This window comes from Sphingopyxis macrogoltabida, assembly GCF_001314325.1.
Taxonomy (GTDB): domain Bacteria; phylum Pseudomonadota; class Alphaproteobacteria; order Sphingomonadales; family Sphingomonadaceae; genus Sphingopyxis; species Sphingopyxis macrogoltabida.
On the sequence record NZ_CP009429.1, the window covers coordinates 339399 to 393284 of the forward strand.

Genomic DNA, 53886 nt, shown 5'->3' on the forward strand with positions numbered 1-53886 from the left:
GTCGAACAGCCGGACGCTTTTGCCCTGCCGGACAAGGTGCCACACGGTCCACGCGCCGAGCGCGCCGGCGCCGACGACCGCGACGTCGACATGGCTCTCTGGCGCCTTGGCGCCCCTGCGCTTGCGCGATTTGCGCGGCTCGGGCGGATCCTTCGGTTTCGGTTCCTTCTTCTCCCTTGCCGCGGCGCCGACCGCGAGTGCGGCGGGAACGGCGGCGAGCGATGCGAGCAGTTTGCGGCGATCGAGGCTCATGCGACGGTCGCCCAGGCGATGAGGGCGCGGCCCTTGCCGGCGAGCATGGCAAGCCCTGCCGCATCGTCGAACAGCCAGCATTCGCCGGGCCGCCACGGCTCTCCTTCGATCTCTCCCGAACCGTCGACGGGGATGAACCAGACGGGGCTATTGGCGCCGAGATCGGGAAGCGCGGCGAAATCGTCGAGGTGCGCATCGACAAGGCCGAATTTCGGGCCGTCGACGAGGCGGTCGATGCCGACCGCGATCGGCGTCCGCAGGTTCGGCGTCAGATAGGGACCGGGCTCGGCGCAGGCCATCGCCTCCTCGAGATGCAGGTCGCGCGGGCGGCCATAGTCGTAGAGGCGATAGGTGATGTCGGCATATTGCTGCACTTCGATGAGCGCGAGACCACCGCCGATCGCGTGGATCGTGCCGGGGGTGACGTGGAAATGATCGCCCGGCGCGACGGGTTTCCAGTCGATCAGTTCCTCGATGCTGCCGTCGAGCGCGGCATCGCGCAGTTCTTCGGGCGTGACGCGCTGTTCGAGGCCGAGGCCGATCGCCGCGTCGTCTTCGGCATCGAGGATCACCCACGCCTCTTCCTTGCCCTGCCGCGCGCCGACCGCCTGCGCCCCGGCGTCGTCGGGGTGGACCTGCACCGACAGCGCTTCGGAGGTGAAGAGATATTTGATCAGCAGCGCCGGTTCGGGGCGCCCTGCCGGAAGTTCGAACCAGATTTCGCCGATGCGCTCGCCCGCGGCATCGAACAGCGGGCCGATGTCGGTGCGGCCCCACGGCTTGGCGACGCGGCGGGGCGCGAGGCGGGTAGCAACAGCGGACATGCGATCATTCCTTCCGCTTGTAATAGCGATATCCCCCGATCCAGGTTTCGAGCGGCGCCATGCGGCGGATCTCGTCGGGGCTCGCCATCAGCGGATCGCCGTCGACGATCAGGAAGTCGGCGCGCATTCCGGGCATCAGCGTGCCGAGCCGGTCCTCGGCAAAGGCGGCGAAGGCGGCGGTGCGGGTGAAGCCGTCGAGCGCGGTTTCGCGCGTCACCGCTTCTTCGGGATGCCAGCCGCCGAACGGCTGCCCCGCAGCATCGGTGCGCGAAATCGCGGCGGCGATGCCGGGAAAGGGGTTCGAGCTTTCGACCGGCACGTCGGAGCCGAAGGCGAGGCGGACGCCGGCGTTTTCGAGGCTCCGCCACGCATAGGCGCCCTTGAGCCGGTCGGGGCCTAGCCGGGCCTCGGCCATCAGCCGGTCCGACGGCTGGTGGATCGGCTGCATCGAGGCGATGACCTTCAATTGCGCGAAACGCGCAATGTCGGCGGGGCCGATGACCTGCGCATGTTCGATCCGCCAGCGCCGCTCGCCGGGCAGGTCGGCGGTCAGATCGCCGATCGCGGCGAGCGCTTCGGCATTGGCGGCATCGCCGATCGCGTGGATCGCGACCTGGAAATTGTCCATCGACGCGCGCACCATCTTGTTGCGGAGCTGCGCGGGGGTCAGCAGGGGCAGGCCCTTTTGCCCCGGCGCGTCGCTATAGGGCTGTTTCAGCCACGCGCCGCGCGAACCGAGCGCGCCGTCGAGATAGAGTTTGACCCCGACCATGCGCAGCCTGTCGTCGTACAGCCACGGCGTCGGTTCCTGTCCGGCGATGATCGCCATATTGTCGATGTCGGCGCCGTAGCTGAGGATGCGGATCGCGAGCTGTTTCTTGTCGCCGGCGCGGCGAAACGCCTGCCAGTCGGCGATCGTCGTGCCCATGTCGGCGATGCTGGTGATGCCCTGTTCGAGCAGCTTTTGCTGCGCCAGATAAAGGGCGCGGTCGAGGTCGCGCGCTAGCGGCTTGGGCTTTGCATTGTTGACCAGCGCCATCGCCGCATCGACGAACACGCCGCTCGGCTTGCCGTCGGCCATCTCGATGCGGCCGCCCTCGGGCGCCTTGCTCGTCGCGCTGACCTTTGCCGCTGCCATCGCCGCGCTGTTCGCCCAGCCGGCATGGCCGTCGATGCGTTCGAGCCAGACGGGACGGTCGGGAACCGCGGCGTCGAGGTCGGCGGCGGTCGGGAAACGGCCGAGGCCCCATTTTTCCTGATTCCAGCCCGACCCGATGATCCACGGCATTTCGGGGTTCGCCGCGGCATATTTGCGGATTGCCGCCTGTGCCTCGGCAAGCGATTTCGTCTCCGACAGGTCGAGCAGCATCAGCGAGAAGCCGAAGCCCATGACGTGGCCGTGCGCGTCGATCATGCCCGGAATCAGCGTGCGGCCTTTGCCGTCCTCCCTGAAATCGGGACGTTCGGGGCGCTTGTCCTTGCGGTCGAGGAGCTGTTTGACCTTGCCGTCGGACGCGATGACCAGTCCGGTGAAGCGGACGAGCTTGCCGTCCTTGTCGAGCGTGATGCCGTTGACATTGTCGACGAGCGTATCGGCCTGTGCCGGTACGGCGACCAGTGACAGCAGCGCGGCAAGGGCGAGGTGTTTCACTTGGGCAGCCTCGTCACCAGCGAACTCGTGTCGCGGCGGCCATGACCAGCCTTTTGGACGTCGGCATAGAATTGGTCGACGAGGCTCGCGACGGGCAGCGTTGCGCCGTTGAGGCGCGCTTCTTCGAGCGCGAGGCCGAGGTCCTTGCGCATCCAGTCGACCGCGAAGCCGAAATCGAATTCGTCCTTCGCCATCGTGCCCCAGCGGTTGAGCATCTGCCAACTTGCCGCGGCGCCGCCCGACACCGCTTCGAACACCTTGTCGGTGTCGAGGTCCGACGCCTGCGCAAAGCGGAGCGCCTCGGACAGCCCCTGCAACACGCCGGCGATCGCGATCTGGTTGACCATCTTTGTCGTCTGTCCGGCGCCGGGGCCGCCGATATGGACCATGCGCGCGGCATAGGCGCGCATCACCGGTTCGGCGGCGGCGAAGGCTTCGGGCGTGCCGCCGCACATGATCGACAAGGTGCCGTTCTGGGCGCCGGCTTCGCCGCCCGAGACGGGTGCGTCGAGGGCGAGCAGCCCGAGCGATTCGGCCTCGACCGAAAGCTGGCGGGCGATGCGCGCCGAAACGGTGGTGTGGTCGACGAACAGCGCGCCCTTGCGCATCGCCGCAAAGGCGCCGTCGCGGCCCAGCGTGACCTGTGCGAGGTCGTCGTCATTGCCGACGCACGAGAGTATGACGTCGGCGTCTTTCGCCGCTTCGGCCGGGGTCGATGCCGCCGCGCCGCCATACTGTGCCACCCAGGCGTCGGCCTTGGCACGGGTGCGATTATAGACGGTGAGGTCATGCCCCGCCTTGACGAGATGCCCCGCCATCGGTCCGCCCATGACGCCGGTGCCGATGAAGCTGATACGCAATTTTTGTTCGCTCATGCGCGGTCCATAGCATTGTTTGCTTCGCGCGCTAGATGGAGGAGCCTGTCTCAAGGGAATGGAAGCATCGAGACGGAGCCAATTTGGGTTCAGGCCTAGGCGCGAGGAGGGGGCGATGTGGTGCATCGGCTCCGACGAGCAACGCAGGGCTGGGCCCAAATTGGCCCGCCGCTTCGCGGTCACCGGGAGGTGTGCGCTGGCGGCGTCGGCTCGGTTGCCCGGGCTTCCGGCCCGAGCTGCCCTCGCCTCCTACCCAGCGCGCACCTCCCGGTGATCTCGATGCTTCCATTCCCTTGAGACAGGCTCTAGGGCTCCTGTCGTTATGACAGATCAACTCACCCTGACCTCCGCTGCCGATTTGCCGGCAATCACATTGGACGATGTGCGTGCGGCGGCGGGGCGAATTAACGGCGCGGTGGTGCGGACACCGACGCTGAAGTCGCAGACCCTGTCCGATCTGGTCGGTGCCGAGGTGTGGCTCAAATTCGAGAATCTGCAGTTTACGGCAGCGTATAAGGAGCGCGGTGCGCTCAACGCGCTGTTGCTGCTCGACGATGCGGCGAAGGCGCGCGGGGTGATCGCGGCGTCGGCGGGCAACCATGCGCAGGGCCTTGCCTATCATGGCAAGCGGCTCGGCGTGCCGGTCACCATCGTGATGCCGAGCACGACGCCGCAGGTGAAGGTGTCGCAGACCGCGAGCCATGGCGCGACGATCGTGCTGTTCGGTGAGAAGTTCGATGACGCTTATGCCCATGCCCGCGAACTGGAAGTCGAGCGCGGGCTGACCTTCGTTCATCCGTTCGACCATCCCAATGTCGCGGCGGGGCAGGGGACGGTGGCGCTCGAGATGCTCGAGGACGTGCCCGAGATCGACACGCTGATCGTGCCGATCGGCGGCGGCGGGCTGCTTGCGGGCATGGGCACCGCGGCGCGCGGGATCAAGAATGATGTGCGCCTCGTCGGCGTGCAGGCCGAGCTGTATCCTTCGATGTACGCCGAGCTGAACGGCGTCGACATGGCGTGCGAAGGCGACACGCTGGCCGAAGGTATCGCGGTGAAGGAACCGGGCGCCTATACGCGGAGGCTGGTTGCCGAGCTCAACGACGATATCGTGCTGGTCGCCGAACGCCACCTCGAGCGCGCGGTCAGCCTGCTGCTCCAGATCGAGAAAACGGTGGTCGAGGGTGCGGGGGCCGCGGGCCTTGCGGCGATGCTCGCGCATCCCGAAGAATTTGCTGGGCGCAAGGTCGGGCTGGTGCTCACCGGCGGCAATATCGACACGCGGCTGCTCGCCAATGTGCTGCTGCGCGACCTCGCACGCTCGGGCCGCATCGCGCGGCTGCGCATCCGGCTGCAGGACCGTCCCGGCGCGCTGTTCAAGGTGATGAAGCTGTTCGACGAGAAACAGGTCAACATCATCGAAATCTATCACCAGCGCATTTTCACCACGCTGCCGGCCAAGGGCCTGATCACCGACATCGAATGCGAAGCGCGCGACCGCGAGCATCTCGACAGCCTCGTCGCCTCCCTCCGCGAGGCGGGCTATATGGTGACCACCGTCGAACTGGCATGAGGGAGTTTACGCGCGAGTTCGTCGCGACGCCCGAGAGCATCGACGAGCTTGGCCATGTCAACAATGCGGTCTGGGTGCAGTGGATCCAGCAGGTCGCGACCGGCCATTGGGACGCGGCGGCGCCGGAAAGCCACAAGCTCGCCTATATCTGGGTCGTGGTGCGGCACGAGATCGACTATCTGCGCGCGCTTGGCCCCGGCGAGACGGTGACCGCGCGAACATGGGTGGCCGACAAGCCGCAGGGCGCGAAGTTCGACCGCTTCATGGAATTCACCGGGGCTGACGGCAAGGTCCATGTGCGGGCGCGAACGGTGTGGGCGTTGCTCGACAAGGCGAGCGGCCGGCCGCTCCGGGTGACCGACGAGATTGTGGCGCCTTTCCTGGACGACTAGCGGACAGTTGCGCGGTGCACGCCGCGATCAGCGCGCCGCGATCGCCACGCGGTGCCGTTCGACCCAGCCTTTGGCGCAGGTCGACGCATAGCGGACGTCGAGGCCGTTTGCCGTCCCGCGACAGCTGTGGCGCCCCTGTGCGAAATGCACCCACAGCCAGTTGCCGCGCGCGCCGCAGACGAACACCGGCGTGCCGCGGCCGAGCTTGCCGACCTTGCCCGAGGCGATCGTCGGGGTGCGGTGGACGTTGGTCTTGCGGCTGCTCGTATCGCCCGCGATCACCGCATAGGAGCAGACGCCCGCTGGTGCGGCCGCGCCGCTTTGCGCCGCGAACAAGAGGGCGAGGGGAGCGAGGATCATGGTGCGGACCTTCCTGTCGATACGGCGGACGTGTCCCGCGCAGGGCACCGGCCATCCATATTCGGATGCGTGCCGATCCACCAGCGTGAAGCGTTCGTGTCGATGGTGGAACTTTGGGCAGCCCGATCGGTAAGTCCGCCGAAGGAGAAGCGGAATGGAAACGATGGAACTGCATCGCGGCCGGCTGATCGATCATATCCAGCTCGTCGTTGCCGACCTTGCCGCGAGCCGCAAATTCTATGGCGCGATTTTCGATGTCCTGGGAATCCCGATCGGCGGCGAGGCGGCCGAGCATTTCTGGTTCGACGAGTTGTTCGTTTCGTCGGTCGACAGCAAGGAATCGCTCGGGGAATTGACCGGACGCCATCACCTCGCCTTTCAGGCCGCCGATCATGCGATGGTCGACGCCTTCTACCGGGCCGGCCTTGGCGCGGGCGGCCGCGACAAAGGCGCGCCGGGCAAGCGATCCTATCATCCGGGCTATTATGCCGCTTTCCTTCTCGATCCCGACGGGAACAATATCGAGGCGGTCCACCATGGCGCGGCGAAACGCAGTGCGGGGTCGGTGGTGATCAATTTCTAGCCGCGATTATCGGCACGGCTTCGCTTCGCGCTGGACAATGTCGGCGGCGCATCGCTACCGGGCGCGTCATGGGTATCGTTGCGACAATCATGAACACCGCCACCGGCCAGCCGATCCAGAAGATGAGCTTTGGCCGCATGCCGAAACCATGGGCGAGCTTTACGCTCGAGACCGGCGAGCTGGTCACCGCCGAACGGATCGACGTCGGCAAGCCGGCGCCCGGAAAATTCGTCGCGCCGGTCAGCGTCTGGGTGACGGTGAAACCGCGCGGCTGACGCCGGTCCTAGGCATAGCCCACCCAGCCGCGCCAGGTGAAGGCGGCGTAGAATTGCTCGACGCCCGTGAAGCCCGCGGCGCGCAGCACCTCCTCGTCAGCTTCGGGGCTCAGCATCGCGACGTGGGTCGCGACGGCTTCGCGCCCCTTGGCGACCTGATCGGGGTCGCCGCCCGAGGCGATGGCATAGGAGGCATAGCGGTCGAGCCAGCGGTCGCGGTCGCCCGCGCCTTGCGGAAAGCTGCCGTGCGCGGCGACGAAAGGCGCACCGGGCTTCAGCCGGGCGCGGATTTCTGTCGCGGTACGGATACGCTCTTCGCGTTCGAGGAAATGCAACGTCAGGAGGCAGGTGGCGCCATCGAATGGGCCCGCAGGCGCGTCGTCGATATAGCCTTCAATGAACTCGGCGCGCGCCGCGTGCGGACCCATGACCCTTGCCGCGAGGTCGAGCATCGGCCCCGCCGGATCGACCCCGGTGAAGCGCCAGCCCGGATGTGCCTCGGCCATCGCCTTCATCTCGCTGCCGCCGCCGGCGCCGAGGACGAGGATATGCGCGTCCTCTGGCACGCGCTCGGCGAGCAAAAGTCCGGTCATGCGGTGCAGGCCGTCGAGCCCGGGGACGAAGCGCCGCGGCCCTTCGGTATAATTTGCGACCGCAGCCGGGTCCTTGAAGCTGTCGAGGAAATGCTGGGCGCCCTTAGCCATGAATATGCTCCTGTTCTGTCATGTTCCGCGCGGCCATCCGCGCGTGAAAATCGGCGGCGAGTTCGGCGAGCGTGACCCCGGCGAAGCGGTCGAGCAGCAGCGCCTCGGCGTCGCGGAAGCTGGTGTCGAGTGCGGCATTGACCGCCTGTTCGACAAGGCAGCCCGGCGCGTCGGTGCGGTTGCCCATCGCCATCAGGTGCGGACGGCCGATCGCCTCATAAACGTCGCGCATCGTGATCGACGCAAGATCGCGCGCGATCGTCCAGCCGCCGCCATGGCCCTTTTCGCTGTGGACGAAGCCCGCTTCGCGCAATCCGCCGAGGATGCGGCGGATGACGACGGGATGCGTCTGCATCGCCTTGGCGAGCTGGTCGGAGGTCAGCGGCTCCGCCTGTTCCGCCATATGGAGGAGGACGTGGAGCACGCCCGACAATCGGCTGTCGCGTTTCATGTAACTTTACATATTACGTGAAAGCCGAAGGTCAAGGGGTGGGGTGAAGAAAACGGAAGACGCCCGCCGATTTCGCGGTGCTTCCCGATTCGGCGACGTCGTAGCGCGCGATTTCTTCGAGGCGCGCCAGCGGCAGCGGCCGGCGCCACGGATCGCCGACGAGCGCGTCGATGCCGGAGCGGTCGAGAAAGGCAACGACGTGGCCCGCGAGCTCGTCCGAATAGAAGAGGTCGCCGGCGAGGATGAGATCGACGTCGGGGTGATCGAGGCTGGCGACGTCCCCGGCGCGGATGTCGAGCCGGACGTCGTTGAGCGCCGCATTGAGCGCGAGCGCGGCGACCGCATAGCGATCGGCATCGACGGCAACCACCCGCCGTGCGCCTGCCTTGGCCGCCGCGATCGCGACCAGCCCCGATCCCGCCCCGAGATCGAGGATGCAGCGCCCGGCAACGCATTCGGGATGGTCGAGAATATGGCGCGCGAGCGCGAGGCCGCCGGCCCAATAATGCGCCCAATAGGGGGCACCGAAACCCTCCGCATCGCGCGCGGCAAGGCGGCCGAGGCCGCTGTCCGGCGCCGCCTTGTGCAGCCGGATTTCGGGAATGCCGGGGACCGGCAGCACCGGCAGATTGTCCCGGATAAAGATGGCGGCATCGGTCGATGTCATGCGCGGGGGGGTAGCGCGTCCGGAGGCTGTTCGCCACGGTGATGCCCGGAAGGCGTTGATCGGGCCGTGCAAAGCTGATAGGCGCTGCGGTGATGACCAACGACCGATCCCTTCGATTCAAGGCGTATTGGCGCTCCTTTACATAGGAGCGGCATGGCATCACCCTATGACCATCGCCGCCGTGTCCGGAAGGCGAATGGTTGTCATCACATCATCACCCCCTCGGTCGCGGCGTGCGCTTTTTGAAGAAGACGCGACATGACCGATACCTTGCTTGCCCTGTCGACCGACCATTGCCGCATCACCCCGCTCACTGCCGATGATGCGCGCGCCCTCGCCGCGATCACCGACGAAACGGTGACCTCGCGGATCCATTTCCTGCCCGCGCCGTTCACCGAAGCCGATGCCCGCGCACTGATTGCCGGATCGGGCGGCGGTGACGTTTTCCACGCCGTGCGCGACGAAAGCGGTCTTGACCTCAACGGCGTGATCGGCGTCCACCGGCGTCTGGGACAGGAATATGAGATCGGTTACTGGTTCGCCGCGCGGGTGCGGGGCAAGGGCATCGCGACCGAGGCGGTGCGTGCGGTCGTCGAGGCGCTCGCCTCGTCGCGGCCGGGCTGTTCGATCGTCGCCGAATGCCATCCCGACAACGAACGCTCGCGTGCCTTGCTGCGCCGGGTCGGGTTTGTGTCGACCGGGCGGGCGGGACGGCGGCCGGGGCGGATGCTGCTGTCGTGGCGCGCTGCGCCCGCCTATCGCATCGATGTTTGTTAAAAAGCCGGCCGATGGCTAGCGCGCTAACGACGTTGGCATGGAAGCACGCTGCGCCTAAGATTCTGGCGGGAGGATCAGAAGAATGATCTGCCCCTCCTCGCGTCCTCCGAGGCGATCACAATATTTAGGGTCGCCGAACATTACGGGCTTGGCACCTGCTCCAACTAGCCGCTTTTCAACATATCTCGCCCTGCGCTCGGGAAGGGTGCCTTCTCCCTTGCCCTCACACAGCGTCACGCCAGAAAAGGCGGATTCAAGGTCGCGATAAGCGTTGGCGAAGCGCGCAACATTCTCGCGGCTGTCGGATGTCAGTTGCGTGGCCCCCCTTTCGAACGTCACGATTACGGGCCCCAAAGCGATGTCCACCGGAGGAATGGGGAGCGGCTTAACGGTTGCGCATGCACCGCAAAAAAGAGGCACGAGAAGAAATGGTTGGAAACTCTTCATGCTTCTCGAATTTGACCGCCAGTGGTTGTCGCGACCTCTTCGGTCAGCGCCTTGACGATCGCCGCCACCGAGTTCGGTGCATAGGCAAAGCCCATGTGGCCGCAATCGACCTCGACCTGCCGGTCGCTTTCGTGCGGCAGACCGCGCGCGCTGTCGGCGGCGATGACGCCGTCGTGCTTCGACCATAGCGCGAAGGTCGGCATGCTCGGGCGCGGCGCGGGGTGAAAGTCGATGGGGGGATTGTCGACGGGGTGGCGCGCGACGAGGTGATAGAGCCGCCAGGCGCGGTTGGCGCGGCGCGAGCCCGAGAAGGGCGAACCGAGCGTGACGACGCGCGCGACTTTGTCGGGGTGGTGCTTGGCATATTCGCGGGCGTAAATCCCGCCGAGCGACCATCCCACCAGCGCGGGCGCGTGGCCGGTGCGGTCGATGATCCACTGGACGCGGGTATCGATGCGGTCGACGATGTCGGCGGTCGCGCCACGGTTGAAGCCGAGACCCCACGCATAGCAGCGAAAGCCGGCGCGGCGGAGGTCGGCCCGCAGCGCCTTCGTCGCCCAGTCGCCCGACAGGAAGCCCGGCAGCACCATCACCGGCGGATGGTCGCTGTCGGGATTGGGCTCGGGCGGCATCGGGCGGATGCGCCCCGATATCGCGCGCAGCAGGGCCCCCGCCTCGCGCCACAGCAGCGACAAGGGCGGCGGCGCGTCGGGATCGGGGATGCGCGCGGGCCATTCGGCCCGGCGGGTAAGAAAACCGCGGATCATGGGCCTGATATTAGCGCTTCGGCACCAGTTTCAACAGCTTACCTTTCTTACCGTCGGTGAGCAGCCACACCGTGCCGTCTTCGCGCGCCTCGACCTCGCGGATGCGGGTACCGAAATCCCAGCGGTCGGACTTGTGGAGCGCGTCGCCGTCGATGGCCATGCGAATCAGCCCCTCGCCCGACAGCGCGCCCATCAGCAGGCTGTTCTTCCAGCCCGGATAGGCGTCGCCGCCGTACCAGGCGAGCCCGCCGGGCGATACCGAGGGGTTCCACCACAGTTTCGGCGCGGCAAATTCGGGGCGCGTCGGATGATCGGGAATATCCTTGCCGTCATAATGATCGCCGTTCGACACGATGGGATAGCCGTAATTGGCCTTGGCTTCGACGAGATTGACCTCGTCGCCACCCTTCGGCCCCATTTCCTGATTCCAGAGGCGGCCCGTACCATCGAAGGCGAGGCCGAGGATGTTGCGATGGCCGAGCGACCAGATTTGTGCGGTAACGCCCGCTTGATCGGCAAAGGGATTGTCGGCGGGCACGCTGCCGTCGGGGTTGAGGCGCACTATCTTGCCGAGATTGGCCTTCATATCCTGCGCCGGGTCGAATTTCTGGCGTTCGCCCGAGCCGATGAAAAGATACCGGCCGTCGGGCGAGAAGGCGAGGCGGTGCGAGAAATGGCCGCGGCCGGTGACCTTGGGGTCCTGTTTCCAGATGATCTGGAGACCCGAAAGCTTCGGGGCACCGCCCTGTTCGAGCTTCGCCTTGCCGACGACCGCGCCGAAGGTGCCGCCGGCCCCAGCCTCGACCCAGCTCAGATAGACGATGCCCGACTGTGCGAAGTCGGGCGCGAGAATGACGTCGCCGAAGCCGCCCTGGCCGCCGTAGGCGACGGCGGGGACGCCCGCGACATCGAGGGTCGATCCGCCTTCCTGCCACAGCTTCAATTTGCCGGACCGCTCGGTGACCAGCGCCAGCTTCGTGCCGGGGATGAAGGTCATCGCCCAAGGTTCGTCGAAATCGGCGATCTCCTGCACCGTGAAGGGTGCGTCGGCGACCGGCGTCGCGGGCTGGTCGCCCGAGGCGTCGAGCTTGGCGGTATCGGCCGGGGCAGCCTCGCTCGGTGCGGTGCCGGCCGAGCAGGCGGCGATGATCAGCGCGGCGAAGGCAAGTGTCGGGACATGTTTCATGGGGGGCTCGCTTTGGTTGGGGGCAGCGGCAATTTGCCGTTCCGCGCAGGCAAAGTCGAGGGGGTTGGCCGGACTTACCGCTCGGCCCAATAATCGAATGCCAGTTGCTGCCGTTCGCGAATGAAGCGGGCCGCGGCCGCGCCTTCCCATGGGCCGTCATATCCGAGCAGCAGCGCCGTCCCGCCGACCCACCAGCCCTGCCCGGGCAGGCGGTCGCTTTCGCGTACGACCAGCACCGCAAGATCGGGTTGGTCATCGAGCGCGCAGAGCCGGTCGACCTCGCCCAGCGTCCGGCACACAGCGCGCATCTTCGGGCGGGTGAAACGGAATCCCAGATCGCCGAGCAGTTCGGAATAGCTGACGCTGCGTCCCGCGCGCGCCGCCGCGGCCAGGATCGCGCGGATGCGCGGCGCGTCGCCGAGCGCGCCGGCATCGGCGGCGGCAGCTTCGCCGCCTAGCCCCTGGTCGCGGGCGCTTTTGGCGGCCATGGAATGAATCCGGAGGTGCGCTGGACATAATCGGCATAATCGGGGCGCGTCTTGTGCAGCCCTTTTTCGAGCAGCGCCTTGCCCGACCAGCGTGTCAGGGTGAAAGTGAGGAAAATCGGGCCGATGACGCTCGCCGCCGCGATTTCCCATCCCGCGTCGGCGGCAACGAGCCAGATACCCCACCAGGTCAGCGCATCGCCGAAATAATTGGGATGGCGCGTGTAACGCCACAGGCCGGTGTCGAGCACCTCGCCCTTGTTCGCCGGGTCGTTGCGGAACTTATTTAGCTGAAGATCGCCAATGGTTTCAAAGGCGATGCCGGCCAGCGCGGCGAACATGCCGATCTTGGCGAGCCAGCCGATGGTTGCGGGCGGGAAGCTCGCACTCGCCCAGATGCCGAGCTGGGCGGGAAGGCAGGTCAGAAACAACAGCGGCGCCTGCGTCAGGAACACCGAGAGCAGCGCGGTCTTGCCCCAACTCCATCCTTTCGTCTCCATCGTCCGGGCAACGATCCGGACATAGCGCGGATCCTCTCCGGTCGCGCGCCAGCGCAGGAAAAGATGGGCGGCAAGGCGCAGCCCCCACAATGTGACGAGGACGAGGATCAATTGGGTGCGCAGCCCGCCGAAGCCGGCCTGCGCCGCAGCGCCCCATGCGAGCAGGACCATGCCGAACGCCCAGAAGGCGTCGATGAACGAGACGTCGCGGATCGCGACGGCGGTACGCCACAACAGCAGTATGACGCCGATCAGGACGACGAAATTGACCGCCAGCAATATCGCCGCATCGCTCATCCGCGCTCTCCTGCTTCGACCTCGCTGCCGACGATATCATCGATCGAGCACACCGCGCGATCGGGGAATTTCGGCACGCAGCTCCTATAGACCTCCAGCACCTTCAGCATGTCGGCCCGAAAATCGCCGGTCGGCCAGATCAGCGGGCCGAGCCCGCCGGTCCTCGTGCGATAATCCATCATCCCGACGACCATCGGCACCTTGGCCGCGAGCGCGATCTGGTAAAAGCCGGTTCGCCATTTCGCCGCCTTGCCGCGCGTCCCTTCGGGGGCGACGGTCAGCATGAATTCGGCGCGGCGCGCGAATTCGTCGACCATCTGTTGCACGACCTGCCCGCTGTTGCGGCGATCGACCGCCACTCCGCCCATCTGGCGGATGAAGCCGCCGAGCGGCCAGCGGAAAAGCGACAGCTTGGCCATGAAATGCGGCCGGATGCCTTTGTCGGCGGTGAGCCCGAGGAAGTTGACGAAGTCCCAGTTGCTGGTGTGCGGCGCGGCGATGAGGACGAAGCGCCGCGGTTCGGGTACCTCGCCGACAGCCTTCCAGCCGCGCAGGCGGTACAGCAGCAACAGCAACCGGCGAACCGCCCGCGCCGCCAGCCCCGGCGGATCGTCTTCGATACGCGCCACTTGTTTTTCCCCTTCCGCCGAGCGGCTTGCGCGAAAGCGCGGGGGGATGCAAGCGCGGGAGCGTCAGCCGACGAAGGCGCGTTCGATCACGAAATCGCCCGGCGAGGCGTTCGAACCTTCGGCAAAGCCCAGTTCCTCGAAACGCGCCTGCAGGTCGCGGATCATCGCCATGCTGCCGCACATCATGATGCGGTCGCCGGCCGGATCGAACGCGAGCGGGCCGGTCAACGGATGCCCGAACAACTGACCGCCTGCGATCAGCGCGTCGATGCGTCCCTCGGTCCGGAACGGCTCGCGCGTTACCGTCGGCAGATAATGGAATTGCAGCAGCGCCTGATCCTGCACCAGCGGGTCGCCGGCGAGCTGGCTTTCCAGTTCGTCGCGGAACGCGAGGTCGCTGACCCGCCGCACGCAATGGACGAGCGAAATCTGGTCGAAGCGCTCGTAAATTTCGGGATCGCGCGCCAGGCTGAGGAAGGGCGCCAGCCCCGTGCCGGTCGACAGCATGAACAGCCGCTTGCCGGGGAGCAACGCGTCGGCGACGAGCGTCCCGGTCGGTTTGCGCCCCAGATAGACGGGGTCGCCGGGCTGAATCTTCTGCAGCCGCGAGGTCAGCGGGCCGTCGGGCACCTTGATCGACAAAAATTCCAGTTCTTCGGCATAGGCCGGGCTGGCGATCGAATAGGCGCGAAGCAGCGGCCGCCCTTCGCCGCCGGGCAGGCCGATCATCACGAATTCGCCCGAGCGGAAGCGGAAGCTTGGTGGCCGCGTGATCGTGAAGCTGAACAGATGTTCGTTCCAGTGGCGGACCGAACGCACCTCCTCGACCGTCAGCGAGGCGGAGGGGGCAAGTGTTGCGGCGGCGGCGATACGGTCGCTCATGATCGGTTTTCCTGATGGTTCATGCTGTGAGGGGAGAGGGTGAAGCCGGCGGCGGCGAGCTTGAGCGACGCGGCGGCGAGCGCGGTGCTGGCGGGGACGACGCGGCCGGGCTCGACAAGCAGCGCGAGCGTCGCCTGAGCCGCGGCGACGCGATCCTGCGCCATGTCGTGCCAGAGGGCGATCAATATCGCCTCGTCCTCGCCGATCTGCCGGCAGCGCATCGGCGCGAGGGTAATTTCCTCGCGAGCACCGGCGCCGAGCGATATCATCGCGGCATGGAATTCGGAGAGCGCCGGCAAGGCGCCGACCGCCGCAAAGCCGTTGTGCAGCGCCTGCGGCGGGCAATTGCGGCGTGCCACAGCCGCCGTCCAGCCGCGCATCGCCCACAGCAGGAAACGGCCGCTGTTGCAGAGAGTTTCGACGGGGCGGTCGACGAACGCGTACATGGGCTTCCCTGAATCATCGCGCAAAATCGCATGCGATGTGCACGCGGGCATAGGTTATTGCGAATGGTTCGCAACCAAGAAATTCTATCGGCGACCATATCGACGGCTGATTCAGGGTGGGCCCGGTGGCGAGGTTACGGGCTTGTCGCGGCCATTTGGGATGCGGGTGGGTGCGGAATTTCGTCTCCCCCGCATCCCCCTTTGCCTTGGCGCGCGAGCCTTGCTATCGGCGGCGAAGCATGGCGAATACCACCGACGATCCCGACAATAACGAACCCGTTCCCGGCATGATCGATACCCCGTTCGACAGTGCGCTGTCCGAACGCTATCTGGTCTATGCGCTGTCGACGATCACCGCGCGTTCGCTTCCCGACCTGCGCGACGGCCTGAAGCCCGTCCACCGCCGCCTGCTGTGGGCGATGCGCGCGATGCGGCTCGACCCGTCGCAAGGCTATAAGAAGTCGGCGCGCGTCGTTGGCGACGTGATCGGCAAATTCCACCCGCATGGCGACACCGCTGTGTACGACGCGATGGTCCGCCTCGCGCAGGATTTCTCGCTTCGCTATCCGCTCGTCGACGGGCAGGGCAATTTTGGCAATATCGACGGCGATAACGCCGCTGCCTATCGCTATACCGAGGCGCGGCTGACGCGCGTCGCGATCGACCTGATGCAGGGGCTCGACGAAGGCACGGTCGATTTCCGGCCGACCTATAATGGCGAGGACGAAGAGCCCGAAATCATGCCGGGGCTGTTCCCGAACCTGCTCGCCAACGGTGCGAGCGGGATCGCGGTCGGCATGGCGACGAACATCCCGCCGCACAATGCCGCCGAGGTGATCGACGCAGCGCTGGTACTGATCGAGAATCCGCGGGCCGAACTCGCCGAATTGCTCGAGCATGTGAAGGGCCCCGATTTCCCGACCGGCGGTATCGTTGTCGACAGCGCCGAGACGATCGCGCAGGCCTATGAAACCGGGCGCGGCGGCTTCCGCGTCCGGGCGCGTTTCTCGACCGGCAAGGGCGCCGACGGCGTCTGGGAAGACAGCGGCATCGAGAAGCAGGCGGGCGGCACCTGGCAGCTCGTGATCAGCGAAATTCCCTATGGCGTTGCCAAGGGCAAGCTGATCGAGCAGATCGCGCAGCTGATCGCCGACAAGAAATTGCCGATCCTCGAGGATGTCCGCGACGAAAGCGCCGAGGATCTGCGCATCGTCCTCGAACCCAAGAGCCGCAACGTCGACCCCGAGGTACTCAAGGAAAGCCTCTACCGGCTGACCGATCTCGAAAGCCGCTTCGCGCTCAACCTCAACGTCCTCGACGCGACGCGGACGCCGAAGGTGATGGGGCTGCACCAGCTGCTCACCGAATGGCTGCAGCATCAGATCATCGTCCTCGTCCGCCGCGCCGAACACCGGATCGGCAAGATCGACGACCGCCTCGAACTGGTCGGCGGCTACCTCATCGCCTTCCTCAATCTCGACCGCATCATCGAGATCATCCGCACCGAGGACGAGCCGAAGGCGGTGATGATCGCCGAGTTCATGCTGACCGACCGGCAGGCCGAAGCGATCCTCAACATGCGGCTGCGGTCGTTGCGCAAGCTTGAGGAAATGGAGCTGAAGCGCGAGCAGGCCGACCTGATCGCCGAGCGTGAAGAGCTTGCCAAGCTCGTCGCGAGCAAGGATCGCCAGAAGACGCGGCTGCGCAAGGATCTGGAGAAATTGCGCGCCGTCTATGGTCTCGACACCCTGCTCGGGGCGCGGCGGACGACGATTGCCGAAGCCGCGCCGGCGCGCGAAATTCCGCTCGATGCGATGATCGAGAAGGAACCGGTGACGGTGATCCTGTCGAAGCGCGGCTGGATTCGCGCCCAGCGCGGCCATGTCGCCGCCGATCAATGGGGCGAGTTCAAGTTCAAGGAAGGCGACGAACTCGCTTTCGCGGCGCATGCCCAGACCACCGACAAGCTGCTGATCGCCGCGAGCGACGGGCGATTCTTCACCGTCGGCGCCGACAAGCTGCCCGGCGGACGCGGCTTCGGCGAACCGCTCCGGCTGATGGTCGACATCGATCCCGAGGCACAGATCGTCGCGATGGTCCCGGCGACCGCCGACGGCCGTCTGCTGCTCGCCTCGTCGAGCGGGCACGGCTTTGTCGTCCAGATGGGCGAGGTGATCGCCGAGACGCGCAAGGGGCGTAACGTCGTCAACCTGAAGCCGAAGGCGCAGCTCGCCGTGGTGCGCAAGATTGCGGCCGGCGACGACAGCGTCGCGGTGGTCGGCGAGAACCGCAAGCTCGTCGTCTTCCCGGTGGCGGAGGTGCCGGTGATGGCGCGCGGGCAGGGTGTCATGCTGCAACGTTACCGCGACGGCGGCCTGTCCGATGCGGTGAGCTTTGCCTTCGCCGAAGGGCTGAGCTGGGCGATGGGCGGCGATACCGGCCGCACCCGGACCGAAACCGACCTTGCCCCGTGGCGCGTCGCGCGCGGTGCGGCGGGACGGATGCCGCCGACGGGTTTCCCCCGCAACAATCGTTTCGGCTGACCGATATTCCATGTTGCCGTAAATAGCTTCTTTACCCCCGCTACTTTACGCATTGGGTAATGGGGAAAGGTCGGTCAAAACCCGCTATTATGCCTATCGACAGAACCGGTGCGGACCGGCCCTCTCTTTACGTCGGCTGGATCGACGCTCTTCCTGTACCGGCGGCGCTGATCCGTCCGATGGAGCGCGGCAATTTCAGCCTGCACGCGAGCAATGCCGCGTTCGACCGGTTGCGTCTGTCGCCGGCGGGCGCCAATGCCCCGATCGAGCTGCTTCGCGCGATCGAACGCGCGGCGCATGCGCCCGGTGAGGGGCAGGAATTTTCGTGCCAACTTGGCGAAGGTCCCGCCGCGCGCGACCTGCGCGGGTCGATCGGGCCGCTGTCGGACGAATGCGGCGACGACTCGCTGTTCCTCCTGACGCTGATCGACCGCACGCAGGAAATGATGACCGAGCGCAACCTGCGCCGCGAACTCATTTCCGACAGCCTGACGGGCCTGCCCAACCGCGCCGGCTTCGAGGAGCTCGTCGAACGGCGTTCGGCCGGCGACGCCGCGGGCGACCATGCGATCCTGCTGCTCGACCTCGCGCGGTTCAGCCGCATCAACGAACATATCGGGCCGCTCGCGGGCGACGAGCTGATCATCACGGTGGCGCGGCGGCTGAAGTCGAGCTTGCGCAGCGGCGACATATTGGCGCGGACCGGCGGCGACGAATTCGCCATTTCGTCGCGCGTTTCGGGCGGGCGCGCCGATGTGCGCGAAATGGCGCGGCGTATCCGCGGCTGCTTCGATCACCCGTTCCGCATCGGCACGCTCAAGGTCAGCGTCGACTGCGCGCTCGGCTGTGCGATTCAGCCTGCGATTGACACCGATATCGGTGACCAGATCCGCCACGCGCAGATCGCGCTCAAGCGGGCGAAACAGACCGACCGGATCGAAATCTACGAACCCGAAGCCGCGATGCTGTCGGACAATCGCTTCGGGCTTGAAACCGAACTCAGGAACGCGATCGAGGAAGACCGACTGCACCTGGCCTTCCAGCCGCTGATCGAGCTGGCGAGCGGCAAGGTCGCCGGGTTCGAGGCGCTGGCCCGCTGGGATAACAGCGAGGGCAAGTCGGTGCCGCCGACCGAATTCATCCCGATCGCCGAGGATTCGGGGTTGATCGTCCCGCTCGGCCAGCGGGTGATCAGCAAGGCGGCGGCGGTGCTCGCCGACTGGGACCGGCAGAACGGTGCGCCCGTCGACTGCTATTTTTCGGTCAACGTCTCGGCGATCCAGCTCGTCCGCGACGATATCGCCGCGGTGGTGCGGCAGGCCCTCGCGGCGCACGAGATCGGTGGCGAGCGGTTGATGATCGAACTCACCGAAAGCGCGATCATCGGCGATCCCGACCTCGCGCTGTCGGTGCTGAGCGAATTGAAGGCGCTCGATACCAGGGTCGCGATGGACGATTTCGGCACCGGCTATTCGAACCTCGCCTATCTCCAGCGGCTGCCGATCGATGTGCTCAAGATCGACCGCAGCTTCGTCGAGCATATGGTCGACGACCGCGACAAGGTGGCGATCGTCCGGACGATCCAGAGCCTTGCCGAAGTGCTGGGGATGAAAACGACCGCCGAGGGGGTCGAGACCGCCGATCAGGCCCGGCTGCTGTCGGCGCTCGGCTGCGATTTCGGGCAGGGCTTCCTGTTCGCGCGGCCGATGGAAGGCAAGGCGGCGCTCGATTACTGGCGTCAGTCGCTGGTGCGGCCGATCTTCTGATCGGCGATTTCGGCGACGCGCGCCGCATCGGGAAAATCCTCCGCCACCCACGCAGCCTCGACCGCTTTCAGGATGCGCGCGACTTCGGGGCCCGCCGCGATGCCGCGTGCGACAAGGTCGCCGCCCTTGAGCGGCAGGGCCGGAACCTCCCAGTCGGCGAGCGCTTTGGCCGCTGCTACGGCCGACGCAGGGTCGTCCGCGAGCAAGTGGACATCGCGCGCCGCGTCGATACCGATGGCATGGGCGAGCTGGCGCGGCGGCCTTGCGGTGTCGCCGCGATACGCCGCGAGCGCCGCGAGATGCTTGCGCTGCCGGGTCGACAGGCGGAGCCGGCTTGCGACCTGTTCCGCCACGGCGGCGTTGGCGGGGAGGAGGGCGGACAGCCGGCGGAGCGGCGCGGGGGGCACCGCTGCCGCGTCTTCATTGCCATGCAGCCGGTCGAGCGCCGCGGTAAATTCCGGATCGAGTTCGGGGAGCATGACGGCGAAGATCCCGTCGTCCGCCATCTGCCCCACGATCGCGCGCGGGTCGGGCAACGCCAGTATCTTGGTCAGTTCGTCGGCGATGCGTTCGCGCGACAGGCTTTTCAGCGAATGGCGCGCCGCGACGACCGCCGCATGGCTGGCGGCATCGAGTTCGCCCTGCCCGAAGCGCGCCGCGAAGCGATAGAAGCGCAGGATGCGCAAATGATCCTCGGCGATCCGCGTCGCGGCATCGCCGATGAAACGGATGCATCCGGCATCGAGGTCGGCAAGGCCGCCGAAATAATCGTCGACCTGCCAGTCGGCCGGATCGGCATAGAGCGCGTTGATCGTGAAGTCGCGCCGCGCCGCATCCTCGCGCCAGTCGTCGGCGAAGGCGACCGTCGCGCGGCGTCCGTCGGTTTCGACGTCGCGGCGCAGCGTCGTAATCTCGTGATGGTCGCCGCTGGCGATCGCGGTGACGGTGCCGTGGGCGATGCCGGTCGGGATCACCTTGACGTCCGCCGCCTCGAGCCGCCGCACGACCTCCTGCGGCAACAACGGCGTCGCGAGGTCGATGTCGGACACCGCAAGGCCGAGCAGCGTATCGCGCACTGCGCCGCCGACGACCCGGACCGCGCCGCCATCGGCGGTGAGCGCCGCGACGATGCGGTGAAGCCCCGGACGATCCTGCCATTCGGCGGCGGGCAGCCGGGTCACCGGTGCCAGCCCGCCGGCATCCGCCGCGCCAGATTAATGATGATCCCCGCCGTCACGCCCCAGATCCGCCGCCCCTGCCAGTGCATGTCATAATAATGCCGATCGTGGCCCTGCCAATGCGCGTGCTGCTGGATATAATTTTCGGGGTCGAACAATATGTCGAGCGGCACTTCGAACCAGTCCTCGACCTCGTCGGGGTTGGGATCGAGCGGCAGGTCGGGCGGGATCACCCCGAGCACGGGGGTGATGTGGTAACCGCTGCCCGAGCGATAGGCTTCGGTCGTCCCGGCGATCATGACGTCGCGGCGGCTGAGCCCGATCTCCTCCTCGGCCTCGCGCAGCGCGGCGTCGATCGCGTCGCGGTCGCCGGGGTCGATCTTGCCGCCCGGGAAAGCGACCTGCCCGGCGTGGCTGCGCAGCCACTGCGGGCGCTGGGTCAGGATGACGCCGGGGTCGGGGCGGTCGGTGAAGGCGATCAGCACCGCCGCATCGCGCAGCGTCGGCAGGCCGTCCATCAGATAGGTCTCGTCCTCGCCCGCTTCGGGGAGCAGATTATCGAGCGCGGCGCGCAGCTTTTCGGACAGCATCAGGCGTCCACCAGCGGGAAGCGCGCGCCGTTCGACCAGATCGCGGGCGGCTCGGCCCCGTCCGCCAGCGCCATGTCGACGATCTCGTAATAAAGCGCGCGGTCGATCCGCGCTTCGAGCCCGTTGCCGGGTTCGCCGCGCACATGCAGGCGCGGATCGGGGTTGTCGGAATCGCTGCCGAAGCCGAGCGGATGATCGGCGCCCGCGATGACGAGATCGTCGGTGTCGAGCCGGAAAACGAGTTTGCGGGTATCGCCTTCGCCCTCGCTCTTCATCTCGACGGCGCGGAAGGGCGTGTCCTCGACCGCAATCGACAGTTTTTCGGCCGGGGTGACGAGGACATGGCCGCCATCGGGTTCGCGGCGGAGGATGGTCGAGAACAGCTTGACCATCGCTGGCCGGTTGATCCGCCCGCCCTCGTGAAACCAGCTCCCGTCGGCGCGAATTTCCATCGCGCTGTCGCCGCTGCGTTCGGGATGCCACTGCTCGACCGGCGGCAGCTTGCGCGCCGCGAGCAGTTCGGCTGCCTCGGCGAGCGAAAGTTGTGCGAAGTCTTTCGGAAGCGAAGGGGCGGGAGTGACCATGTCACCGACATAGGAATGTGAGCAGATGGTGCAACCCCGCGCGTCGTCAGCGTGGTCCGATCATCCCTGCGGCTGTCGGCAGGCCATGCCCGTTGACCGCGCGGGCCAGCAGGCGGCGCTTCTCGAACGGGCCCGGCAAGTCCCACGCCGCGGTCGCGTCGGCGGTGAAGCCGAAGAAGCGGCCGTAATATTCGGGATCGCCGATCATCATCAGCGCGCTGTCGGCCTGCGTTTCGGCCGCTTCCAGCATATGCGCCATCAGCGCGCGGCCGTGGCCGCCGCGCTGGAGGTCGGGACGCACCGCGACGGGGCCGACCATGACGAGCGGGACGGCGCCGTTCGCTGACCGGTGCGCGACGGGCCAGCACTGGATCGTGCCGACCAGCGCGCCGTCATCGACAGCCGCGAAGCTGAGCGCCGGCACCGCCTCCACGCCCTCGCGCAGGCGGTAGGCGGTTCGTCCAAAGCGATCCGTTCCGAAAGCGGCGTCGAGGAGATCCTCGACGGCCTGCGGCTCGATATCGGACAATGGAAGTAACTCGACCAACGCGCACCCTTTCGCTAATGCGGCGGCGCTTTAGGGACCGGGGTCGTCGTTGCAAAGCCGAATGTCGCCCCCGACGGACAGGAATTTCTTGTGACCGATACATTGTGGCTGGAGGTGGCGGGTCTGACGACCCAGGTGCTGACCGGCATTTATTCCGAAGAAACCCACCTGCCGCAGCCGCTGCGCATTTCGGTGCGTGCGAAACTGGCGATGGCGGACCATTATGATCCGGTGACGCCGCTCAGCCATTCGAAAAACTATATGCACCTCAAATTCGCGGCGACCGAGGGTATCCCGAACGACGTGCATTTCGTGCTGATCGAAAGCGTCGCCGACCATATCATCGACACCCTGTTCCTGCAGGACGACAAGGTCGAGGAGGTCGAGGTGAAGATCGTCAAGCTCGCGATCGCCGAGGACGGCGAGGAGATCGGCATCACGATGCGCAGAAGCCGGCCGGGCGGGCGCAAATGACGCGGAAGCTGGCGCTGGTCACGGGCGGATTGCACCGGGTCGGTGCCGCGATTTCGGCGCGGCTGGCGCGCGAAGGTTATGAGCTGGCGCTGCACAAAAGGTCGGCGGCCGAGGCCGATCCGGTGCTCGCCGACGCGCTCGCCGAAACCGGCGCACGGAGCCATCGTTTTGCCGCCGACCTTGCCAATCCGGCCGAGGTCGACGCGCTGCTGCCCGCGGTGATCGACAAGTTCGGCCGCGTGCCCGATCTGCTCGTCAACAATGCGGCGCTGTTCGCCGAGGGCGAATGGGCCGACCTGTCGGCGGCAGCGCTCGCCGACATGATGCAGGTCAATCATCATGCGCCCGTGATGCTCGCCAAGGCGCTCGTCGCGGCGAGCGAGGGACGGCGTCCGGCGATCGTCAATATCGTCGACCAGCGAGTCGTCCATCCGGTGCCCGACCAGGTCGCCTACAGCCTGTCGAAATCGGCGCTGTGGCAGGCGACGGCAACGCTGGCGGTGGCGTTCGGGGGTCGGGCGCGTGTCAATGCCGTCGCGCCGGGGCTGACGATGGCGACCGACGATTATTCGGACGCGCAGGTCGAACGGCTGGCGAAGCGCATGCCGCTCGGCGCGCTGCCGACGCCGGCCGAGATTGCCGATGCGGTCGCCTGGCTGGCGCGTGCCGAGGCGGTGACGGGGCAGACGATCTTCGTCGACGGCGGTGCGCATCTCGCGCCCATGGCGCGCGATTTCGTGGCGCTGGAAAGAGACTGATCTCTCTTTTCCGTTCGTGTCGAGCGAAGTCGAGACACCCCGAGACCTAGCGCCTCGCCGATGGGCATCTCGACTTCGCTCGATGCGAACGGGTCAGGAGAACATGGCTCTCCACCCCGTCAATAAATATGCACCGCCTTGGTGGCGAGATAGCCGTCGAGGCCCTCCGGCCCGCTTTCGCTGCCAAAGCCCGATTCCTTGATCCCGCCGAACGGTGCGTCGAGCGCCGAGATGACGAAGCTGTTCACACCCACCATGCCGCTTTCGATCTGGTCGGCGATGCGGTTGATGCGGCGGCCGTTCTCGGTGAAGGCGAAGGCGGCGAGGCCATAGGGCAGGCGGTTCGCCTGTTCGAGTGCCTCGTCCTCGGTGCCGAACGGGCGGATCAGCGCCATAGGACCGAAGGGTTCGTGGCTCATCGCATCGGCTTCGGGCGGCACGTCGGCGATCGCGGTCGGCTGGAAGAAATAGCCGTCGCCGGTCGCTTCGCCGCCCGCGATCACGCGCGCACCCTTGGCTTTCGCATCGGCAACCAGCGCTTCGAGCGCAGGAACCCGGCGCGCGTTGGCGAGCGGGCCCATCTGGGTGTCGGCATCGAGGCCGCTGCCGATCTTCACCTTTTGCGTGCGCTCGGCGAAACCCTTGACGAAGGCGTCGTAGATGCCCTGCTGAACGTAGAAGCGCGTCGGCGAAATGCAGACCTGCCCGGCGTTGCGGAACTTCTGCCACACCACCTTGTCGAGCGTGGTTTCGAGGTCGCAATCGTCGAAGATCAGCACCGGCGCATGGCCACCGAGTTCCATCGTGATCCGCTGGACGCGGTCGGCGGCGAGCTTCATCAGATGTTTGCCGACCGCGGTCGAGCCGGTGAAGCTGACCTTGCGGATCACCGGGCTGCCGAGCAGGTGGCGGCTGATCATGTCGGGGTCGCCATAGACGAGCTGGACGACGTCGCCCGGCACGCCGGCGTCGGCGATGCAGCGCATGATCGCGCTGGTGCAGCCCGGCGTTTCCTCGGGTGCCTTGGCGATGACGACGCAGCCCGCCGCAAGCGCGGGGGCGATCTTTTTCGCCATCAGGTTGACCGGAAAGTTCCACGGGCTGAACGCCGCGACCGGACCGACCGGCTGTTTCAGCACCATCGCACGCTGGCCGACCGGGCGCTGGAGGACGCGGCCTTCGATGCGTTTGCCCTGTTCGGCGAAATAATCGAACAGCCCCGCCGCCGACAGCACCTCCCCGCGCGCTTCGCCGATCGGCTTGCCCTGTTCGAGCGTCATCAGCGTCGCGATCTGTTCGACGCGCTCGCGGATCGTCGATGCGACCTTGTGCATCAGCGCGGCGCGCTCGTCGGGCGTCTTGGCGCGCCACACCGGCCAGCCGCGTTCCGCCGCGGCGAGCGCCTCGTCGAGGTCGGCGGCGGTCGCGACGGGCAGCCCGGCGATCGTCCCCGCGGTGGCGGGATTATAGACCGGCCGCTCGTTGCGCCCCTCGCCGCTCCGCCAGGCACCGTCGATGAAAAGCTGGAGGTCGGCGTCGTAGGTCGCGGTCATGGGGCAATCCTGAAGGGCGTGGTCGGATGGCGCCCATATAGGACCGGCTCAGCGATAGTTAAAGCTGATGCTGATCCGCTCGCCCTTTCCCGAATGCGGCATCACTTCGTGCCGCAGCCAGCTCTCCCAAAGGAAGACACGGCCCGCCGCGGGTTCGGCGTAGACGAAGGGGAGGAGATGCTCGGGCGCGTCGTCGGTGCGGCCGGGCGCTGCCATCAGCATCGCGAGGCGCGGGTCTTCGAGCTTGAGCGCACCCGAACCCGGCGGAACAGCAACGTAGAAGGTGCCCGAGACGATGCTGTGCGGGTGGATGTGGCCGCTGTGGGTGCCGCCGGGTTTCAATATGTTGACCCACAGGCTGTCGAGCCTGAGCGGTTTGGCGAGGTCGAAGTGGCAGGCCTTGGCGAACGCCTTGACCTCTTTGTCGAGCAGTTTCTTGAGATCGTGGAAGGCGGGATCGCGTTCGGGCAGGTCACCGAGGCTCGCGTAGCTGGTGTAGCCCTTATAACCATGCTCGCGACTCCAGCGACGGCCGGCGCCATCCTCTTCGGCGAACAGACGGCTGCTCTCTTCCAGCTCTTCGAGCAGGCCGGGGGTGCCGATATCGGCCTCGTAAAAATTGGTGGCGAAGAGCGTGCGAACGGGCATGATGGGCGCAAAGCACAGCAAGTGCGGACACGCAAGGGAGACGAGGATGGCCGAGTTTGAACTGATCGCCGACGGATTGCGCTTTCCCGAGGCGCCGGTGGTGATGGACGACGGCAGCGTCATCGTTGTCGAGATCGAGGCGAAGCGGATCACGCGTTGCTGGCCCGGTGGCCGGAAGGAGGTCATCGCGACCCCCGGTGGCGGCCCCAACGGGCTGGCGATCGGCCCCGACGGCAAGCTTTATTGCTGCAACAACGGCGGGTTCAACTATGTCGAATCGAACGGCTATCTGGCGCCGCACGGTATCGCCGACGATTATTCGGGCGGGCGGATCGAGCGCATCGACATCGAGACCGGCGCGGTCGAGGTGTTGTACAAGAGCGGCGATCACGGCGTGACGCTGCGCGGCCCCAACGACATCATGTTCGACGCGCACGGCGGCTTCTGGTTCACCGATCACGGCAAGGTCGATTACGCCGCGCGCTGCCACGACATCGTCGGCATCTTCTATGCCAAGGCCGATGGCAGCTTTATCGAGGAAGTCATCTTCCCGAGCTATAACCCGAACGGCATCGGCATCTCGCCCGACGGGACGAAACTATACGCCGCCGAGACCTACACCTGCCGGCTGACGCAGTTCAATATCGTCGCGCCGGGCAAGGTTGATGACAGCGCGGGCCCGGGCGGCCCGGGCATCCCGCTCTATCGCCCCGCAGGCTATAAATTCTTCGACAGCCTCGCGATGGAAGCGAACGGCAATATCTGCGTCGCGACGATCGGCGAATGCGGGATTTCGGTCGTCGGTCCCGACGGACAGCTCGTCGAATTTGTCGAGACCGACGATATCTTCACCACCAACATCGCCTTCGGCGGGCCCGACCGGCAGGATGCCTATATCACCCTGTCGGGAACGGGCCGGCTCGTGAAGACGCGCTGGGCCAGACCGGGGCTGCAGCTCCAATACTGACCCCGCGCCCCATTGGGGAGGCGAGGATGAGGATGATATGGGTCGCGGCGCTGCTGATCGCGGCGCCGGCAAGCGCGCAGGTGCTGAACGCCGAACAGGCCGATGCGATCGTCAAGGGCTGCGCCGCGCACGCGCGCGCCAAGGGGCAGGGGCATGCGATCGCGGTCGTCGATCTGGGCGGCCACCCGGTCGCCATCTGGCGGATGGACGGCAATGCGTTCGGCATGATGGATTTCTCGCTCGCCAAGGCGCGCGCGGTCGCGGCGTGGGGCTTCGCAACGAGCGGGATGGAGGAAGCAGTGAAGGGCACGCCGGGCTTTGCCGACGCGCCGCACGTCGTCACCGTGCCGGGCGGCGTACCGATCTTCAGCGCCGACGGGCGCACGCGGCTCGGCGGGGTCGGGGCGTCGGGCGAGGCGCCCGCCGACGATGCCGCTTGCGCCGCCGCCGGGATCGCGGCAGCAGGGCTCAAGTCGGAGCGCGCTCGCTGACAGTTTTGGCGCTCCGAAACAGGGAGCGCCGTCATGCACGAGGAAACCCACGCCGTCACGCGGATCGGCTGGCTGCGCGCCGCGATCCTCGGCGCCAACGACGGCATCGTGTCGACCGCGAGCCTGATCGCCGGGGTGGCCGCGGCGGGCGTGTCGCAATCCTCGATCCTCGTCACCGGCACCGCGGGGCTCGTCGCGGGGGCGATGTCGATGGCGGCGGGCGAATATGTATCGGTGAGTTCGCAGGGCGACGCGGAAAAGGCCGACGTCGAACTGGAGAAACGTCACCTCGCCGCCGACCCCGAGTTCGAGCTCGAGGAACTGACGCAGATATACGAGCAGCGTGGACTGACGCGTGCGCTCGCCGAACAGGTCGCGGCCGAGCTCACCGCGCATGACGCGCTCGATACCCATTTGCGCGACGAGCTGGGGATGACCGATGCGATGGCGGCGCGGCCGGTGCAGGCGGCGGCGGCTTCGGCGGCGAGTTTCGCGATCGGCGCGGCGCTGCCGCTGGGGACGGTGCTGGTCGACAGCGGCGATTCCTTGCCCTTCACCGTCTCGGCGGCTTCGCTCGTCTTCCTCGCCATCCTCGGCGCGCTCGGGGCATGGGCGGGCAAGGCGCCGATGCTGCGCCCCGTCGTTCGCGTGACCTTCTGGGGCGCGGTGGCGATGGCGGTAACGATCGCGATCGGATCGCTGCTCGGAACGACGATCGGTTAGCGGCGCTCCAGCCATTCGCGGAGCGCAACGGCATTGTTCCGCTCCTCGTTTTTCGCCGCATAGAGCAAGGTCACCGGACCCGCCTCTGCCGCCGCGTCGAGCGTAAAGAGCGCGGCCTTCATCTCGTCGCCGCCCGCATCGAGTTCGGCGAAATAGTCGAGCCGGAACGCATCCCACGCTTCGTCCGAATCGGCGGTTTCGCCATGATAGCGCTTGCGCAGGCCATCGCTGGGCGACAGCGGTTTCAGCCACGCCGCGAGCGCCGCCTTTTCCTTCGACACGCCGCGCGGCCAAAGCCGGTCGACGAGGAAACGCATGCCGTCGCCGGGACCGGCCGGTTCGTGGATGCGTTTGACCGCGATTGTCAGGGGCAGTGCCATCTGTATGACTATCGTTGATCCCGCAGCCGCGGGCAAGCCAATCGGAGGGGTCCGGACATGAGCAGAGCTGGCTGGGCGATCGATATCGATCGCGACGATATCACGAGGGCCGATCTGGTCGAGGGTGTCGCTGCGCCGCTCGCGCCGGGGCAGGTGCGCGTCCACCTCGACAGCTATGCGATGACCGCGAACAACATCACCTATGCGGTGTTCGGCAAGCCGGCCGGGCTGTTTGGCCCAGATAAAAATGGGAGGGATCAGGGCTATTGGGATTTCTTCGCCGAGCGCGGCGAGCCGGGGCGGCTGCCCGTATGGGGTTTCGCGACCGTCACCGAGAGCGCGGTAGACGGTGTGGCGGTCGGCGATCGCTACTATGGCTATTATCCGATGGCGAGCGACGCCGTGCTGACCGTCGGCAAGGCGGGGCCGGGCGGCTTCACCGACGTGACGCCGCGGCGGACGACGCTGCCGCCGATCTATAATAATTATCAGCGGATCGAGGCGCTGGCCGACTATCGCGCCGCCGACCATAATTATTGGCCGGTTTTCCGCCCGTTGTTCCTGACCGGCTGGCTGATCGCTGACCAGTTCGAGGATGATGGCGATTATGGCGCGGAGCAGATCCTGATCGCGAGCGCGTCGAGCAAGACCGCGATCGGGCTCGGCTTTTCGATCGCGCAGCGTGCCGGGCATCGCCCCGAAACGATCGGCCTGACCAGCAAGGCCAATGTCGCCAGTCTTGCGGAGCAGGGCATCTATGATCGCGTCATCGCCTATGACGACATCATGACGCTCAATCCGGGGACGCCCTCGGCGCTCGTCGATATGGCGGGCAATGGCGCGGTGACGCGCGCGGTGCACAGCCATTTCGGCCATAATCTCAAGGCCTCGATCATCGTCGGCAAGTCGCACTGGGACGCCGACGCTGGGGAGGCTCCGCTGCCCGGTCCCGAACGGCAGGGCTTTTTCGCGCCGGGGCGCAGCCAGAAGCGGATCGCCGACTGGGGCGGGGCAGCGTTCGGGCAGAAAATTGCGGAGGCCTGGCTCGGCTTCATGGACGTCGCGCCGCGCCTGACGGCGATCGACAAGCGGCAGGGGAGCGAGGCGGCGCTCGCCGCGTACCACGACATGCTCGCGGGCCGCACCGACCCCAAGGCGGGGATCGTCGTCGAACCCTGACCGGGTGGTTGACGTTAACGTCAATCTGCGCTCTAGCCGCGCCATGTCTCGCTACACCCATGTCATCTTCGACTTCGGCGGCGTCATCACCGCCTCGCCCTTCGAAGCGTTCAACCGGCTGGAGGAGGAGCGCGGGCTGCCGCGCGATTTCGTCCGCCGCGTCAATGCGACGAACCCCGACGACAATGCTTGGGCGAAATTCGAACGCGCCGAGATCGACGCGGCGAGTTTCGACACCGAATTTGCCGCCGAAGCGCGGGCGCTGGGGCACGAGCTCGAAGGCGAAGCGGTGCTCGCGGTCATCGCGGGAGCCGTCCGCCCGGCGATGGTCGCGGCGCTCGACACGTTGAAGGCGCAGGGCTTTACCATCGCGTGCATCACGAACAACGTCCCCGGCGGCAAGGGCATCAAGGGCGCCGGGATGACGCGCAGCGAAGAGGCCGCGAACGAGGTCGCAAGCATCATGGCGCGCTTTGCGCATGTCATCGAATCGAGCAAGGCGGGCGTCCGCAAGCCCGATCCCGCCATCTATTTGATGATGTGCGAGGCGCTGGGCGTCGAACCGGCGAACTGCATCTACCTCGACGACCTCGGCATCAACTGCAAACCGGCGAGCCGGCTCGGCATGCACGCGATCAAGGTGACGAGCGGCGAACAGGCGCTCGCCGACTTGTCGGCGGCGCTGGGGATGGCGCTGCCCTGACGCCGGATTTGCTAGCTGCGGGATGAAGGGCGGCATTGGTGTGGGAAGCTGACGTTCGCTCTTTGGTGCACCCCGGCGAAAGCCGGGGCCCAGGGCGTTAGAAGGCCAAGGTTGCGCAATGGCGCTCTGGGCCCCGGCTTTCGCCGGGGTACACAGCATTGATGGTAACTATCGGTCGGAGCCCGCCGCCGTTAGGCCGCCGCTTCCGCGAGATCGAGCTTTGCCGCTTGGTCGAAAATGCGCGTCAGTACCGGCTCGGTGTCCGAAACGCGCATTGCGACGTGGAACTCGACAGGCGCGAGTGCGGGCATGTCGGCGATCGGAGTGAGCGCGCCGACCGCAATTTCGGCGCGGATCATCGGTTCGGGAAAGATGCCGATGCCGCCGCCGACCTTGGCGATGTCGATCATCGTCCGGGCATTGTTGCAGAGGTTCAGGGACTTCTGCGTAATGCGCGACGCCTGGATCGCGTCGCGCATCCGGCCGTGGATCGGCGAATGGCTGGCGAGCGACCAGACGGGGACGGGCTGGCTGCTGTCGCCGCGACCGAAGGCGGCGGCGACCGCCGGACTCGCGAGCCAGACCAGCGCGACCTCGCCGATCGGCCGCGTCTTGAGCGCCGGATGCGCGATCGGGCCCGCGGCGAAGGCAATGTCGGTGCGGCCGGTGAGCAGTTGCTGGATGAGGTTGGCGGTCAGGTCGATCTCGATCTCGAGCCCGACGTTCGGCATCTCGGCCTTGAGCGCGGCGACGAAGGCGGGCAGGCAGCTCGCCGCCGCAATCTCCCCCGCGCCGATCCGCACGACGCCGCTCGCTTCGGCGAAACCGCCGCTGCCGAGCAGCGCGACCTGCATGTCGCGGAGCAACGGGTCGCAGTCGCGGACCAGCTTGCGTCCCGCCGCAGTCAGCGACATCGTCCGTCCGTCGCGGCGGAACAGCGTCGTGCCCAGCCGCTGCTCAAGCTCGCGCATCCGCGCCGACACTGCGGGCTGGGTCGTGTTGAGCCGTTCGGCGGCGGCCGAAAAGGTGCCGAGGCGGTCGATCCAGAGCAGCGTTTCGAGGTGATAGATCGAAATACGATTGATAGACATTATTTATGTATAATCGAAAAATAGAGTAATTAGAATTGATGGATTTTATCCGCCAAGGTCGCCGCCGCCAGCAGTGAGGAGTGTGTTCATGGGTAACAAGCGATACGCCGACGCAGCCGCCGCACTCGAAGGACTGCTCTTTGACGGCATGCATATCTGCGCCGGCGGGTTCGGCCTGTGCGGCATTCCCGAACGGCTGATCGACGCGATCCGCGATGCGGGCACGAAAGAGCTGACGATCGCCAGCAACAACGCCGGGATCGATGGGGAAGGGCTAGGCAAGCTGCTCCGCACGAAGCAGGTCAAAAAGATGATCAGCAGCTATGTCGGCGAGAACAAGGAGTTCGAGCGGCAATATCTGGCGGGTGAGCTGGAGGTCGAATTCTGCCCGCAGGGCACGCTCGCCGAACGCTGCCGCGCCGGCGGCGCGGGCATTCCCGGCTTCTATACCAAGACCGGCGTCGGCACGCTCGTCGCCGAGGGCAAGGAAGTGAAGAATTTCGACGGGCAGGACTATATCCTCGAACGGGGAATCTTCGCCGACCTTGCGATCGTCAAGGGGTGGAAGGCCGACGAGAGCGGCAACCTGATCTTCCGCAAGACGGCGCGCAACTTCAACCAGCCGATGGCCACCGCGGCGAAGATCTGCGTCGCCGAGGTCGAGGAAATCGTCCCCGTCGGCAGCCTCGACCCCGACAGCATCCACCTGCCCGGCATCTATGTGAAGCGGATGATCGTCGGCGCCCCTTACGACAAGAAGATCGAGTTCCGCACGACGCGCCCGCGCGAGACCGTGTGATGCGCGGCCTTGCCCTGACGGCCGGGCTGCTGCTGGCCGGTTGCGCGAGTGCGCCGGCCGAAGTGGCGACAACGCCGCCGCCACCCGCCGCCGCGGCGCCTGCCGAAGCGGGCAAGCCGCCGGTGCCGCTGCAATATCTCTATGGCTCAGCCGAAGCCGCGATCGCAGTGCGCGCGGTCAATGCGCGGATCGCCGGCTATGGTGCGTGGCGGGTCAAGGAGCGGCCGCGCGACAGCGTTGTCCTTGCGCCGGGCGCGACGATGGACGCGCCGCGCTTCGAGCCGTGCGGCGACAAGCCCTTTGCCGCGGTGTTCGATGCCGACGAAACGTTGATCTGGAATATCGCGCCGATGCGCCTGTTTGCAGAGAAAGGCGGCGCCTTCGACCTGGCGGTCTGGGATCAGTGGGAAAAGACCGGCGCGGGCAAGGCGAAGGCGATGCCCGGGACGGTCGAGATGGTGAACGCGCTTCGTGCCGCGGGGATCACCGTCATCGCCAACACCAACCGCAGCGCCGGTAACGCCAAAGGCAGCGAGGATACGCTCCGCGCCGCCGGGCTCGGCGAGTTCAAGCATGGCGAAACGCTGTTCCTGATGGGCGACGACGCCGGGGGTTCGAGCAAGGACCCGCGCCGTGCGACGATCGCGTCGAAATATTGCGTGATCATCCTCGGCGGCGACCAGCTCGGCGATTTCAGCCAGCAGTTCAACGTCAAAGACCTGCCCGCCGCGCAGCGCATGGCGCTTGCGACGGGGCCCGCCGCGACCGCACTCTGGGACAAGGGTTGGTTCCTTTTTCCCAACCCCGTCTACGGCCCCTGGCAAACGCTGGGCTGGGACGACATTTCCTCCACCGATAGCGAATGGAAACCCCGATAATGCCCTGGACCCGCGACGATATGGCGGCACGCGCCGCGAAGGAACTGCAGGACGGCTATTACGTCAATCTCGGCATCGGCATCCCGACACTGGTCGCGAACCATATCCCGGCCGGGATGACGGTGACGCTGCAGTCGGAAAACGGCATGCTCGGCATCGGCCGCTTTCCCTATGAGGGCGAGGAAGACCCCGACCTGATCAACGCGGGCAAGCAGACGATCAGCGAACTGCCGCAGTCGGCCTATTTCGGGTCCGAACAGAGCTTTGCGATGATTCGCGGCGGGCATATCGACCTCACTGTGCTCGGCGCGATGGAGATTGCCGAAAACGGCGACATCGCCAACTGGATGATCCCGGGCAAGATGATCAAGGGCATGGGCGGCGCGATGGACCTCGTCGCCGGGGTCAAGAAGATCATCGTCGTGATGGAGCACAACGCGAAGGACGGCAGCCCCAAATTCATCCCCGCCTGCACGCTGCCGCTGACCGGCAAGAATGTCGTCGACATGATCATCACCGACCTCGCGGTGTTCCGGCGCGACGATCATGACAGCCCCTTCAAGCTGATCGAACTCGCACCGGGGGTGACGGCGGCGGATGTCGCCGCTAAGACGACGGCCAATTATGAGGTCGCCATCTAAACAAAGGTCGATGACGCGGGTTCTGGCCTGCCTCGTCGCGGTCGTCGCACTGGGAGTCGCGGGCTGGTTCGGTTTTCACGCGCTGGGCGGCACCCGGACGCTGGCCAGCGTCGCGATCCCGTTCAAGGCGGCCGAAAACCTGCCCGACACGCCCGCCGAATGGCGCGGGCGGATCGACTATGTCGCGTTCGACCGCGAGCTTGCCGCGCTCGCGCAGCGCCCCGAGATGGCGGGGCTGGCGGTGGCGGTGGTCGAGGATGGCGAATTGCGGTTCGTCCGCACCTATGGCGTCGCCGACCGGTCGACCGGGGCGCCGGTCACCGCGCATACGCTTTTCCGCTGGGCGTCGGTTTCGAAAACCGCGACCGGCGCCATGGCAGCTGCGCTGGCCCATGACGGCGCCGTCGATCTCGACCGCCCGGTCGCGGACTGGCACAGCTCGCTGCGCCTCCCCGGCGGCGCCGAGCAGCGGATTACGGTGGGCGACCTGCTGGCCCAGCGCACCGGCCTCACCAAAAACGCCTATGACGAAAAGCTGGAGGAGGGGCAGGACCCCGCGCTGCTGCGGCAGGGCCTTGCCGCGGCGCCGCTGCAGTGCGAACCGGGCACCTGCCACACCTATCAGAATATCGCCTTCGATGCGGCAAGCGAGATATTGGCCAAGGCGGCGGGCAAACCGTTTGCCGATAGCGTCGAGGATCGCTTCTTCCTGCCGCTCGGCATGGTCAGCGCGGGATATGGGATGAACCGGCTGACCGGTGCGAAGGACTGGGCAAGGCCGCACAACGGCGCGCAGGTCAGCCCGCTCAAGGAGGCCTATTGGCGCGTTCCCGCGGCCGCCGGCGTCGAAAGCGATATCGTCGATTTCGCGACCTGGATGCAGGCGATGATGGGCAGCCGCCCCGATGTGCTGCCCGAGGCGGTGTTGCAGATCGCGCATCGCCCGCGCGTCGGCACCGCGCATCTCTATGGCGGCGCGCTGCGTCAGGCGAACAAGGATGCGGCCTATGGCCTCGGCTGGCGAAGCTTTACCTATGGCGGCCACCGGCTCGAAGGCCATTCGGGCGCGGTCGCGGGCTATCGCGCGACGATGATCTTCGAACCGGCGACGCGGACGGGTGTCGTCGCGCTGTGGAACAGCAATTGGGGTTTCCCATTTCGTATCCCGTTCGCGGCGATGGACAGCTATCACAAGCGCCCCGATGCCCGCTGGCTCGACCTCAGCGAATTGCCGCCGGCGAAACGCGAACCCGTCCGCGCCGGCCCGATCGTCGCAGTGCCGAAAGGGTAGCACACTTGCCCGCCTGTCCGCGGCCCGTGTATCAGGCGCGCCGGGGGCCGAGAGGAGAAACATCGATGCGCGTGCTGCTGACGGGTTCGTCTGGCTGGCTGGGGCGTTATCTTGCGCCCCTGCTCGCCAATAGCGGCCATGCGGTCACCGGGCTCGATGTCGTTCCCGGCGCGCATACGCAGGTCGTCGGCACGGTTGCCGACCGCGCGCTGATCGACCGGACGATGGGCGAGCATGGCATCGAGGCCGTCATCCACGGCGGCGCGCTGCACAAGCCCGACATCGTGCGTTATCCGCGGCAGGCGTTCGTCGATGTCAATGTGACGGGGACGCTGAACCTGATCGAAGCGGCGGTCGCGGCGGGCAATGACCGCTTCCTCTTCACCTCGACCACCTCGCTGATGGTGCGCGCCGATGTCCGCGAAGGCGCGGGCGAGGCGGGGGCGTGGTGGATGGACGAGGATTTCGCACCCGTAGAACCGCGCAACATCTATGGCATCACCAAGCTCGCCGCCGAACAGGCATTGAAGCTGGTCCACCGCGAACATGGCATCAACATCGCGATCCTGCGCACCGGACGCTTTTTCCCCGAGGATGACGATACGCACGCCAGCCCGAGCGGCGAGAATCTGAAAGCGAACGAACTGCTGAACCGGCGCCTGACGGTCGAGGATGCCGCCGCGGCACATCTCGCCGCGCTCGAGGCGGCGCCTGCGATCGGCTGCGACACTTTCGTCCTTTCCGCGCCGCCGCCGTTCGGGCGCGAGGAAGCCGAAGAGCTGGCGCGCGATGCGCGCGCGGTGATCGCGCGGCATTATCCCGACGCGGCGGAGCTCTACGCCGCGAAGGGGTGGGTGCTGCCCGCGACGATCGAGCGCGTCTACGACCCGTCGCGTGCCGAGCGCCGCTTCGGCTGGCGGGCGGAGAGCGATTTCGGCAGCCTGCTCGCCGCGCTGCGCGAAGGCGGCCCGCTGCCCTTTGCGCACGACCCCGATTACACGTCCCCCATCGTCGCACAGGAGCGCGAAGCATGTATGTGCTGATCACCGCCAATCGCAATTATTCGAGCTGGTCGCTGCGTCCGTGGATGCTGATGAAGGGCCTCGGCATCGCGTTCGAGGACCAGATCGAGCCCTTCACCAACCCGATCAACTATGACGAATTCCGCAGCTTCTCGCCGACCGGGCAGGTGCCGGCGCTGCTCGACGAAGGGCGGACGGTGTATGATTCGCTCGGGATCACGCTTTACCTTGCCGACCGGCACGAGGGTGTGTGGCCGGCCGATCCCGATGCGCGCGCCTGGGCGCAATGCGCAGTCGCCGAAATGCACAGCGGCTTTACGGCGCTGCGCAGCGATTGCACGATGAATGTCGGCGTCCGGGTGACGCCGAAGCCGCCGTCGGGGGCGCTCCGCCTCGATGTCGCGCGTATCCGCGAACTGTTCGCCGAGGGGCTGTCGCGGTTCGGCGGGCCCTATCTGGCCGGCGCCAGCTTTACTGCCGTCGATGCTTTCTTCGCCCCGGTCGCCTTTCGCATCCGCACCTATGGTCTCGAAGCCGGGGCCGGGCAGGCGTGGGTCGACCATATGCTGGCGCATCCGGCGATGCTCGACTGGGAGCAGCAGGCACTTGCCGAAAGCTGGCGCGAGGAAAGCCATGAGGCCGAACTGGCGGCAGCCGGGGCGATTACGGCGGATTACCGGACGGCTTGAGGAGGCGTCGCCCTCGCGAAGGCGGGGGCGACGTTAGTCGGCGAGCGCCTCGCGCACCACCGCGATCCCGGCCTCGCGCTGCGCCTTGAGTTCGGCCTTCAGCTTCGCCGGATCGCGCGCAAAGACGAATCCGAAGCTGACCCCGCCTTCCTTGCCGATCGTCGCATGGTGGAGCTTGTGCGCCTGCACCAGCCGCTTGGCATAGCCGCGCCGCGGCACCCAGCGGAAATAGCGCTGGTGGACGAGCCCGTCGTGCACCAGCGTGTAGATGATGCCGTAGAGAAGGATACCGAGGCCGATCCACGTTCCCGGCTCCCACGCCGACGCGCCCATGATCATCGGGCTGCCGATGGCGAACATCGAAATGCTCATCGCGGCGCCGACGATGGCGAACAGGTCGTTCTTTTCCAGCACCTTGTCATGCGGTTCGTGATGGTCGCGATGCCATGCCCAGCCGAACCCGTGCATGATATATTTGTGGCTCGCCCAGGCGATGCCTTCCATCGCCACGACGGTGGCAAGGATGAGCGCAAGGATGGCGAGCGGTGACACGGGAGGATTATAGGCTCGTTGCTTACACGAGGCCACCTTTCCTCATTCGTCATCCCGGACTTGATCCGGGATCCATCCCTGCGGCCGATGCTGTGGACCCCGGATCAAGTCCGGGGTGACGAGGTAGAGGGAAAGGCGCGACCGGAAATTGCGTTTTTGACCGCCACTCGCTTGCATTGTTATCGCACAGGCGTAAGTGCACCGCATGACCCGGCCCCGCACCCTTTATGAGAAAATCTGGGACGCGCATGTCGTCGAACAGCGCCCCGATGGTACCGCCCTGATCTTCATCGACCGCCACCTCGTCCATGAAGTCACCAGTCCGCAGGCGTTCGCCGGCCTTCGCGCCAGCGGCCGCACCGTGCGCCGCCCCGACCTGACGCTCGCGGTGCCCGATCATAATGTGCAGACGACGGCGCGACTCGACGCGGCGGGCAACCGCCTGCCGATCGCCGATCCCGAGAGCGCTGCGCAGCTCGCCGCGCTCGAGAAAAATGCGCCCGAGTTCGGCATCCGCTATATCGACGCGGTCGCGCCCGAGCAGGGCATCGTTCACGTTGTCGGCCCCGAGCAGGGCTTTTCGCTGCCCGGCACGACGATCGTCTGCGGCGACAGCCACACCGCCTGCCACGGCGGCATCGGCGCGCTCGCCTTCGGCATCGGGACGAGCGAGGTCGAGCATGTGCTGGCGACGCAGACGCTGTTGCTCCAGCCGTCGAAAACGATGGAAGTGCGCGTCGAGGGCGCGGTCGGTCCCGGCGTGTCGGCGAAGGACATCATCCTCCACATCACCGGGGTCATCGGCGCCGCGGGCGGCACCGGCCATGTCATCGAATATACCGGCAGCGCGATCCGCGCCCTGTCGATCGAAGGCCGCCTGACCGTCAGCAACATGGCGATCGAGGGCGGTGCGCGTGCAGGCCTGATCGCGCCCGACGAGACGACGTTCGAATATCTGAAGGGCCGCCCCTATGCGCCGAAGGGCGCCGACTGGGACGCCGCAGTGGCCTGGTGGAAAAGCCTCGCGACCGATCCGGGCGCGACTTATGACAAGGTCGTCGTCATCGACGCCGCCGAGATCGCGCCGAGCGTCACCTGGGGCACCAGCCCCGAGGACGTCGTGCCGATCACCGGCGTTGTTCCCGACCCCGCGAGCTTCGCCGATCCGTCGAAGCAGACGGCCGCCGCCAAGTCGCTCGCCTATATGGGGCTCGAACCCGGTACCCGGATGCAGGACGTGCCGGTCGAGAATATCTTCATCGGGAGCTGTACCAACAGCCGCATCGAGGATCTGCGCGCCGCCGCCGCGGTGATCAAGGGGCGCCACAAGGCCGACAATGTCCGGTGGGCGATCGTCGTTCCCGGTTCGGGCCTCGTCAAGGCGCAGGCCGAGGCCGAGGGGCTCGACCGTATCTTTACCGAAGCGGGGCTCGAATGGCGCGAGCCCGGCTGTTCGGCCTGCCTCGCGATGAACCCCGACAAGGTGCCCGCGGGCGAGCGCTGTGCGAGCACCAGCAACCGCAACTTCGTCGGCCGTCAGGGCCCGGGCAGCCGCACCCATCTCGTCAGCCCGGCGATGGCGGCGGCGGCGGCGGTGACCGGGAAGCTGACCGATGTGCGGGAGTTGATGGCATGACGCCGATCGAGAAAGTCGAAGGCCGCGCGATCCCGCTGGGGCTCAAGAATGTCGACACCGACGTCATCATTCCCGCGCACTGGCTGAAGACGACGAGCCGCGAGGGCATGGGGCGCGGGGCGTTCGAGAGCCTGCGCGCCGATCCCGACAATCTGTTCGACAGCGCCGAGTACAAGGGCGCGCCGATCCTGATCGCGGGCGATAATTTCGGTTGCGGATCGAGCCGCGAGCATGCCGCGTGGGCGATCGGCGACCTGGGCATCCGGGTCGTCATCGCGCCCAGCTATTCGGACATTTTCTCGGGTAATGCGGTGAAGAACGGCATATTGCCCGTGGTGCTGCCGCAGGCGGCCATCGACCGGCTGATGGAGGTTGCGGCGACCGATCCGATCCATGTCGACCTCGATACCCAGACGGTGACGACGCCGTTTCAGGACCGCTTCGCGTTCGAGATCGACCCCTTCCGCAAGATGTGCCTGCTCGAAGGGCTCGACGAGATTTCGCTGACCGAAAAGAGCGATGCAGCGATCGCTGCCTATGAGCAGCAACTCGACGCCGACCGCCCGTGGCTGCGGCCGCAAGCAGCCGCATGAATTAACGGTACCGGCCCGCTCCCCCTTCCGGCCTCCCATAGGCTATTATCGTTGGGGAGGCCGGGAGGGGGAGCGGGCCGGTACCGCAACAACGCAGAAGAGGAGAAGATGATGAAGGCTCTCTTGTCGACCGCAACCGGTGGTCCCGAAACGCTGACGCTGGGCGAACTGCCGCGTCCGACCGCGGGCAAGGGCCAGATCGTGATCGATGTGAAGGCCTGCGCCGTCAACTTCCCCGACGTGCTGATCATCGAGGACAAATATCAGTTCCGCCCCGAACGCCCCTTTGCGCCCGGCGGCGAAGTCGCGGGGCTGGTCGCCGAGGTCGGCGAGGGTGTGACCGAGTTCAAGGTCGGCGACCGCGTGATCGCGGGCTGCGGCAACGGCGGCATGTCGGAGGCGATCGCGGTCGGCGTCCACAATGTCTATCACCTGCCCGAAGGCCATGATTTCGCCGAAGGCGCTTCGCTGCTGATGACCTATGGCACCAGCATCCATGCGCTGGTCGATCGCGGCCACATCGAAGAGGGCGACACGCTGCTCGTGCTCGGTGCATCGGGCGGTGTCGGCATTGCGGCGGTCGAGCTGGGCAAGGCGTTCGGCGCGCGCGTCGTCGCGGGCGTGTCGAGCGAGGAAAAGGCCGAAATCGCGCGCCAGGCGGGTGCCGACGAGGTTGTCGTCTATGGGCGCCAGCCGTTCGACAAGGACCAGTCGAAGGAACTGGCGAACAAGTTCAAGGCGGCGGTCGGCGGCGATGGCGCCAACGTCATCTACGACGCGGTCGGCGGCGACTATGCCGAGCCGGCGCTGCGTTCGATCGCGTGGGAAGGGCGTTATCTGGTCGTCGGTTTCCCGGCCGGCATCCCGCGCCTGCCGCTCAACCTGACGCTGCTCAAGAGCTGCGACGTCGCGGGCGTGTTCTGGGGCGCCTTCGTTGCGCGCGAACCGGAGCGCAACCGCGCCAATATCGCGCGGCTGTTCCAGCTTTGGGAACAGGGCAAGATCAAGCCGCGGGTCACCGAAAGCTTCGCGCTGGCCGACGGCGGCAAGGCGATCGCCAAGCTGGGCGACCGCAGCGCGGTCGGCAAGCTGGTCGTCACCATCTGAAATATCGTCCCGACCCCGCGCTGACCGCCGCTTTGGCCGCTCTGGCGGAGCAGGGCCGGATCGAGGTGCGGGTGACTCCCGGCGCGAACCGTGATGCGGTCGCGATCGTCGATGGCGTGGTGCAGATGCGCGTCACCGCGCCGCCCGCCGATGGCGCTGCCAATGCTGCGGTACTCCGCGTGCTGGCTGCGGCGCTGGACAGGCCGCCCCGCGATTTGACGCTGCTCCGCGGTGGAAAAGCGCGGCTGAAGCTGATCGGAATTGCCGAAGGTTAACCCTTTATCAGGGGGTGCGCCCTATCTCTGCTATCCGATTAGCTGGGCCAAGGGTGTCTGCAATGGCGACTCGCCGTTCGACGAGTGATGAGCATGCCGCGAGTCTCGCGAACATTTCGCGTACCCGCCGCGCGCAGCTTATTGCCGAGTTCGAGGGCGAGCTGGGCATCGACCACAAGGCACGCGCCCGCGCGGCCTATGAAGCGAAGCGCTGGGAGGTGATCAAGACGATCATCGTCTGGACGATCGCGGTGATGTTCTTCACCATCGCGTGCCACAAATTATGGCTGATGGGGCAGGATGTCGACAAGCCTTTCTCCGACATCAATCCGGTCGAAAGCCTGTTCGGCGAATAGCCCGTCCCGACTGTTCAGCGGTTTTCGGCTTCGCGTCGCGCGGTAATGGTTTCGACGCTGTCCATGATCGCCGCCATTGCCTCGCTCGCCGGTGCGGCGTCGGCACGCTTGCGTGAAAACTGGCCGCCGGCCATGATCTCCTCGAGCGCGGCACGGGCGCGCGAGACGCGGCTTTTCATCGTGCCGAGCGCGCAGTCACAGATATTCGCGGCTTCCTCATAGGACATTCCGCCCGCGCCGACGAGGATCAGCGCCTCGCGCTGGTCCTGCGGCAATTCCATCAACCCGCGCTGGAGGTCGGCCATTTCGCCCGAATCCTCCTGCACCGCCGGGGTCGATAGCGTCCGTTCGACGACGCCTTCGTCATATTCGCCGCGAAATTTGTTGCGGCGCATCTGCGACAGGAAGGTGTTGCGCAGGATGACGAAGGTCCATGCCTTGATCGAGGTACCGCGCTCGAACCGGTCGCGCGACGCCCACGCCTTGACCATCGTATCCTGCGTCAGATCGTCGGCGAGATCCGGATTGCCCGACAGGCTGCGGCCATAGGCGCGCAGATGCGGGATGACGGCCGCGAGCAATGTCTTGAACTCCTGATCGGAGAGCGGATCGGAGGGCGTGTCCGTTTCATCCCGCGACTGCGGCGCGGCTTGGGGAAGAGCCATTATTGTTTCGGGCTTTTCTGATCGAGCTGCGAAAGAAGGTCGAGCATATTGTCGGGCAATTGCTCGGCGACGATGTTGCCGTAGATCATGCGCAGCTTGGCACTCACCGGTTCGGGCGCCTGCCGTCCGGTCAGCGTGCGGTGCCACTGGTCGCTGCCCGTGCCGGGGAAGCTGCCCTGCGCCCGCTGAGGCGCATCGGGGCCGGGGCGCGGGGGCCCCTTGCCGTTGATCCTGTTGTTGCCGTGCGTAGCCATGCCGAAGCAACGACAGAAAGGGCGTCGGGTTCCCGCGACTTTTTCTTTTTGCGACGAAAGCGTTGCCAAGAAACAACAGTTTGCCTAATTCAGGGCGAAGCAGGCGATCAGGCCTGCGGCGAGGGGTCGCCAATTTTTCCTGCCGCGGGGCAGGATAGGGGATCGTCGCTTGCTTTCGGTCATCTATGTCAGCGTTGCCGATCCGCTGATCGGCACAGAGGATATTGCCGCACTTGTCGGAGACGCCCAGCGCAACAATGCGCGCGACGGGCTAACGGGCGCGCTGATCTATAACGGCCATAATTTCATGCAGCTTCTGGAAGGGCCCGCCGACAAGGTCGAGGCATGCCTCGGGGCGATTCGCGGCGACGCGCGCCACAGCGGGATGGTCGAGATCCGCCGGCGTCCCGTCGACGGTCGCGACTTCGCCGAGTGGTCGATGCTCTACAGCGGGGATTTTCATGGTCATGACGACGCGTTGCACCGGCTCGCCGCTGGTGCGGGGCTCGATCCGCAGGACGAACGGATGATGAGCAATTTCATGGCGCTTGGGCGGCGCGGCGGCGATGGCGACGGCGGTTCCGGTTGCATCGATGGCGCGAGGCGCTAAGCCGGACAGGCATTTCCTCGAAACAGATCGAACAAAGGCAAAATTATCAACGATATAACGCCTCAGCCGCTGGATGACGACAGCTTCAAGCGCGAGCTGGCGGCGATGCTGCCGCATTTGCGTGCGTTCGGCCGCAGCTTGACCGGCAACGCCGATCTGGCGGACGATCTGGTGCAGGAAACGATGCTGAAGGCCTGGAAAGCGCGCGCGCAATATATTCCCGGGCCTGCGAGCATGAAAAGCTGGGCCTTCGTCATTTTGCGCAACTGTTTCCTGTCGCAGATGCGGCGCAAGAAATTCACCGCCGATTATGACGAAATGGCGGCCGAACGGATGCTGGTCGCGCCCGACGACCAGGACGACAGCCTGCATCTCGCCGATGTCCAGCGCGCGCTGCTGATGCTGCCCGTCGACCAGCGCGAGGCGCTGGTGCTGATCGGCGCCGGCGGTCTCAGCTATGAAGAAGGCGCCGAGATTTGCGGCTGCGCGGTAGGGACGATGAAAAGCCGGGTGTCGCGGGCGCGCACCGCGCTGCACGCCATCCTCGAAAGCGGCACGATGCCGCTGCGCAGCGGCGACGTGCTGCCGTCAAGCGACGTCTTTCGCGCGATCATGGACGACGTCGACCACCTGACCGCGAACGGCCCGGCCGGCGACTGAGTTTCTTTAGCTGGAATGGCGATTGGCGGCCGTTAACCGACTTCTCTCTTATCGTCACCCCGGACTTGATCCGGGGTCCATGACTTCGGCGCCAAAGTGGATCCCGGATCAAGTCCGGGGTGACGAAAATGGGTGGAGCTACGTCCGCTCCCCACCCCGAAGCCGACTTGACTTCGGAGCAGGCTGATACCGTCCGAAGCCCGATCAGGCCGCGAGCTGCGGGGTGAACAGCAGGCTCTGGCTGATCGCCGCGCGGACGGTATTTTCGCGGAACGGCTTCGAGATCAGGAAGGTCGGCTCGACGCGGTGGCCGGTGAGCAGGCGCTCGGGAAAGGCGGTGATGAAGATCGCCGGCACCGGCGCGCGTGCCAATATATCCTGTACCGCGTCGATCCCCGACGATCCGTCGGCGAGCTGGATGTCGGCGAGGACGAGCCCGGCATCGGTCGCCTCGAATGCCGCGACGGCATCCTCATGCGTGGTCGCGATGCCCGCGACGTCGTGACCAAGCCCGCGGACGATCGATTCGAGTTCCATCGCGATCAGCGGTTCGTCCTCGATGATCAGCACCGACGTACGCGATTCGCGGTCGATCTCGCCCACCGCATCGGCGAGCAACGTTTCGACCGTGTCGTTGTCGGCGCCGGTAATGATCGCCGTTTCCTCGACCGAGAAGCCTTCGAGCGCGGTGAGGAGGAGCATCTGGCGGCCGAGCGGGGTGATCGCCGCGAGGCGGCGGTTGGCGTTGCGGACGAGCATATCCTCTTCATCGTCGCCTTCGCCGTCGTCAATATAGGCGCTTTCCCAGATGCGGTGGAAGTTGCGGTAGAGATCGATCCGCGTGCCGTTGCCGGCGCTGAATTCGTCGGGCGCGGCGACGATCACCTCCAGCGTCGTGTGGACGAAATTGTCGCCATGCTGCTGGCTGCCGGTCAGTGCGCGCGCATAGCGGCGCAGGAACGGCAGGTGTCCGCGGATTTCTTCGCCCAATGTCATGATCGTCATGCTCCCTCTTGAACCATGCATACGCGGCGCGGGGGAAGCGGTTCCCGTTTTTTGCTGCAACCAGTCGGTCCGCGATGCGTAGAGTCAGCCGGGACGCGATAAAGCAATGCCGTAAGCAGATGGAAAGGTGCGACTTTCCTGCGTTTTTGGCCTTCAGGCTTTTTTAGGGACCAGATTCATGGCAGAGCGCCCCGGGGGACAAATTGGCGAAAAGCCGCCAACCGGCGCAGAGGGGCAAGTCTTGGCAGATGCAGGGGAGGGCGATGCGACGCAGCGTGAACGGCTGAGGCTCGATACCCTGCGCGAATATCGCCTGATGGATACCCCGCCCGAGCAGGCCTTCGACCGGGTGACCAAGCTCGTCGCCGACCTTTTCGATGCCCCGATCGCTCTCGTCTCGCTCGTTGACGACTGCCGTCAGTGGTTCAAGTCGGCCTATGGCCTCGACGTCGCCGAAACGTCGCGCGATATCAGTTTTTGCCAATATGTCGTCGCCGACGAACAGCCGCTGATCGTCACGGACGTGCTCGGCGATGCGCGGTTTCGCGACAATCCGCTGGTCACCGGCGACCCGTTCATCCGCTTCTATGCCGGCGTGCCGCTGCGCGCCTATAATGGCGCGGTGCTCGGAACCCTGTGCGTCATCGACCGCAAGGAACGCGCGATGCTGGGGCCGACGGACCTGACCCGCCTCGAGGATTTCGCTGCGATCGTCATGGCCGAAGCCGACCTGCGCCGCACCGCGGCCGAGCGCGACGACGCCCGGCACATGCTCGAACGCGCGCTCGACTTTTCGGGCATCGCGACCTGGCAATATGATGCCCGCGACGGCAGGATCCGCTGGCGCGGCGCGGTGGCCGAACTCTGGGGCGGCGACTATCGCGAGGCGCTGACGACGATCGACGGCTTCTTCGAGCGGTTGCACGCCGACGACCGCGAGCAGGTGCGCGCCATTCTGGAAGAATCGGTCGCGAGCGGCACCCCCTATGCAACCGAATATCGCATCGTCCATCCCGAGCGCGGCGTGCGCTGGGTCGGCGTCCGCGGCGATTGGGACGTCCGCGCGGACGAGGCGCTGCTCACCGGGGTGAGCATCGACATCACCGAACAGAAGAGCCGGCAGGAAAATGCCAATCTGCTGATGCGCGAACTGCACCACCGGATGCGCAATCTCTTTGCGACGGTCAGCGCGATCATCTCGCTCACCCGCCATTCGGCGACCGACGTCGACGATTATGTCGAACGGATCAGCAGCCGCCTCGACGCGCTCAACCGGGCGCAGAATGTGCTGCTCGGTGCGAATTTCATGACCGGGTCGATGCACGCGCTGATGCGCGAGGTCGAAGCGGCCTTTCCGCGCATCCGCTGGACCGGCCCCGACCTGCTGCTGCCCGAAAATGCCCTTGTCGCGATGGCGCTGCTGTTCAACGAGCTCGCGACCAACGCGGTCAAGCATGGGGCGCTGACCGGCGACGACGGGCGCGTCGAGGTGAGTTGGACGCAGGACAAGGAAGGCGCCGAACCACGGCTGTTCCGCCTCCACTGGGCGGAGACGGGCGGTATCGCGGAGGTCGTCGAACCGACCCGCACCAGCTTCGGCACCCTGCTGATCGAGCGCAGTGTGCGCAACAATCTGGGCGGCACGATCGAACGGCGCTGGGAACCCACCGGGCTGGTCGTCGATATTGCGCTCCCGGCAAAGTGGCGCGACGCCTAACCCAGGTTATTTTGTTCTTCCTTTGTTCCATGCTAGACACGGGGCATGTCGACCAAGCCGATTCTGGAAAAGCTCGCCGTGCTTGCGGACGCGGCCAAATATGACGCGTCGTGCGCGTCCTCGGGAACGGTGACGCGCGACTCGACGGGCACGAAAGGGATCGGTTCGACCGAGGGCATGGGCATTTGCCACAGCTATGCTCCCGACGGGCGCTGTATCTCGCTGCTCAAGATCCTGCTCACCAATTTCTGCATCTACGACTGCCGCTTTTGCATCAACCGGGCGTCGAGCAATGTCGAACGCGCCCGTTTCAGCCCGCAGGAGGTCGTGCGGCTGACGCTCGATTTCTACAAGCGCAACTATATCGAGGGGCTGTTCCTGTCATCGGGCATCATCCGCTCCGAGGATTATACGATGGAGAAGCTGGTCGAGGTTGCGCGCATTCTGCGCGAGGAACACCGCTTCCAGGGCTATATTCACTTGAAGACGATCGCGGGGGCGGACCCGGGGCTGATCGCGCTGGCGGGGCTCTATGCCGATCGCCTCTCGACCAATGTCGAACTGCCGACCGCGGCCGGCCTCTCGAGTTTTGCGCCGGAGAAGAAACCCGCGACGATCCGCAAGACGATGGCATCGGTGCGCGTCGGTGAATCCGACGCGATCGACGCGGCGAAGAGCCGGCTGATCGGCAAGGCTAAACCGCCGCGCTTCGCGCCCGCCGGCCAATCGACGCAGATGATCGTCGGCGCCGATGCCGCGCGCGACGACGATATCTTGCAGACCGCGACGAACCTCTATTCGGGGTACCAGCTCCGCCGCGTCTATTATTCGGCGTACAGCCCGATCCCCGACGCGAGCAGCGACCTGCCGCCGGTGCGGCCGCCGCTGATGCGCGAGCACCGGCTGTATCAGGCCGACTGGCTGCTGCGCTTTTACGGTTTCGAGCGCGCCGAGATCATGGAGGGGGCGAGCGGCGGCATGCTCGATCTGGCGATCGATCCCAAACTCGCCTGGGCGCTCCAGCGGCGCGAAGCCTTTCCGGTCGATATCAACCGCGCGCCGCGCGAATTGCTGCTGCGCGTGCCGGGGCTGGGAACGAAGGCCGTCGACCGCATCGTCGCGGCGCGGCGGCTGGGCACGCTGCGGCTCGGCGACCTCGCCAGACTGACGGCGTCGGTGAAGAAGCTGCTGCCCTTCATCGTCACCCCCGACTGGCGGCCGGGCAAGCTTACCGACAGCGCCGACCTGCGCGCGCGCTTTGCGCCGCCGGCGGAACAACTGGCGTTGGCGCTGTGAGGGAGGTGGTCCTGAAGGAGCCAAGCGATTTCGCCGAATGGCGGCGCGCGGCGCGCGGGCTGCTCGCAGGCGGTGTGGCGCCGGAAGAGGTGAGCTGGCGCGGCAGCGCGGAGGGTGCGTCGCTGTTCGGCGATGCGATTGCCGCGGCGCCCGTGGGGCAGCTCAGCCTGCCGCGCGAGCTGGTCGAGATCGCCGAACGCGTCATCTGTCACCGAGATCCGGAAGTGCCGGCGCGGCTTTACCGGCTCGTCTGGCGCGTGTTGCACGACCGGCATCTGCTCGCGCGCACGACCGACGCCGAGGTCGACTGGCTCCGAAAAGCCGACAAGGCGATCCGCCGCGACGTCCACAAGATGCATGCCTTCGTCCGCTTCCGGCGGCTGGGCGAGGAGGCGGGGCGCGAAAGCTTTGCGGCGTGGTTTGAGCCGACGCATCGTATCTTGCGCCTGACCGCGCCTTTCTTTCAGCGGCGCTTTTACGGAATGGACTGGGCGATCGTGACCCCCGATGCGCGCGCGATCTGGCAAGGCGAGACGCTGAGCTACGGCCCGGGCGGGACGAGGGACGAGGTGCCCGACAGCGATGTCGTCGAGGACCAGTGGCGCACCTATTATGGCGCCATCTTCAACCCGGCGCGGGTGAAGATCGACGCGATGCGCGCCGAGATGCCAAAGAAATACTGGAAAAACCTGCCCGAAGCGCAGGATATCGCGCCGCTGCTCGCGGGCGCCGAAGCGCGGGTGGAACGCATGCGCGAGGCCGCCGTTTCGCTTGCGAACCCCTTGACCGATAAATGGCGGACGCGCGTGCCCGATGAATTGCTCCTCGACGACGATGTGAAGACGCTCGGCGACGTCGCGCGCGCGGTCGATCGCTGCACGCGCTGCCCGCTCTATTGCAACGCGACCCAGGGTGTGGCGGGCGAGGGGCCACAGGCGGCGCGCATCATGCTCGTCGGCGAACAGCCGGGCGATCAGGAGGATCTGCAGGGGCGGCCCTTCGTCGGGCCGGCGGGGCAGGTGTTGGACGCAGCGCTGGAAGAAGCGGGGCTCGACCGCACGCGCTTGTTCCTGACCAACGCGGTCAAGCATTTCAAGTTCGAGCCGCGCGGCAAAAGGCGGCTGCACCAGAATCCGACGGTGGGCGAGATCGATATCTGCCGCTGGTGGCTCGACAAGGAGCGCGCGCTGGTGCAGCCCGAGTTGATCGTAACCTTGGGCGCGAGCGCGCTGCGCGGGGTGACGGGCAAGAGTGCGAGCATCAAGTCGATGCGCGGCGCGGTGCACGAACTGGACGGGGGCACCAAGCTGATCGCGACAATCCATCCGTCCTTCCTGCTGCGCCTGCCCGACCGCGCGCGCGCCGCCGAGGAACGCGAGATGTTCGTTGCCGATCTGGCGCTGGCGCGGAAACTCGCGGCCTGATGGTAAAGGCGAAGACCTGGATCGAGCCGCATCCGGGCGGCATCTATGTGAAGCCCGCCGACCTGTGGATCGACCCCTCGCGCCCCGTCGAGCGCGCGGCGGTGACGCACGGTCACGCCGACCATGCACGCAGCGGTCATGGCGCGGTGTTTGCTACGCCCGAGACGCTGGCGATCATGGCGCTACGCTATGGCGTCGATGTCGAGGCGAGCCATAACGCCGCCTTTCCCTATGGCGAGGGTTTCGAGCGCGGCGGGGTGCGCTTCAGCTTTCATCCCGCCGGCCATGTGCTCGGCAGCGCACAGATATTGATGGAATATGCGGGCGAACGGATCGTCGTCACCGGCGACTACAAGCGCCGCGCCGATCCGACCTGCGCGCCGTTCGAGGTCGTGCCGTGCGACATCTTCGTCACCGAGGCGACTTTCGGATTGCCGGTGTTTCGCCACCCGCCGACGGCCGACGAGATCGCCAAGCTGATCGGCGCGGTGCGCGCCGAGCCCGACCGTTCGGTGCTCGTCGGGGCCTATGCGCTCGGCAAGGCGCAGCGGGTGATCGCCGAGCTGCGCGGCGCGGGGTGGGATGCACCGATCTATATTCACGGTGCACTCGAGAAGATGTGCCAGCTTTATGCGGCGCACGGTGTCGATCTCGGCGAGCTGCGGCTCGTTTCGGAAACCGACAAGGCCGAGATGGCAGGGCAGATCGTCCTTGCGCCACCCTCGGCGCTGAACGACCGCTGGTCGCGGCGGCTGCCCGATCCGGTGACCGCGATGGCGTCGGGCTGGATGCGCGTCCGCCAGCGTGCGCGGCAGCGGATGGTCGAACTGCCGCTGGTGATTTCGGACCACGCCGACTGGGACGAGCTAACCGCGACGATCGAGAAAGTGAACCCGAAGGAGAGCTGGATCACCCACGGCAGCGAGGACGGTCTGCTGCGCTGGTGCGAGCTGACGCAGCGCAAGGCGCGCGCGCTGCACCTCGTCGGTCGCGATCTGGAGGAAGAGGCGTGAAGCGCTTCGCGGCCCTGATCGACCGGCTGATCTATACGCGCTCACGCAACTCCAAGCTGGCGCTGATCGTCGATTATCTGCGCCACACGCCCGATCCCGATCGCGGCTGGGCGATCGCGGCGCTGACCGAGAGCCTCGATTTTCCGGCGGTGAAGGCCGGGACGGTGCGGGCGCTTCTCGCGACGCGGGTCGATGAAGAATTGTTCCGCCTGTCGCGCCATTTCGTCGGCGATACGGCCGAGACGGCGGCGCTGCTCTGGCCCGACGCGCCCGGGAAGAAGGCCGACCTCGGCGTGTCCGAGGCGGTCGATGCGCTGGCGGCAACCAGCCGCAGCGATGCGCCCGCGGTCGTCGCGTCGCTGCTCGACCGGCTCGATGCCGACGGGCGCTATGCTTTGCTCAAACTGGCCTTGGGCGGGATGCGCGTCGGGGTGTCGGCGCGGCTCGCGAAACAGGCGTTCGCGCAGGCCTTCGACGTGCCGGTCGACGATGTCGAGGAGCTGTGGCACGCGATCCCGCCGCCCTATGCGCCGCTCTTCGCGTGGGGCGAGGGGCGGGCCGAGCGGCCCGACCTTAAGGACGTTGCCTTCTTCCGCCCCTTCATGCTCGCGCATCCGCTGGAGGAGGAGAGCATCGACCTTGCCGACTATGCCGCCGAATGGAAATGGGACGGCATCCGCGTCCAGATCGTCCGCGGGGGTAGCGAGACGCGCATCTACAGCCGCGGCGGCGAAGAGATCAGCGGGGCGTTCCCCGAACTGATCGCCGCCTTCGATCAGGAGGCGGTGATCGACGGCGAACTGCTCGTGCGCGGCGAGGTGCAGGGCGGGGAGGCCGCCAGCTTCAACGCGCTCCAGCAGCGGCTGGGGCGCAAGACGGTGTCGAAAAAGATGCTCGCCGATTACCCTGCCTTCGTGCGCGTCTATGACATGCTCGGCGTCGATGGCGACGATTTGCGCGCCCTGCCGTGGACCGAGCGGCGGCGGCAGTTGGAGGCCTTCGTCCCGCGTCTCGCAACCAGCCATTTCGACCTGTCGCAGGTGATCGACGCGAAGGATTTCGACGACCTCGCCGAACGCCGCGCCGGCGCGCGCGATGCGGCGATCGAAGGGGTGATGCTGAAGCGCCGCGATGCGCCTTATGTCGCGGGGCGCCGCGCCGGGCTGTGGTACAAGTGGAAGCGCGACCCGCTCACCGCCGACTGCGTGATGATGTACGCGCAGCGCGGCAACGGGCGCCGCGCGAGCTTCTATTCGGATTATACCTTCGGTTGCTGGTCCGACGCGGGCGAATTGCTGCCGGTGGGGAAGGCCTATTCGGGTTTCACCGACGAGGAGTTGAAGTGGCTCGACAAGTTCGTGCGCGACAACACGCTGAACCGCTTCGGCCCGGTGCGCGAGGTCGAAAAGTCGCTGGTGCTCGAAGTCGCTTTCGATTCGATCCACGCATCAAAGCGCCACAAGTCGGGGCTGGCGATGCGCTTCCCGCGCATCGCGCGCATCCGCCGCGACAAGCCCGCCGAAGAGGCCGACCGGCTCGCGACGCTTCAGGCGATGGTGACTTAGCCTCTTTTGCCTCGTCATCCCGGACTTGATCCGGGATCCATTCAAGCCAGCGTTGCGCAAATGGATCCCGGATCAAGTCCGGGATGACGAAGGGGGTTTGCGTCGGCGGAGGCGAATGAATGGCAAAGCTATCGGTTATCCAAAGAAAAATTCCGCGTCACGACCTTGCAACCCGGCTAGGCGATCCCGAGTTTAAGGCCGCAAACCCCTCAAAAACAAAATGGAGACTGTCATGACGATCGCCCATCCTCCTCTCCCCTATGCTCAGGACGCGCTGGAGCCGCATATTTCGGCCGACACGCTGGCGACGCATCATGGCAAGCACCACAAGGCCTATGTCGACAAGGTCAACGCCGCGATCGAAGGCACCGACCTCGCCGACAAGCCGCTCGAAGAGATCGTCCACCACGCCGAAGGGTCGGGCAACAAGGGCCTGTTCAACAATGCGGCGCAGTCGTGGAACCATGCTTTCTATTGGGAAAGCCTGAGCCCGTCGAAGACCGCGCCCGCGGGCGACCTTGCCGCCGCGATCGACCGCGATTTCGGTTCGCTCGACGAGCTCAAGAAGAAGCTCAAGGAAACCGCGGTCAACCATTTCGCTTCAGGCTGGGCGTGGCTCGTCTCGCGCGACGGCACGCTGTCGGTCACCGACACGCATGACGCGGGCACCGAACTGACCGCGGGCATCAAGCCGCTGCTCGTCATCGACGTGTGGGAGCATGCCTATTATATCGACCGCAAGAACCTGCGCCCGGCCTATGTCGACGCGGTGGTCGACGAGCTGCTGAACTGGGATTTCGCGGCCGAGAATCTGGCACGCGATACGACCTGGACCTATCCGGCGTAAGCCAATGATCCTCCCTGCGCCGCAGGCGTGGGGAGGTGGCAGCGCGAAGCGCTGACGGAGGGGCGATGGCGCCATGTCGCGGCCCCTCCGCCATCGCTGCGCGCCAGCGAGGACCCCGAGTGTTCATGCGCTTGGACCTATCCCGATGATCGCGATCCGCCTATAGGGCCGCCATGACGATCAGCCTGTTCGAACTCTTCAAAATCGGTGTCGGTCCCTCCAGCTCGCATACCGTCGGGCCGATGGTCGCGGCGCGGCGGTTCACCGTGTGGCTCGACGAGCAGGCGCTGCTGACGAAAACCGCGCATGTCGAGGCCGACCTTTACGGCTCGCTCGCGCTGACCGGAAAGGGCCACGCCGCCGACACCGCGGTGGTCGCGGGGCTGGCGGGCGAAATCCCGGCCTCGACCAGCCTTGCCGCGATCAAGGCGCATTGGGACCGCGCCGAGAGCGAGGGCTTTATCTATCTGCTCGGGCGTCAGCGGGTGCGGTTCCTGCCGAAAAGCGACCTGCATTTCCAGATGCGCCAGCGCCAGCCGTTCCACAGCAATGCGCTAAGCTTTACCTCGCGCGACGGCGAGGGCGAGATTCTCGCCAAGCGCATGTATTTCTCGATCGGCGGCGGTTTTGTCGTCGACGAGGATGAGGCGGGACGCAACAGCCGCGGCGCCGAGGATGAAGTCGAACTGCCCTATCCCTTCACCTCGGGCGCCGACCTGATCGCGATGGGCAAGGCGTCGGGCCTCAGCTTTGCCGAAATGATGTTCGCCAACGAAGTGCGTCACCGCCCGCCGAACGAGGTGACGGCGGGTATCGATGCGATCGCCGAGGCGATGGATGCCTCGATCGATGCGGGCTGTTCGAGCACGGGTATTCTGCCCGGGGGGCTCAAGGTCAAGCGCCGCGCGCCGCAGATCGCCGACGACATCCGCAACCGCCACGAAACCAATTTGATCGACCCGCTCGCGATGATGGACTGGATCAACCTGTGGGCGATGGCGGTGAACGAGGAAAATGCCGCGGGCGGCAAGGTCGTCACCGCGCCGACCAACGGTGCGGCGGGGATCATCCCCGCGGTGATCCGCTTCTACCGTCGCGGCTATCGCGGCGATGCCGCGGGGGTGCGCACCTTCCTGCTCGCCGCGGGTGCGGTCGGCGCGCTCTATAAGCGCAACGCCAGCATCTCGGGCGCCGAGGTCGGTTGCCAGGGCGAGGTTGGCGTCGCCTGTTCGATGGCGGCGGCGGGACTGACCGCCGCGCTCGGCGGCACCAACGCGCAGGTCGAAAATGCCGCCGAGATCGGCATGGAACATAACCTCGGCCTCACCTGCGATCCGATCGGCGGGCTCGTCCAGATCCCGTGCATCGAGCGCAACGCGATGGGTGCGATCAAGGCGATCGACGCGAGCCGCATCGCGATGATCGGCGACGGCACACATGTCGTCAGCCTCGACACGGTGATCGTAACGATGCTGCAAACCGGCCGCGACATGCGCGATAAATATAAGGAAACGTCGAAGGGCGGGTTGGCGGTCAGCGTGGTGGAGTGTTGAGGGGCGGGTAGCTGGTTGCCAGTGCCTCCAACAGTTCGCATAACGCCCTTATGAAAGCCCAAGAATTCAAAGCTGCCTGGGAAGCGAACGGAGACACGCTCTATCGCTACGCTGATGATGATTTCACGGCCTCACGAATACCAGACGAAGCAGAGCATTTCCTAAAAATTGCCGGATTGCCGACCGAAGCTGCACCTTGCCTGAGCTTCGGGAAGAAGCCTCTGGACTGGGTTCCCGAAG

The 53886-nt window shown here is 66.3% G+C and carries 63 protein-coding genes (2 of these 63 running past the window's edge); 35 read left to right on the forward strand and 28 right to left on the reverse strand.

Features of this window, described 5'->3' with window-relative positions:
- The 4 genes in view from LH19_RS01715 to LH19_RS01730 are tightly spaced (at most 4 nt apart) and all read right to left on the reverse strand, a layout consistent with a single transcriptional unit that may run on beyond the window.
- Positions 1-252: the start of an NAD(P)/FAD-dependent oxidoreductase gene (locus tag LH19_RS01715; protein WP_054724362.1), read on the reverse strand. 1020 nt of this gene lie to the left of the window's left edge; 252 of the gene's 1272 nt are visible here — the first part of the coding sequence; the start codon lies at positions 250-252; its stop codon lies beyond the left edge, outside the window.
- On the reverse strand, positions 249-1076 hold the full coding sequence (locus tag LH19_RS01720; protein ID WP_054724364.1) for a class I mannose-6-phosphate isomerase: 828 nt from the start codon (positions 1074-1076) through the stop codon (positions 249-251). Before LH19_RS01720 ends, LH19_RS01715 begins: the two co-directional genes overlap by 4 nt.
- Before the next feature lie 4 nt (positions 1077-1080).
- On the reverse strand, positions 1081-2727 hold the full coding sequence (locus LH19_RS01725) for an amidohydrolase (protein WP_054724366.1): 1647 nt from the start codon (positions 2725-2727) through the stop codon (positions 1081-1083).
- The gene (locus LH19_RS01730; RefSeq protein ID WP_054724369.1) at positions 2724-3602 is read right to left on the reverse strand and encodes an NAD(P)-dependent oxidoreductase; all 879 of its coding nucleotides are present in this window, start codon (positions 3600-3602) and stop codon (positions 2724-2726) included. Before LH19_RS01730 ends, LH19_RS01725 begins: the two co-directional genes overlap by 4 nt.
- A 322-nt stretch (positions 3603-3924) precedes the next feature.
- Between LH19_RS01730 and LH19_RS01735 the strand changes: the two genes are divergently transcribed.
- Both LH19_RS01735 and LH19_RS01740 read left to right on the forward strand, forming a co-directional pair.
- Positions 3925-5175 carry a threonine ammonia-lyase gene (locus LH19_RS01735; protein WP_054724371.1) on the forward strand — a complete coding sequence of 417 codons (1251 nt, stop codon included), beginning with the start codon at positions 3925-3927 and terminating at the stop codon, positions 5173-5175.
- Positions 5172-5567 carry an acyl-CoA thioesterase gene (locus LH19_RS01740; RefSeq protein WP_054724373.1) on the forward strand — a complete coding sequence of 132 codons (396 nt, stop codon included), beginning with the start codon at positions 5172-5174 and terminating at the stop codon, positions 5565-5567. The genes LH19_RS01735 and LH19_RS01740 overlap by 4 nt, the downstream gene beginning before the upstream one ends.
- Before the next feature lie 27 nt (positions 5568-5594).
- Here the strand turns inward: LH19_RS01740 and LH19_RS01745 are convergent, their stop codons facing one another.
- Complete coding sequence (locus tag LH19_RS01745) at positions 5595-5927, reverse strand: hypothetical protein (RefSeq protein WP_145923324.1); 333 nt, start codon at positions 5925-5927, stop codon at positions 5595-5597.
- Positions 5928-6081: 154 nt separating this feature from the next.
- On the opposite strand from LH19_RS01745, the gene LH19_RS01750 reads away from it, so the two are divergent.
- Complete coding sequence (locus LH19_RS01750; RefSeq protein WP_054724378.1) at positions 6082-6510, forward strand: VOC family protein; 429 nt, start codon at positions 6082-6084, stop codon at positions 6508-6510.
- 68 nt (positions 6511-6578) lie between these two features.
- Positions 6579-6785 carry a hypothetical protein gene (locus LH19_RS01755; RefSeq protein ID WP_082395376.1) on the forward strand — a complete coding sequence of 69 codons (207 nt, stop codon included), beginning with the start codon at positions 6579-6581 and terminating at the stop codon, positions 6783-6785.
- A gap of 8 nt (positions 6786-6793) precedes the next feature.
- Here LH19_RS01755 and LH19_RS01760 read toward each other — a convergent pair whose 3' ends face one another.
- From LH19_RS01760 to LH19_RS01770, 3 genes are read right to left on the reverse strand one after another with little or no spacing between them, the layout of a single operon-like run.
- On the reverse strand, positions 6794-7489 hold the full coding sequence (locus tag LH19_RS01760) for a class I SAM-dependent methyltransferase (RefSeq protein ID WP_054724380.1): 696 nt from the start codon (positions 7487-7489) through the stop codon (positions 6794-6796).
- Complete coding sequence (locus LH19_RS01765; RefSeq protein ID WP_054724382.1) at positions 7482-7940, reverse strand: Rrf2 family transcriptional regulator; 459 nt, start codon at positions 7938-7940, stop codon at positions 7482-7484. Before LH19_RS01765 ends, LH19_RS01760 begins: the two co-directional genes overlap by 8 nt.
- Before the next feature lie 31 nt (positions 7941-7971).
- On the reverse strand, positions 7972-8607 hold the full coding sequence (locus LH19_RS01770; RefSeq protein WP_054724384.1) for a class I SAM-dependent methyltransferase: 636 nt from the start codon (positions 8605-8607) through the stop codon (positions 7972-7974).
- 258 nt (positions 8608-8865) lie between these two features.
- Between LH19_RS01770 and LH19_RS01775 the strand changes: the two genes are divergently transcribed.
- Positions 8866-9384 (forward strand): GNAT family N-acetyltransferase, encoded by a 519-nt coding sequence (locus LH19_RS01775; RefSeq protein WP_054724386.1) that lies wholly within the window; start codon positions 8866-8868, stop codon positions 9382-9384.
- 54 nt (positions 9385-9438) lie between these two features.
- Here LH19_RS01775 and LH19_RS01780 read toward each other — a convergent pair whose 3' ends face one another.
- The 8 genes from LH19_RS01780 to LH19_RS01815 form a co-directional block, all read right to left on the reverse strand.
- Positions 9439-9831, reverse strand: a complete 393-nt coding sequence (locus tag LH19_RS01780) for a hypothetical protein (protein WP_054724388.1) — start codon at positions 9829-9831, stop codon at positions 9439-9441.
- Positions 9828-10598, reverse strand: coding sequence for an esterase/lipase family protein (locus LH19_RS01785; protein WP_054724390.1), 771 nt, complete (start codon positions 10596-10598; stop codon positions 9828-9830). The genes LH19_RS01780 and LH19_RS01785 overlap by 4 nt, the downstream gene beginning before the upstream one ends.
- A gap of 10 nt (positions 10599-10608) precedes the next feature.
- Complete coding sequence (locus tag LH19_RS01790) at positions 10609-11784, reverse strand: PQQ-dependent sugar dehydrogenase (RefSeq protein WP_054724392.1); 1176 nt, start codon at positions 11782-11784, stop codon at positions 10609-10611.
- Between the two features lie 74 nt (positions 11785-11858).
- Positions 11859-12272, reverse strand: coding sequence for a hypothetical protein (locus LH19_RS01795; RefSeq protein ID WP_054724394.1), 414 nt, complete (start codon positions 12270-12272; stop codon positions 11859-11861).
- Entirely contained in the window at positions 12239-13066 is an 828-nt protein-coding gene (locus tag LH19_RS01800) for a DUF1295 domain-containing protein (protein ID WP_054724397.1), read from the reverse strand. The genes LH19_RS01795 and LH19_RS01800 overlap by 34 nt, the downstream gene beginning before the upstream one ends.
- Positions 13063-13695: a lysophospholipid acyltransferase family protein gene (locus LH19_RS01805; protein WP_082395377.1), complete on the reverse strand. Its 633-nt coding sequence runs from the start codon at positions 13693-13695 to the stop codon at positions 13063-13065. Before LH19_RS01805 ends, LH19_RS01800 begins: the two co-directional genes overlap by 4 nt.
- Positions 13696-13758: 63 nt before the next feature.
- Positions 13759-14577, reverse strand: coding sequence for a ferredoxin--NADP reductase (locus LH19_RS01810; protein ID WP_054724399.1), 819 nt, complete (start codon positions 14575-14577; stop codon positions 13759-13761).
- Entirely contained in the window at positions 14574-15023 is a 450-nt protein-coding gene (locus LH19_RS01815; RefSeq protein WP_054724401.1) for a hypothetical protein, read from the reverse strand. The genes LH19_RS01810 and LH19_RS01815 overlap by 4 nt, the downstream gene beginning before the upstream one ends.
- A gap of 239 nt (positions 15024-15262) precedes the next feature.
- Here LH19_RS01815 and parC point away from each other — a divergent pair, with 239 nt between their 5' ends.
- Both parC and LH19_RS01825 read left to right on the forward strand, forming a co-directional pair.
- Entirely contained in the window at positions 15263-17566 is a 2304-nt protein-coding gene (gene parC, locus LH19_RS01820; protein WP_054724403.1) for a DNA topoisomerase IV subunit A, read from the forward strand.
- A gap of 89 nt (positions 17567-17655) precedes the next feature.
- Positions 17656-19332, forward strand: a complete 1677-nt coding sequence (locus LH19_RS01825) for a putative bifunctional diguanylate cyclase/phosphodiesterase (protein ID WP_234716057.1) — start codon at positions 17656-17658, stop codon at positions 19330-19332.
- Here LH19_RS01825 and LH19_RS01830 read toward each other — a convergent pair.
- Genes LH19_RS01830 through LH19_RS01845 form a run of 4 tightly spaced genes read right to left on the reverse strand, consistent with a single transcriptional unit; the run spans position 19305 to position 22231 of the window.
- Entirely contained in the window at positions 19305-20513 is a 1209-nt protein-coding gene (locus LH19_RS01830; protein ID WP_054724408.1) for a CCA tRNA nucleotidyltransferase, read from the reverse strand. The genes LH19_RS01825 and LH19_RS01830 overlap by 28 nt on opposite strands.
- A complete protein-coding gene (locus tag LH19_RS01835) occupies positions 20510-21100 on the reverse strand; it encodes a CoA pyrophosphatase (protein WP_145923325.1) in 591 nt (196 codons plus the stop codon). The genes LH19_RS01830 and LH19_RS01835 overlap by 4 nt, the downstream gene beginning before the upstream one ends.
- Positions 21100-21684, reverse strand: coding sequence for a DUF1285 domain-containing protein (locus LH19_RS01840; RefSeq protein WP_054724410.1), 585 nt, complete (start codon positions 21682-21684; stop codon positions 21100-21102). The genes LH19_RS01835 and LH19_RS01840 overlap by 1 nt, the downstream gene beginning before the upstream one ends.
- Positions 21685-21730: 46 nt before the next feature.
- Positions 21731-22231: a GNAT family N-acetyltransferase gene (locus LH19_RS01845; protein ID WP_054724411.1), complete on the reverse strand. Its 501-nt coding sequence runs from the start codon at positions 22229-22231 to the stop codon at positions 21731-21733.
- A 90-nt stretch (positions 22232-22321) separates the two neighbouring features.
- Here LH19_RS01845 and LH19_RS01850 point away from each other — a divergent pair, with 90 nt between their 5' ends.
- Positions 22322-22705 carry a dihydroneopterin aldolase gene (locus LH19_RS01850; protein WP_054724414.1) on the forward strand — a complete coding sequence of 128 codons (384 nt, stop codon included), beginning with the start codon at positions 22322-22324 and terminating at the stop codon, positions 22703-22705.
- Entirely contained in the window at positions 22702-23463 is a 762-nt protein-coding gene (locus LH19_RS01855) for an SDR family oxidoreductase (RefSeq protein ID WP_054724416.1), read from the forward strand. The genes LH19_RS01850 and LH19_RS01855 overlap by 4 nt, the downstream gene beginning before the upstream one ends.
- Before the next feature lie 119 nt (positions 23464-23582).
- Here LH19_RS01855 and LH19_RS01860 read toward each other — a convergent pair whose 3' ends face one another.
- Positions 23583-25016 (reverse strand): NAD-dependent succinate-semialdehyde dehydrogenase, encoded by a 1434-nt coding sequence (locus tag LH19_RS01860; protein WP_054724418.1) that lies wholly within the window; start codon positions 25014-25016, stop codon positions 23583-23585.
- Between the two features lie 48 nt (positions 25017-25064).
- Positions 25065-25664: a TIGR02466 family protein gene (locus LH19_RS01865; protein WP_054732864.1), complete on the reverse strand. Its 600-nt coding sequence runs from the start codon at positions 25662-25664 to the stop codon at positions 25065-25067.
- Positions 25665-25710: 46 nt separating this feature from the next.
- Here LH19_RS01865 and LH19_RS01870 point away from each other — a divergent pair, with 46 nt between their 5' ends.
- From LH19_RS01870 to LH19_RS01880, 3 genes are read left to right on the forward strand one after another with little or no spacing between them, the layout of a single operon-like run.
- A complete protein-coding gene (locus LH19_RS01870) occupies positions 25711-26631 on the forward strand; it encodes an SMP-30/gluconolactonase/LRE family protein (RefSeq protein WP_054724420.1) in 921 nt (306 codons plus the stop codon).
- A gap of 26 nt (positions 26632-26657) precedes the next feature.
- Positions 26658-27122: a GlcG/HbpS family heme-binding protein gene (locus LH19_RS01875; RefSeq protein ID WP_082395378.1), complete on the forward strand. Its 465-nt coding sequence runs from the start codon at positions 26658-26660 to the stop codon at positions 27120-27122.
- Positions 27123-27155: 33 nt separating this feature from the next.
- Positions 27156-27845, forward strand: a complete 690-nt coding sequence (locus tag LH19_RS01880; protein ID WP_054724425.1) for a VIT1/CCC1 transporter family protein — start codon at positions 27156-27158, stop codon at positions 27843-27845.
- On the opposite strand, the gene LH19_RS01885 is transcribed toward LH19_RS01880, so the two are convergent.
- Complete coding sequence (locus LH19_RS01885) at positions 27842-28225, reverse strand: DUF488 domain-containing protein (protein WP_054724427.1); 384 nt, start codon at positions 28223-28225, stop codon at positions 27842-27844. The two genes, LH19_RS01880 and LH19_RS01885, sit on opposite strands and share 4 nt — an antisense overlap.
- A 57-nt stretch (positions 28226-28282) precedes the next feature.
- On the opposite strand from LH19_RS01885, the gene LH19_RS01890 reads away from it, so the two are divergent.
- Positions 28283-29404: a DUF2855 family protein gene (locus LH19_RS01890; protein ID WP_054724428.1), complete on the forward strand. Its 1122-nt coding sequence runs from the start codon at positions 28283-28285 to the stop codon at positions 29402-29404.
- A 43-nt stretch (positions 29405-29447) separates the two neighbouring features.
- Positions 29448-30107 carry an HAD-IA family hydrolase gene (locus LH19_RS01895; RefSeq protein WP_054724431.1) on the forward strand — a complete coding sequence of 220 codons (660 nt, stop codon included), beginning with the start codon at positions 29448-29450 and terminating at the stop codon, positions 30105-30107.
- 191 nt (positions 30108-30298) lie between these two features.
- On the opposite strand, the gene LH19_RS01900 is transcribed toward LH19_RS01895, so the two are convergent.
- Positions 30299-31198, reverse strand: coding sequence for a LysR family transcriptional regulator (locus LH19_RS01900; RefSeq protein WP_054724433.1), 900 nt, complete (start codon positions 31196-31198; stop codon positions 30299-30301).
- Positions 31199-31286: 88 nt separating this feature from the next.
- On the opposite strand from LH19_RS01900, the gene LH19_RS01905 reads away from it, so the two are divergent.
- The 6 genes from LH19_RS01905 (at position 31287) to LH19_RS01930 (ending at position 36518) form a co-directional block, all read left to right on the forward strand.
- Positions 31287-31997, forward strand: a complete 711-nt coding sequence (locus LH19_RS01905) for a CoA transferase subunit A (RefSeq protein ID WP_054724435.1) — start codon at positions 31287-31289, stop codon at positions 31995-31997.
- Positions 31997-32875, forward strand: coding sequence for an HAD family acid phosphatase (locus LH19_RS01910; protein ID WP_054724436.1), 879 nt, complete (start codon positions 31997-31999; stop codon positions 32873-32875). Before LH19_RS01905 ends, LH19_RS01910 begins: the two co-directional genes overlap by 1 nt.
- Entirely contained in the window at positions 32875-33516 is a 642-nt protein-coding gene (locus LH19_RS01915; RefSeq protein WP_054724439.1) for a CoA transferase subunit B, read from the forward strand. Before LH19_RS01910 ends, LH19_RS01915 begins: the two co-directional genes overlap by 1 nt.
- Positions 33517-33526: 10 nt before the next feature.
- Positions 33527-34807, forward strand: coding sequence for a serine hydrolase domain-containing protein (locus tag LH19_RS01920; protein ID WP_054724441.1), 1281 nt, complete (start codon positions 33527-33529; stop codon positions 34805-34807).
- A 65-nt stretch (positions 34808-34872) separates the two neighbouring features.
- The gene (locus LH19_RS01925; RefSeq protein WP_054724443.1) at positions 34873-35850 is read left to right on the forward strand and encodes an NAD-dependent epimerase/dehydratase family protein; all 978 of its coding nucleotides are present in this window, start codon (positions 34873-34875) and stop codon (positions 35848-35850) included.
- A complete protein-coding gene (locus tag LH19_RS01930; RefSeq protein WP_054724445.1) occupies positions 35838-36518 on the forward strand; it encodes a glutathione S-transferase family protein in 681 nt (226 codons plus the stop codon). The genes LH19_RS01925 and LH19_RS01930 overlap by 13 nt, the downstream gene beginning before the upstream one ends.
- A gap of 33 nt (positions 36519-36551) precedes the next feature.
- Here LH19_RS01930 and LH19_RS01935 read toward each other — a convergent pair whose 3' ends face one another.
- A complete protein-coding gene (locus LH19_RS01935; protein WP_201258406.1) occupies positions 36552-37070 on the reverse strand; it encodes a sterol desaturase family protein in 519 nt (172 codons plus the stop codon).
- Positions 37071-37275: 205 nt separating this feature from the next.
- Here LH19_RS01935 and leuC point away from each other — a divergent pair, with 205 nt between their 5' ends.
- The 5 genes from leuC to LH19_RS01960 all read left to right on the forward strand — a co-directional run bounded on the left by leuC (position 37276) and on the right by LH19_RS01960 (position 41037).
- The gene (leuC, locus tag LH19_RS01940) at positions 37276-38706 is read left to right on the forward strand and encodes a 3-isopropylmalate dehydratase large subunit (RefSeq protein ID WP_054724447.1); all 1431 of its coding nucleotides are present in this window, start codon (positions 37276-37278) and stop codon (positions 38704-38706) included.
- Complete coding sequence (gene leuD / locus LH19_RS01945) at positions 38703-39299, forward strand: 3-isopropylmalate dehydratase small subunit (RefSeq protein WP_054724449.1); 597 nt, start codon at positions 38703-38705, stop codon at positions 39297-39299. Before leuC ends, leuD begins: the two co-directional genes overlap by 4 nt.
- A gap of 111 nt (positions 39300-39410) precedes the next feature.
- Positions 39411-40406: an NADPH:quinone oxidoreductase family protein gene (locus tag LH19_RS01950; RefSeq protein WP_054724451.1), complete on the forward strand. Its 996-nt coding sequence runs from the start codon at positions 39411-39413 to the stop codon at positions 40404-40406.
- 32 nt (positions 40407-40438) lie between these two features.
- Complete coding sequence (locus tag LH19_RS01955) at positions 40439-40681, forward strand: DUF167 domain-containing protein (RefSeq protein ID WP_234716058.1); 243 nt, start codon at positions 40439-40441, stop codon at positions 40679-40681.
- Positions 40682-40743: 62 nt separating this feature from the next.
- Positions 40744-41037, forward strand: coding sequence for a hypothetical protein (locus LH19_RS01960; RefSeq protein WP_054724453.1), 294 nt, complete (start codon positions 40744-40746; stop codon positions 41035-41037).
- Between the two features lie 14 nt (positions 41038-41051).
- Here the strand turns inward: LH19_RS01960 and LH19_RS01965 are convergent, their stop codons facing one another.
- Together LH19_RS01965 and LH19_RS01970 are read right to left on the reverse strand one after the other, a co-directional pair.
- Entirely contained in the window at positions 41052-41702 is a 651-nt protein-coding gene (locus LH19_RS01965) for a sigma-70 family RNA polymerase sigma factor (protein ID WP_054724456.1), read from the reverse strand.
- Complete coding sequence (locus LH19_RS01970; protein WP_054724460.1) at positions 41702-41956, reverse strand: NepR family anti-sigma factor; 255 nt, start codon at positions 41954-41956, stop codon at positions 41702-41704. Before LH19_RS01970 ends, LH19_RS01965 begins: the two co-directional genes overlap by 1 nt.
- A 169-nt stretch (positions 41957-42125) precedes the next feature.
- Here LH19_RS01970 and LH19_RS01975 point away from each other — a divergent pair, with 169 nt between their 5' ends.
- The gene (locus LH19_RS01975; protein ID WP_054724462.1) at positions 42126-42566 is read left to right on the forward strand and encodes a BLUF domain-containing protein; all 441 of its coding nucleotides are present in this window, start codon (positions 42126-42128) and stop codon (positions 42564-42566) included.
- Positions 42567-42671: 105 nt separating this feature from the next.
- Positions 42672-43226: a sigma-70 family RNA polymerase sigma factor gene (locus LH19_RS01980; RefSeq protein ID WP_082395379.1), complete on the forward strand. Its 555-nt coding sequence runs from the start codon at positions 42672-42674 to the stop codon at positions 43224-43226.
- 204 nt (positions 43227-43430) lie between these two features.
- Here the strand turns inward: LH19_RS01980 and LH19_RS01985 are convergent, their stop codons facing one another.
- Positions 43431-44222, reverse strand: coding sequence for a response regulator (locus LH19_RS01985; protein WP_054590346.1), 792 nt, complete (start codon positions 44220-44222; stop codon positions 43431-43433).
- Between the two features lie 250 nt (positions 44223-44472).
- Here LH19_RS01985 and LH19_RS29715 point away from each other — a divergent pair, with 250 nt between their 5' ends.
- From LH19_RS29715 to LH19_RS02025, 8 genes are all read left to right on the forward strand, one after another.
- Positions 44473-45948 (forward strand): sensor histidine kinase, encoded by a 1476-nt coding sequence (locus LH19_RS29715; RefSeq protein ID WP_269465199.1) that lies wholly within the window; start codon positions 44473-44475, stop codon positions 45946-45948.
- A 45-nt stretch (positions 45949-45993) separates the two neighbouring features.
- Positions 45994-47244, forward strand: coding sequence for a putative DNA modification/repair radical SAM protein (locus tag LH19_RS01995; RefSeq protein WP_054724468.1), 1251 nt, complete (start codon positions 45994-45996; stop codon positions 47242-47244).
- Positions 47241-48668 carry a UdgX family uracil-DNA binding protein gene (locus tag LH19_RS02000; protein ID WP_054724471.1) on the forward strand — a complete coding sequence of 476 codons (1428 nt, stop codon included), beginning with the start codon at positions 47241-47243 and terminating at the stop codon, positions 48666-48668. The genes LH19_RS01995 and LH19_RS02000 overlap by 4 nt, the downstream gene beginning before the upstream one ends.
- Positions 48668-49681: a ligase-associated DNA damage response exonuclease gene (locus LH19_RS02005; protein WP_054724474.1), complete on the forward strand. Its 1014-nt coding sequence runs from the start codon at positions 48668-48670 to the stop codon at positions 49679-49681. The genes LH19_RS02000 and LH19_RS02005 overlap by 1 nt, the downstream gene beginning before the upstream one ends.
- The gene (locus LH19_RS02010; protein WP_054724475.1) at positions 49678-51246 is read left to right on the forward strand and encodes a cisplatin damage response ATP-dependent DNA ligase; all 1569 of its coding nucleotides are present in this window, start codon (positions 49678-49680) and stop codon (positions 51244-51246) included. The genes LH19_RS02005 and LH19_RS02010 overlap by 4 nt, the downstream gene beginning before the upstream one ends.
- A gap of 232 nt (positions 51247-51478) precedes the next feature.
- Positions 51479-52093 (forward strand): superoxide dismutase, encoded by a 615-nt coding sequence (locus LH19_RS02015; protein ID WP_054732869.1) that lies wholly within the window; start codon positions 51479-51481, stop codon positions 52091-52093.
- Positions 52094-52266: 173 nt separating this feature from the next.
- Positions 52267-53646: an L-serine ammonia-lyase gene (locus tag LH19_RS02020; protein ID WP_054724476.1), complete on the forward strand. Its 1380-nt coding sequence runs from the start codon at positions 52267-52269 to the stop codon at positions 53644-53646.
- Positions 53647-53696: 50 nt separating this feature from the next.
- Positions 53697-53886 carry the 5' portion of an SUKH-4 family immunity protein gene (locus LH19_RS02025; RefSeq protein WP_054724478.1) on the forward strand. 326 nt of this gene lie beyond the right edge of the window, so the window shows 190 of its 516 coding nt (coding positions 1-190); its start codon is at positions 53697-53699; the stop codon falls past the right edge of the window.

Excerpts from the sequence above, each read along its gene's own strand:
- LH19_RS01980 (WP_082395379.1), top strand. The coding sequence starts at position 42,672 with ATGCTGCCGCATTTGCGTGCGTTCGGCCGCAGCTTGACCGGCAACGCC.
- LH19_RS01900 (WP_054724433.1), bottom strand. The coding sequence starts at position 31,198 with ATGTCTATCAATCGTATTTCGATCTATCACCTCGAAACGCTGCTCTGG.
- LH19_RS01745 (WP_145923324.1), bottom strand. The coding sequence starts at position 5,927 with ATGATCCTCGCTCCCCTCGCCCTCTTGTTCGCGGCGCAAAGCGGCGCG.
- LH19_RS01770 (WP_054724384.1), bottom strand. The coding sequence starts at position 8,607 with ATGACATCGACCGATGCCGCCATCTTTATCCGGGACAATCTGCCGGTG.
- LH19_RS01895 (WP_054724431.1), top strand. The coding sequence starts at position 29,448 with ATGTCTCGCTACACCCATGTCATCTTCGACTTCGGCGGCGTCATCACC.
- LH19_RS01735 (WP_054724371.1), top strand. The coding sequence starts at position 3,925 with ATGACAGATCAACTCACCCTGACCTCCGCTGCCGATTTGCCGGCAATC.
- LH19_RS01785 (WP_054724390.1), bottom strand. The coding sequence starts at position 10,598 with ATGATCCGCGGTTTTCTTACCCGCCGGGCCGAATGGCCCGCGCGCATC.
- LH19_RS01760 (WP_054724380.1), bottom strand. The coding sequence starts at position 7,489 with ATGGCTAAGGGCGCCCAGCATTTCCTCGACAGCTTCAAGGACCCGGCT.
- LH19_RS01950 (WP_054724451.1), top strand. The coding sequence starts at position 39,411 with ATGAAGGCTCTCTTGTCGACCGCAACCGGTGGTCCCGAAACGCTGACG.
- LH19_RS01780 (WP_054724388.1), bottom strand. The coding sequence starts at position 9,831 with ATGAAGAGTTTCCAACCATTTCTTCTCGTGCCTCTTTTTTGCGGTGCA.
- LH19_RS01840 (WP_054724410.1), bottom strand. The coding sequence starts at position 21,684 with ATGGTCACTCCCGCCCCTTCGCTTCCGAAAGACTTCGCACAACTTTCG.
- LH19_RS01885 (WP_054724427.1), bottom strand. The coding sequence starts at position 28,225 with ATGGCACTGCCCCTGACAATCGCGGTCAAACGCATCCACGAACCGGCC.
- LH19_RS01870 (WP_054724420.1), top strand. The coding sequence starts at position 25,711 with ATGGCCGAGTTTGAACTGATCGCCGACGGATTGCGCTTTCCCGAGGCG.
- LH19_RS01755 (WP_082395376.1), top strand. The coding sequence starts at position 6,579 with ATGGGTATCGTTGCGACAATCATGAACACCGCCACCGGCCAGCCGATC.
- LH19_RS01810 (WP_054724399.1), bottom strand. The coding sequence starts at position 14,577 with ATGAGCGACCGTATCGCCGCCGCCGCAACACTTGCCCCCTCCGCCTCG.
- LH19_RS01995 (WP_054724468.1), top strand. The coding sequence starts at position 45,994 with ATGTCGACCAAGCCGATTCTGGAAAAGCTCGCCGTGCTTGCGGACGCG.
- LH19_RS01860 (WP_054724418.1), bottom strand. The coding sequence starts at position 25,016 with ATGACCGCGACCTACGACGCCGACCTCCAGCTTTTCATCGACGGTGCC.
- LH19_RS01875 (WP_082395378.1), top strand. The coding sequence starts at position 26,658 with ATGAGGATGATATGGGTCGCGGCGCTGCTGATCGCGGCGCCGGCAAGC.
- LH19_RS02015 (WP_054732869.1), top strand. The coding sequence starts at position 51,479 with ATGACGATCGCCCATCCTCCTCTCCCCTATGCTCAGGACGCGCTGGAG.
- LH19_RS01970 (WP_054724460.1), bottom strand. The coding sequence starts at position 41,956 with ATGGCTACGCACGGCAACAACAGGATCAACGGCAAGGGGCCCCCGCGC.
- LH19_RS02005 (WP_054724474.1), top strand. The coding sequence starts at position 48,668 with ATGGTAAAGGCGAAGACCTGGATCGAGCCGCATCCGGGCGGCATCTAT.
- LH19_RS01750 (WP_054724378.1), top strand. The coding sequence starts at position 6,082 with ATGGAAACGATGGAACTGCATCGCGGCCGGCTGATCGATCATATCCAG.
- LH19_RS01835 (WP_145923325.1), bottom strand. The coding sequence starts at position 21,100 with ATGCTGTCCGAAAAGCTGCGCGCCGCGCTCGATAATCTGCTCCCCGAA.
- LH19_RS01925 (WP_054724443.1), top strand. The coding sequence starts at position 34,873 with ATGCGCGTGCTGCTGACGGGTTCGTCTGGCTGGCTGGGGCGTTATCTT.
- LH19_RS01855 (WP_054724416.1), top strand. The coding sequence starts at position 22,702 with ATGACGCGGAAGCTGGCGCTGGTCACGGGCGGATTGCACCGGGTCGGT.
- LH19_RS01930 (WP_054724445.1), top strand. The coding sequence starts at position 35,838 with ATGTATGTGCTGATCACCGCCAATCGCAATTATTCGAGCTGGTCGCTG.
- LH19_RS02020 (WP_054724476.1), top strand. The coding sequence starts at position 52,267 with ATGACGATCAGCCTGTTCGAACTCTTCAAAATCGGTGTCGGTCCCTCC.
- LH19_RS01880 (WP_054724425.1), top strand. The coding sequence starts at position 27,156 with ATGCACGAGGAAACCCACGCCGTCACGCGGATCGGCTGGCTGCGCGCC.
- LH19_RS01720 (WP_054724364.1), bottom strand. The coding sequence starts at position 1,076 with ATGTCCGCTGTTGCTACCCGCCTCGCGCCCCGCCGCGTCGCCAAGCCG.
- LH19_RS01920 (WP_054724441.1), top strand. The coding sequence starts at position 33,527 with ATGACGCGGGTTCTGGCCTGCCTCGTCGCGGTCGTCGCACTGGGAGTC.
- LH19_RS01865 (WP_054732864.1), bottom strand. The coding sequence starts at position 25,664 with ATGCCCGTTCGCACGCTCTTCGCCACCAATTTTTACGAGGCCGATATC.
- LH19_RS01960 (WP_054724453.1), top strand. The coding sequence starts at position 40,744 with ATGGCGACTCGCCGTTCGACGAGTGATGAGCATGCCGCGAGTCTCGCG.
- parC (WP_054724403.1), top strand. The coding sequence starts at position 15,263 with ATGGCGAATACCACCGACGATCCCGACAATAACGAACCCGTTCCCGGC.
- LH19_RS01730 (WP_054724369.1), bottom strand. The coding sequence starts at position 3,602 with ATGAGCGAACAAAAATTGCGTATCAGCTTCATCGGCACCGGCGTCATG.
- LH19_RS01795 (WP_054724394.1), bottom strand. The coding sequence starts at position 12,272 with ATGGCCGCCAAAAGCGCCCGCGACCAGGGGCTAGGCGGCGAAGCTGCC.
- LH19_RS01965 (WP_054724456.1), bottom strand. The coding sequence starts at position 41,702 with ATGGCTCTTCCCCAAGCCGCGCCGCAGTCGCGGGATGAAACGGACACG.
- leuD (WP_054724449.1), top strand. The coding sequence starts at position 38,703 with ATGACGCCGATCGAGAAAGTCGAAGGCCGCGCGATCCCGCTGGGGCTC.
- LH19_RS01800 (WP_054724397.1), bottom strand. The coding sequence starts at position 13,066 with ATGAGCGATGCGGCGATATTGCTGGCGGTCAATTTCGTCGTCCTGATC.
- LH19_RS01790 (WP_054724392.1), bottom strand. The coding sequence starts at position 11,784 with ATGAAACATGTCCCGACACTTGCCTTCGCCGCGCTGATCATCGCCGCC.
- LH19_RS01905 (WP_054724435.1), top strand. The coding sequence starts at position 31,287 with ATGGGTAACAAGCGATACGCCGACGCAGCCGCCGCACTCGAAGGACTG.
- LH19_RS01775 (WP_054724386.1), top strand. The coding sequence starts at position 8,866 with ATGACCGATACCTTGCTTGCCCTGTCGACCGACCATTGCCGCATCACC.
- leuC (WP_054724447.1), top strand. The coding sequence starts at position 37,276 with ATGACCCGGCCCCGCACCCTTTATGAGAAAATCTGGGACGCGCATGTC.
- LH19_RS01890 (WP_054724428.1), top strand. The coding sequence starts at position 28,283 with ATGAGCAGAGCTGGCTGGGCGATCGATATCGATCGCGACGATATCACG.
- LH19_RS01825 (WP_234716057.1), top strand. The coding sequence starts at position 17,656 with ATGCCTATCGACAGAACCGGTGCGGACCGGCCCTCTCTTTACGTCGGC.
- LH19_RS01765 (WP_054724382.1), bottom strand. The coding sequence starts at position 7,940 with ATGAAACGCGACAGCCGATTGTCGGGCGTGCTCCACGTCCTCCTCCAT.
- LH19_RS01915 (WP_054724439.1), top strand. The coding sequence starts at position 32,875 with ATGCCCTGGACCCGCGACGATATGGCGGCACGCGCCGCGAAGGAACTG.
- LH19_RS01815 (WP_054724401.1), bottom strand. The coding sequence starts at position 15,023 with ATGTACGCGTTCGTCGACCGCCCCGTCGAAACTCTCTGCAACAGCGGC.
- LH19_RS01985 (WP_054590346.1), bottom strand. The coding sequence starts at position 44,222 with ATGACATTGGGCGAAGAAATCCGCGGACACCTGCCGTTCCTGCGCCGC.
- LH19_RS01740 (WP_054724373.1), top strand. The coding sequence starts at position 5,172 with ATGAGGGAGTTTACGCGCGAGTTCGTCGCGACGCCCGAGAGCATCGAC.
- LH19_RS01910 (WP_054724436.1), top strand. The coding sequence starts at position 31,997 with ATGCGCGGCCTTGCCCTGACGGCCGGGCTGCTGCTGGCCGGTTGCGCG.